The sequence below is a fragment of the Mycobacterium sp. NGS22 genome, assembly GCF_059813095.1.
The window spans coordinates 1-57,671 of sequence record NZ_JCALDY010000017.1; the positions used below are offsets into that span (position 1 = coordinate 1).

At 62.9% G+C, this 57,671-nt stretch carries 41 protein-coding genes (1 of these 41 running past the window's edge); 31 read left to right on the top strand and 10 right to left on the bottom strand.

The features are described from left to right. The first annotated feature begins 525 nt into the window (after window positions 1-525). Genes dpdE through dpdD form a run of 8 tightly spaced genes read left to right on the top strand, consistent with a single transcriptional unit; the run spans window position 526 to window position 17,924 of the window. Window positions 526-3,738 (top strand): protein DpdE, encoded by a 3,213-nt coding sequence (dpdE, locus tag AC5Y47_RS16975; protein ID WP_499945287.1) that lies wholly within the window; start codon window positions 526-528, stop codon window positions 3,736-3,738. Then, entirely contained in the window at window positions 3,731-6,268 is a 2,538-nt protein-coding gene (dpdF, locus tag AC5Y47_RS16980) for a protein DpdF (RefSeq protein ID WP_499945288.1), read from the top strand. The genes dpdE and dpdF overlap by 8 nt, the downstream gene beginning before the upstream one ends. Before the next feature lies 1 nt (window position 6,269). Further along, window positions 6,270-7,166 (top strand): protein DpdG, encoded by an 897-nt coding sequence (dpdG, locus tag AC5Y47_RS16985; protein WP_499945289.1) that lies wholly within the window; start codon window positions 6,270-6,272, stop codon window positions 7,164-7,166. Then, window positions 7,163-10,216, top strand: coding sequence for a protein DpdH (gene dpdH / locus AC5Y47_RS16990; protein WP_499945290.1), 3,054 nt, complete (start codon window positions 7,163-7,165; stop codon window positions 10,214-10,216). The genes dpdG and dpdH overlap by 4 nt, the downstream gene beginning before the upstream one ends. After that, window positions 10,213-10,896 carry a hypothetical protein gene (locus tag AC5Y47_RS16995; RefSeq protein WP_499945291.1) on the top strand — a complete coding sequence of 228 codons (684 nt, stop codon included), beginning with the start codon at window positions 10,213-10,215 and terminating at the stop codon, window positions 10,894-10,896. The genes dpdH and AC5Y47_RS16995 overlap by 4 nt, the downstream gene beginning before the upstream one ends. Then, on the top strand, window positions 10,889-15,292 hold the full coding sequence (dpdJ, locus tag AC5Y47_RS17000) for a protein DpdJ (protein WP_499945292.1): 4,404 nt from the start codon (window positions 10,889-10,891) through the stop codon (window positions 15,290-15,292). Before AC5Y47_RS16995 ends, dpdJ begins: the two co-directional genes overlap by 8 nt. After that, window positions 15,289-15,813, top strand: coding sequence for a phospholipase D-like domain-containing protein DpdK (dpdK, locus tag AC5Y47_RS17005; RefSeq protein ID WP_499945293.1), 525 nt, complete (start codon window positions 15,289-15,291; stop codon window positions 15,811-15,813). The genes dpdJ and dpdK overlap by 4 nt, the downstream gene beginning before the upstream one ends. A gap of 11 nt (window positions 15,814-15,824) precedes the next feature. Further along, window positions 15,825-17,924 carry a protein DpdD gene (gene dpdD / locus AC5Y47_RS17010; RefSeq protein WP_499945294.1) on the top strand — a complete coding sequence of 700 codons (2,100 nt, stop codon included), beginning with the start codon at window positions 15,825-15,827 and terminating at the stop codon, window positions 17,922-17,924. Between the two features lie 61 nt (window positions 17,925-17,985). Here dpdD and AC5Y47_RS17015 read toward each other — a convergent pair whose 3' ends face one another. Further along, window positions 17,986-18,609 carry a helix-turn-helix transcriptional regulator gene (locus AC5Y47_RS17015; protein ID WP_499945295.1) on the bottom strand — a complete coding sequence of 208 codons (624 nt, stop codon included), beginning with the start codon at window positions 18,607-18,609 and terminating at the stop codon, window positions 17,986-17,988. A 269-nt stretch (window positions 18,610-18,878) separates the two neighbouring features. On the opposite strand from AC5Y47_RS17015, the gene AC5Y47_RS17020 reads away from it, so the two are divergent. The 4 genes from AC5Y47_RS17020 (at window position 18,879) to AC5Y47_RS17035 (ending at window position 23,176) form a co-directional block, all read left to right on the top strand. Further along, window positions 18,879-19,568, top strand: a complete 690-nt coding sequence (locus AC5Y47_RS17020; protein ID WP_499945296.1) for an ankyrin repeat domain-containing protein — start codon at window positions 18,879-18,881, stop codon at window positions 19,566-19,568. Between the two features lie 49 nt (window positions 19,569-19,617). After that, window positions 19,618-21,081, top strand: coding sequence for an ADP-ribosylglycohydrolase family protein (locus AC5Y47_RS17025; protein WP_499945297.1), 1,464 nt, complete (start codon window positions 19,618-19,620; stop codon window positions 21,079-21,081). 88 nt (window positions 21,082-21,169) lie between these two features. Then, entirely contained in the window at window positions 21,170-21,436 is a 267-nt protein-coding gene (locus tag AC5Y47_RS17030; protein WP_499945298.1) for a hypothetical protein, read from the top strand. A 57-nt stretch (window positions 21,437-21,493) separates the two neighbouring features. Then, a complete protein-coding gene (locus AC5Y47_RS17035) occupies window positions 21,494-23,176 on the top strand; it encodes a nuclease-related domain-containing DEAD/DEAH box helicase (RefSeq protein WP_499945299.1) in 1,683 nt (560 codons plus the stop codon). Here AC5Y47_RS17035 and AC5Y47_RS17040 read toward each other — a convergent pair. Then, window positions 23,118-24,161, bottom strand: a complete 1,044-nt coding sequence (locus tag AC5Y47_RS17040; RefSeq protein ID WP_499945300.1) for an ERCC4 domain-containing protein — start codon at window positions 24,159-24,161, stop codon at window positions 23,118-23,120. The two genes, AC5Y47_RS17035 and AC5Y47_RS17040, sit on opposite strands and share 59 nt — an antisense overlap. A gap of 87 nt (window positions 24,162-24,248) precedes the next feature. On the opposite strand from AC5Y47_RS17040, the gene AC5Y47_RS17045 reads away from it, so the two are divergent. Continuing rightward, window positions 24,249-24,683: a hypothetical protein gene (locus AC5Y47_RS17045; protein ID WP_499945301.1), complete on the top strand. Its 435-nt coding sequence runs from the start codon at window positions 24,249-24,251 to the stop codon at window positions 24,681-24,683. A 48-nt stretch (window positions 24,684-24,731) separates the two neighbouring features. Here the strand turns inward: AC5Y47_RS17045 and AC5Y47_RS17050 are convergent, their stop codons facing one another. The 3 genes from AC5Y47_RS17050 to AC5Y47_RS17060 form a co-directional block, all read right to left on the bottom strand. Further along, window positions 24,732-25,118 carry a type II toxin-antitoxin system VapC family toxin gene (locus AC5Y47_RS17050; protein ID WP_499945302.1) on the bottom strand — a complete coding sequence of 129 codons (387 nt, stop codon included), beginning with the start codon at window positions 25,116-25,118 and terminating at the stop codon, window positions 24,732-24,734. After that, a complete protein-coding gene (locus AC5Y47_RS17055; protein WP_499945303.1) occupies window positions 25,115-25,384 on the bottom strand; it encodes a hypothetical protein in 270 nt (89 codons plus the stop codon). Before AC5Y47_RS17055 ends, AC5Y47_RS17050 begins: the two co-directional genes overlap by 4 nt. Window positions 25,385-25,496: 112 nt before the next feature. Then, the gene (locus tag AC5Y47_RS17060) at window positions 25,497-26,075 is read right to left on the bottom strand and encodes a TerD family protein (protein WP_499945304.1); all 579 of its coding nucleotides are present in this window, start codon (window positions 26,073-26,075) and stop codon (window positions 25,497-25,499) included. A gap of 503 nt (window positions 26,076-26,578) precedes the next feature. Here AC5Y47_RS17060 and AC5Y47_RS17065 point away from each other — a divergent pair. From AC5Y47_RS17065 to AC5Y47_RS17080, 4 genes are all read left to right on the top strand, one after another. After that, entirely contained in the window at window positions 26,579-27,097 is a 519-nt protein-coding gene (locus AC5Y47_RS17065; protein WP_499945417.1) for an O-acetyl-ADP-ribose deacetylase, read from the top strand. Window positions 27,098-27,271: 174 nt separating this feature from the next. Continuing rightward, complete coding sequence (locus tag AC5Y47_RS17070) at window positions 27,272-27,895, top strand: AIM24 family protein (RefSeq protein WP_499945305.1); 624 nt, start codon at window positions 27,272-27,274, stop codon at window positions 27,893-27,895. A gap of 9 nt (window positions 27,896-27,904) precedes the next feature. Next, complete coding sequence (locus tag AC5Y47_RS17075; RefSeq protein WP_499945307.1) at window positions 27,905-28,603, top strand: AIM24 family protein; 699 nt, start codon at window positions 27,905-27,907, stop codon at window positions 28,601-28,603. Next, window positions 28,600-29,370: an AIM24 family protein gene (locus AC5Y47_RS17080; RefSeq protein WP_499945309.1), complete on the top strand. Its 771-nt coding sequence runs from the start codon at window positions 28,600-28,602 to the stop codon at window positions 29,368-29,370. Before AC5Y47_RS17075 ends, AC5Y47_RS17080 begins: the two co-directional genes overlap by 4 nt. A 2-nt stretch (window positions 29,371-29,372) precedes the next feature. Here the strand turns inward: AC5Y47_RS17080 and AC5Y47_RS17085 are convergent, their stop codons facing one another. From AC5Y47_RS17085 to AC5Y47_RS17095, 3 genes are read right to left on the bottom strand one after another with little or no spacing between them, the layout of a single operon-like run. Continuing rightward, window positions 29,373-30,074, bottom strand: a complete 702-nt coding sequence (locus AC5Y47_RS17085) for a TerD family protein (protein ID WP_499945311.1) — start codon at window positions 30,072-30,074, stop codon at window positions 29,373-29,375. A 29-nt stretch (window positions 30,075-30,103) separates the two neighbouring features. Beyond that, the gene (locus AC5Y47_RS17090; protein ID WP_499945314.1) at window positions 30,104-31,258 is read right to left on the bottom strand and encodes a DUF475 domain-containing protein; all 1,155 of its coding nucleotides are present in this window, start codon (window positions 31,256-31,258) and stop codon (window positions 30,104-30,106) included. Further along, window positions 31,242-31,817: a TerD family protein gene (locus AC5Y47_RS17095; protein ID WP_499945316.1), complete on the bottom strand. Its 576-nt coding sequence runs from the start codon at window positions 31,815-31,817 to the stop codon at window positions 31,242-31,244. Before AC5Y47_RS17095 ends, AC5Y47_RS17090 begins: the two co-directional genes overlap by 17 nt. A gap of 253 nt (window positions 31,818-32,070) precedes the next feature. Here AC5Y47_RS17095 and AC5Y47_RS17100 point away from each other — a divergent pair, with 253 nt between their 5' ends. The 14 genes from AC5Y47_RS17100 to AC5Y47_RS17165 all read left to right on the top strand — a co-directional run bounded on the left by AC5Y47_RS17100 (window position 32,071) and on the right by AC5Y47_RS17165 (window position 55,390). Continuing rightward, complete coding sequence (locus AC5Y47_RS17100) at window positions 32,071-33,174, top strand: hypothetical protein (protein ID WP_499945318.1); 1,104 nt, start codon at window positions 32,071-32,073, stop codon at window positions 33,172-33,174. Further along, complete coding sequence (locus AC5Y47_RS17105; protein ID WP_499945320.1) at window positions 33,171-34,358, top strand: HpcH/HpaI aldolase/citrate lyase family protein; 1,188 nt, start codon at window positions 33,171-33,173, stop codon at window positions 34,356-34,358. Before AC5Y47_RS17100 ends, AC5Y47_RS17105 begins: the two co-directional genes overlap by 4 nt. Next, the gene (locus AC5Y47_RS17110) at window positions 34,355-35,563 is read left to right on the top strand and encodes a phosphoribosyltransferase family protein (protein ID WP_499945321.1); all 1,209 of its coding nucleotides are present in this window, start codon (window positions 34,355-34,357) and stop codon (window positions 35,561-35,563) included. Before AC5Y47_RS17105 ends, AC5Y47_RS17110 begins: the two co-directional genes overlap by 4 nt. Next, window positions 35,560-36,669 carry a cysteine protease StiP family protein gene (locus AC5Y47_RS17115; RefSeq protein WP_499945323.1) on the top strand — a complete coding sequence of 370 codons (1,110 nt, stop codon included), beginning with the start codon at window positions 35,560-35,562 and terminating at the stop codon, window positions 36,667-36,669. The genes AC5Y47_RS17110 and AC5Y47_RS17115 overlap by 4 nt, the downstream gene beginning before the upstream one ends. Continuing rightward, a complete protein-coding gene (locus AC5Y47_RS17120; protein ID WP_499945325.1) occupies window positions 36,666-37,469 on the top strand; it encodes an HAD family hydrolase in 804 nt (267 codons plus the stop codon). The genes AC5Y47_RS17115 and AC5Y47_RS17120 overlap by 4 nt, the downstream gene beginning before the upstream one ends. A 164-nt stretch (window positions 37,470-37,633) precedes the next feature. Further along, on the top strand, window positions 37,634-38,047 hold the full coding sequence (locus tag AC5Y47_RS17125; protein ID WP_499945327.1) for a hypothetical protein: 414 nt from the start codon (window positions 37,634-37,636) through the stop codon (window positions 38,045-38,047). Between the two features lie 5 nt (window positions 38,048-38,052). After that, the gene (locus tag AC5Y47_RS17130) at window positions 38,053-40,896 is read left to right on the top strand and encodes a vWA domain-containing protein (RefSeq protein ID WP_499945329.1); all 2,844 of its coding nucleotides are present in this window, start codon (window positions 38,053-38,055) and stop codon (window positions 40,894-40,896) included. A 66-nt stretch (window positions 40,897-40,962) separates the two neighbouring features. Next, entirely contained in the window at window positions 40,963-44,541 is a 3,579-nt protein-coding gene (locus AC5Y47_RS17135) for a tubulin-like doman-containing protein (RefSeq protein ID WP_499945332.1), read from the top strand. A 385-nt stretch (window positions 44,542-44,926) separates the two neighbouring features. Next, window positions 44,927-47,242: a hypothetical protein gene (locus tag AC5Y47_RS17140; protein ID WP_499945334.1), complete on the top strand. Its 2,316-nt coding sequence runs from the start codon at window positions 44,927-44,929 to the stop codon at window positions 47,240-47,242. Between the two features lies 1 nt (window position 47,243). Continuing rightward, a complete protein-coding gene (locus tag AC5Y47_RS17145; protein ID WP_499945336.1) occupies window positions 47,244-49,631 on the top strand; it encodes a SaeA-related protein in 2,388 nt (795 codons plus the stop codon). Next, on the top strand, window positions 49,628-52,312 hold the full coding sequence (locus AC5Y47_RS17150) for a GAP1-N2 domain-containing protein (protein WP_499945338.1): 2,685 nt from the start codon (window positions 49,628-49,630) through the stop codon (window positions 52,310-52,312). Before AC5Y47_RS17145 ends, AC5Y47_RS17150 begins: the two co-directional genes overlap by 4 nt. A gap of 173 nt (window positions 52,313-52,485) precedes the next feature. Continuing rightward, window positions 52,486-53,319: a hypothetical protein gene (locus AC5Y47_RS17155; protein ID WP_499945340.1), complete on the top strand. Its 834-nt coding sequence runs from the start codon at window positions 52,486-52,488 to the stop codon at window positions 53,317-53,319. Between the two features lie 5 nt (window positions 53,320-53,324). Further along, on the top strand, window positions 53,325-54,476 hold the full coding sequence (locus AC5Y47_RS17160; RefSeq protein ID WP_499945342.1) for a TRAFAC clade GTPase domain-containing protein: 1,152 nt from the start codon (window positions 53,325-53,327) through the stop codon (window positions 54,474-54,476). A gap of 353 nt (window positions 54,477-54,829) precedes the next feature. Then, the gene (locus AC5Y47_RS17165; RefSeq protein ID WP_499945344.1) at window positions 54,830-55,390 is read left to right on the top strand and encodes a TerD family protein; all 561 of its coding nucleotides are present in this window, start codon (window positions 54,830-54,832) and stop codon (window positions 55,388-55,390) included. Window positions 55,391-55,567: 177 nt separating this feature from the next. On the opposite strand, the gene AC5Y47_RS17170 is transcribed toward AC5Y47_RS17165, so the two are convergent. Further along, window positions 55,568-57,142, bottom strand: a complete 1,575-nt coding sequence (locus tag AC5Y47_RS17170) for a serine/threonine-protein kinase (protein ID WP_499945347.1) — start codon at window positions 57,140-57,142, stop codon at window positions 55,568-55,570. A 395-nt stretch (window positions 57,143-57,537) separates the two neighbouring features. After that, window positions 57,538-57,671 carry the final stretch of a serine/threonine-protein kinase PknD gene (locus AC5Y47_RS17175; protein ID WP_499945349.1) on the bottom strand. It continues 1,813 nt past the right edge of the window, so the window shows 134 of its 1,947 coding nt (coding positions 1,814-1,947); its start codon lies beyond the right edge, outside the window; it ends in the stop codon at window positions 57,538-57,540.

The following is a 57,671-nucleotide window of genomic DNA, read 5'->3' on the forward strand; positions in this document are numbered from 1 at the left end:
GATGAACGTGGCCAGCAGCTCACGCAGCACATCGGGGTGGGCGGTGGTGAGTCGTTCGGCCAGCACAGTAGGCAGGTCGATATTGTAGGCAGTGGTCATCGCGTCGATTCCTTTGCTCGAGTGACTTTTGCGGGTCTCTCGAAGAATCACGCGATGACCTTCAATCATTCGGCTACGACACGCCGGTACCGCTCATCAGGTCCGACTCGTACACCACTCTGCTGGACGCAACCGCGCTCTGCCGGGATGAGACTTTGTTGAACGGTGTGTATGCAGCGTCGACTATCGGAAGCCTGTTGCGGGAATTCACCTTTGGCTAGCATACCAACGCGAATCGGGCTGCGTTAGCACGTGGCCAGACTGTGCCGAAGTCGTCGATCTGTTACGTGTGGAGAATCTTGACGAGCACAATCCTGGGGATTTTCGATGAGCGCGATCACGAATCTGGAACCAAACGGTGGGTGAGGTCAAACTGTCAACCCTGGTGCAGCAGACCTTTCATGTTTGGTCCCTTAAGCTGCAAACGTGTCATTTGAGCCGGGTACCTTCGTTGCTCACCTCGACATTCCAGGGCTGGGTCGTGTATCCGAAAGCAACGACGGCGTTCTAGTCGTCGAAGCCTTTGATTCACCGGCCAACCCGAATGCCAAGACCTGGCAACTGCCGGTCGATCAGTGCACTCCGGTCCGACTACCTGTCGAGCAACGCGTTTACCGTCTCGACCCTGATACCGGGCGCTGGGAGGCAGGTCGGGTGATGGCCCAGGCTGGTAACGGCTATGCCGTGCGATTCCCTGACAGCGATTGGGATCGCATAATCCCTGCGGACCAGTTGCGAGTGCGGTGGGAGAAGCCGATTACGTCCCCTGCAGAGGTGCTGGTAGCCGGCGCAATCGAATCGCCCTATTACCGAGATGCGCGACTCCCAATGCTTCATTCGATGATTCATCAACGGCAAGCCTGCGCAAGTTTCACCGCGGTGCTCTCTTCGGCAGTCGAAATCTATTCGCACCAGATCGACGCCGCGCTGACGGTGTTGTCCGATCCGGTGCAGCGCTACCTCCTCGCCGACGAGGTAGGGCTTGGCAAGACCATTGAAGCCGGGTTGATCATCCGCCAACAACTCATCGACTACCCGGAGGCGCGGATCGCTGTGCTGGCACCGGAGGTCCTGCGGCGGCAGTGGCAAGAAGAATTGCGTACCAAGTTCTTTATCGACGACTTTGCGAAAGCCACTGTCAGAATCTCTAGCCACGAGAACCCGGACAAGTGGGTTGATTACCACGGCTACGACTTAGTGGTCGTCGACGAGGTCCACTTCCTAACCCGAAGCGGCGATCCGCGCGTGGTGCCTTATCCGCAGTTGGCCAACCTGGCTCACTCGGTGCACCGATTGCTGCTGTTATCGGCAACGCCCTCGACTGCCCGCGCCGATCGGCAACTTGCCCTGCTGCACCTACTCGACCCGCATGTGTACCGGTGGGAAGACCGACCCGCGTTCACAGAGCGTTTCGCGCAGCACCGGAACTTGGCTAACGCCATGGATACGCTCGACCCCGGGTTTGAATCGCTGCTGCCGTCCTCCATCGTCGAGATCCGTGAAATGCTGCCTGCAGATCCGAGATTCGAGTCGTTGTCGGCCAAGGTGTTGGACTTCCTCGATGAGGAGGCATTCCTGCGCGACGAGACCCACCGCCCCGCACTCGGCGAGGCACTGGATGCCCTGCGCGCTCACCTCGGGGAAACTTATCGATTGCATCGCCGAACCATCCGGCACCGCCGGGCAAGAGTGATCAATGACGTCAATGAGAGTCTTTTGCCGTTCGATGTTACTGGTCGCCGACCGCCGACGTTGCTCACCCGGGCGGCACCTGCCGCCGGTGACGCGCTTTTGGAGTGGCAACAGCAGGTCGCGGCCTGGATTCTCGACCACACCGACGAACGTGACAAAGCGGATGCGGCGCTTGCCGACTATGGTGACGTGCTGGCCGTCTTAACCTCACGACTCGACGGACTGTCCGACGACTTCGCACAGGTCGTGCAGTTCCGGGTCGCTGGAGATGTGCATGCCGCGCAGTGCGCCGGCCTGAGCGCTGTCGAACGCGAAATACTCCAAAAGACTGAAGTGTTGCCGTTCGAAGCCGAAACCCTCAGGGTAACAAACGAACCCGATGACACGCTGATCGCTGAATTGTGCCCGGTGGTCGGAAAGCACCGACGTACCGTGGTGTTTTGTGGTTCGGGGCAACTCGCGGGATTGGTAGCTATTGCACTTCGCGAGTACTGCAATGTCCCAGTTTTTGAACACACCATCGCCCTGCCGCCGGACCAAATCGACGACGATCTGCGGCATTGGCGGGCTACTGGAGGGGTGGTGGTCGCCGACGCCACTGCCGAAGACGGCGTCAACCTTCAACAAGCCGACGCGGCAGTCCATTTGCGCTTGCCCTGGTCGCCAAATCGACTCGAACAGCGAATCGGCCGAATCGACAGGTACGCAGTGGCTTTCGGTTCTGTCGCCAAGCCAGCGGAGCATTTCGTCATTGCCCTCGGCGACACTGACCACAGCTTCCCTGCGGCGTGGACCGACCTGTTGGTCTACGCCTTCGAGGCGTGGACCACGTCAATGTCAGCCATCCAGGATCGACTTGATGAGCTGCAAACCGAATTGTGGGCCACGGCCGTTCGTGCCGGTCCACAACAGCTGCGCGACGCGCGCGCTGACGTGGCAAGCGCGGTTGCCCAGGAACGCAAGCAAATCCAGGTGATGGACGCACTGGACGCCGTCTCCGACAGTTCGCTGGGAGAGAAAATCGCTCTACGACTCGGTCGAAGCGAAACTAATTGGCAAGCTTACGAACGCGATGCGCGCCGCTATGTGGCTCGGGACAGCGGAGGTATCCGGTTCACCGTGACCGAACCGGGATCAATCGTCGAGTTCGGCGTAGACACCTTTCGCAAACCGCTGATTTCCCCATTGATGTTGACCCGTCAGTTCGGGAGGGTACCGGCCGGATCGATGCGCGGCGTGTTCAACCGAACGGTTGCGCTACGGAGCCCCGGCCTGCGCCTGTTCCGATTGGGTAATCCGTTCATCGCCGGGTTGGAGAACGTCATCAAGGTTGATGAGCGCGGCCAGGCTTCGGCGATGCTGCGCCGGTTAAAGACATCAGAACCAGTGTCATACTTCGGATTCGACCTGCTGGTGGAAGCCGACCTCTCCGGTGCGGTGAAACACCTTCACGGCGAGGGCGAACTGGCGCTACGGCGTTACGCCGATGCGCTGTTCCCGCCGATTCTGGTCCGGGTGTGGCTGCGCGCCGGTGCGGACGGATTTGTCCGGGAGCCAGAGGTTCTGACGTGGCTCAACCGCGGGTACGACAATCAACGTGACGAAAATCTCGGCCGGCAGCTGAATATTTTGGCCGACGTCTTCGGTGGGTTCGACCGATTCGGTGAACAGGTCCGCACCGCCGAGAAAAGTGCTGTCGAGAATTTCGCAAAGGAGGCGTCGCTGCTTAGCCGGGCGGACCGGGCGCGGATTGAAGCGCAGCAATTGCTCACGATCTATCGGGCGCAGGCTGAAGCTCGCCAGGCCGCTGGGCGGCTGATCACCGAGGCGGAAGGCTATCTGTTTGATGTCGAGGTAAGAGAAGCGGTGGTCAATGCGCTAGCGCGCCCGGCCATCCGGGTGATGGCAGCCAGTTGCGTCATCGGTGGGCAGTGGACCAATGATTGATCTGACCATCGGCGAACGACTGTGGCAGTCCTATCCCGACGTCAATAGCGATGCGGAGCTGTGGGGAACAACCCGGCGGTTGCGTGACGCGCTTGCCCAGCACCACGCCGGTCACGTCAACCCTGGGGATCTGGTGGCGCTGACCCGCCAATTACTGCTCGAGGGCCAAGCTCGCGCTGGAACTGTGCAGCCTCCGTCGATCACGGTGCCACTGGGCCAGGGACTGCCGACGGTAGAGCAATGGCACGAGGGCTATTGCGATGCGTTCACAGACGGCGCTGCGGCGCATATCAGTGCCCAGAAATGGCTGCCGCCGACCGACGATCGGACCACTGCTGAAGAAGACCTCGGACCGGTCTATCGGGGGCAGCGCTCTAGAATAAATTTCATTCCTGCAGACCCGTTCTGGTCGTATACCCTCGGCTTTCCCAGCTACACCTCGGACGGGCAGCGCCAGGCCGCCCGTGCCGCGGTGACCGCGCCACGCGAGTCAACGTTGATCACGTGCCTGCCGACCGGACAGGGCAAGACCGAGGTTGCGCTGGCCGCAGTGATCCCCGCGGTGCGCGCCGGAGGCGGTGTAGCCCTTATCGTCGTGCCCACGGTGGTCCTGGCTCAGGATATGGAGCGCCGACTGCGTGACTATTTTCCCGACGTGCCTCGCTTTGCCTATACCGGAAGTCTCGATGACACCTCGAAAGCCCAGATCCGTGGCGCGATTCGCGACGGTCGCCAACCTGTCGTGGTCGCGGCGCCGGAAGCGGTAATGACCGGACTTGGGGCGGCCCTCGACTTAGCTGCGGCCGAGGGGAGATTGACCCATCTAGTCATCGACGAAGCTCACCTGATCGAGCAGTGGGGAGCGTCGTTTCGGCCAGAGTTCAAAGGCATCGCCGGTAAGCGTCGGCACTGGCTGGCCTCGGCGCCAGCCGGGCAAAAGCTGGTCACCATTGCAATGAGCGCGACGTTGACCGCCGAACAAGTCCGTGTGCTTGAGGAGTCCTTCGGTATACCCGGCCCCGTCGAGGTGGTGTGGGCAGCGTCGACCCGCCGCGAACCGGCATATTTCTTTAGGACTTTTGATAATCGGGACGACCGCCAAAAAGCCGTGCTGACGGCGGTCGGACGACTGCCGCGACCATTGATCCTCTACACCACAACTCGTGAGGACGCTGCAAAGTGGTTTGAGCTGCTGAAAGACCGCGGGTTCGACCGGGTCGCAAAACTTGATGGCGATTCCACCGATGCCGAACGCCGCGACGTTGTCACCGGACTCCGCGGCGAGAACGCCGATGAGGCGACCGTTCCGACCCGCTATGACATTGCCGTGGGAACTGCGGCGTTCGGTCTTGGCCTGGACATCTCCGATGTTCGCTCAGTGGTGCATGCGACGATCCCCGAGACTATCGACCGCTACTATCAGGAAGTCGGTCGGGCCGGTCGGGACCGCCGGGCGTCGGTGGCATATTTAGCTGCCTATCTTGGTCCCAAGGGCCAAGACTGGTCCGATGACAACCGTATTGCCAAAGCGGTTAATGACATTCGACTGATGACCGACGAAATGTCCTGGCGCCATTGGCACACCATGCGCGCCGGCGCCACTAGGATCGGTGGCCGTCTAGCCATCGATCTGGCTAAGTACCGTCCCGGTCTGCAGTTGGAGTCAAAGCGCAACGCGCAGTGGAACGCAAGTCTGCTGCACCTTATGGAACGGGCCGGGCTGATCACACTCCATGCGCCGGCCGTGATCCCTGACGAAGACGATAAAACGGCCAAGCGCCGCGACATTCGTGAAGTCACCGAGCATCACGTGCGCATCAACGACGAGGAATTCTTCAAAGAGGTCATCAACCGCGAACGTGACCTCGTCAAGAATGAGCAAGTAAGGGCACTGGCCAAGATGCGCGAGTTGATCGAAGGCAATCGGTGCGTGTCGACTGAGGTCGCTGATTACTATCGGATCGACCGCAACTGCATCCGTCTACGTACAGTGGTCAACTGTCGTGGGTGCCCGCGGTGCCGCCGGGAATTACCTGTGAACCCGGACGAGGGCCTGCGTCGAGGCGGCGGCGAGGCACTGCCAGACATTCCGCAATGGCGTCGCCCTGGCGATCCGCCGCTGTCCAAGTACTTCGGATCCAGTAATTGGCTGGGCATACGATGGGACGAACAGCAGCAGTTCAATGATCTAGTTCCACACGTAATTTCATCCCTCGCGCGACGTGGTGTACCAGTCGTCGGTGGGCCCGGCTTAAACGCAGACTTACTGACGTGGGCGCAGAAGTCGGCAGCGCCATTCCCGATTATCCTGGACTCCGACGAACTCTTCCTACAGTTTTACGACGGCCCGATCATTTGGGTAGCTTCGCCCGGTGACCCACTGGGCGAGATGATCGTTGACCGGTTGTGCCACGAAGCCCTTACTTACGTGATCCATCGCACTGACCTGGCCCATCCCGACAAACCTGGCACTCCGATGTGGACAATGGGAAACACGGTCCGGTTGGACCGACTGGCTGAGGAACTCTGAAATGACTGCGCTAATCAATGTCGAAGGTGCGCTACCGAGACCACTTTGGGCGCTGACTCGGTACCTGTTAACAGTGTCTGGTAGGCGTCAGAAAACCGAGCGAGTGCAGGCGATTCTCAGTCCGCCTTCCCTATTCGATTCCGGCGCCGATACGGAGAAGACCTTCGAGAGGACCGTCAAAGTCGCAAAGGAACTTGGAGTGCTCGACGACGACGGCGGTTACCTGGCATTGACCGCAGCGGTGAGCGGTCTGGCCGCCGATGACGTGGAAGGGTTCTACGACGTTCTGCGCCATGCGATCCTTCATCGCGTCCCCGTGCAGGTTCTCGGTGCGGAAAACTCAAACACTGAAGGCAAGGATCTGCTCCGCGCGCTGTGTTTCTTCATGACACTGCCGACCGACAAGACGGTCGACATCAACACGTTCAGCAAGGTCCAAGCTGGTGCGGTATCCGACGAGTTGCGGAACCCGTTCCAAAACACCGCCCGGTGGGCATTTTTCCCTGCATGGGCCGAAGCCCTCGGGTTCGCTGCGACTCCACTACTGCACGAGGGGCGCACCACGACGCTCGTCCCCGACTGCCGGAAAGCGGTACGTCGGACGGCACTGCGCAAGTGGCCTGCCAGCACCGCACCATCGCCGAAAGACCTGATCATCGGACTGTTGGACGAACTCCCGGTTCTGCCAGGCGGGGCCTACAGTCGAGTACTAGGATTTGACGTTCCCGAAGACGGCGCCAGTCAGGCTTTATCAGCGGCGTTGTTGGCTGGGCATGACGACGGTTGGTTAGTGTTGACGTCTCGCTCCGACGCCCCCGATGCGATTCAGTTGTGGGACCCCGATGCGGGGAGTGGTTCGCGGACAGTTTCCGCCGCTGAGATCAAGGCCGCCGCATGACGGCATCGATCGGAGTACCGGTCTGTTGGTCGCATGAAACAGCGGTCGCCACGATCAGCACTGAGGCGGTGACCCCTTCTCCCGCAGTATTTTTCGCTACTCACGTGCCGCTGCGGATTCGTCGCCGACACCCTGACTTGGCTGACGCCGATGACGGGGACAAGGTGACGGAGAATGACGTAAAAAACGACTTCCTGACGCGAATGTCTCCTGTGGGTGTGCTCCTGATGCCGGTGATCGGCGAATCCGGTACCGGTAAGTCGCACCTAGTTCGGTGGATTGCCGAGCAGACGAAGTCCGACGAGCGCCGCGCAGTGGTGTACGTGCCGAAGGCCAGGACCAGTCTTCGCGCGCTTATCCGGATATTGCTCGAGCGTGTCGATATCGATTCGGCCGAGCTGAAAAGACTGCGCGATAAGGTCGACGAGTTCGCCGCAACCGTGGACGAAGAAATACTGCAGCGGCAGTTGATCGGGGCGATTGCTGACGCCGTCGCTGGGGCTGAGCCCAGTAGTCCAGAGCGCCGAGCCCTAGTCGGGCCTGACAAGTTGGCACTGATGCTCCGCGACGTTAACGTACAGAGTCACCTCATGCGCGCCGGGTCACTCATCCCGCGGTTAGCCGCCAGCCTGTTGTCCGATCGTGCCGACGGCGAGACGGATCGGCCCACCGAGTTTCAGGTTAGCGACCTGCCGGAAATCACCGTTATTGAAGACTCGGCCAGGCAGGTGCGCAACATACTTCGCGTTATGAGCGGCAGGCCGTCGCTGCAGATTGCGGCGGCCGAGTTGCTGACAGAGGCGTTGTCGCCGGCGGTGCAGGCAGTGTTCGGAATGGGCAATGGTCAACTCCAGGAGGCGATGCTTACCATCCGCAAAGAGTATCTGCGCCAGGGTAAAGAGATTGTTCTGCTGATCGAGGACTTCGCCGTCATCCAGGGCGTCCAACGCGATCTGCTCGACGCCCTGATTGAGCCTGCTTTTCGCGGAGGGAGGCAGGAACTTGCGCAAGTGCGCACCCTGATGGCGGTGACGACGGGCTACTACAAGCGTCTTGCGGAAACCGTCCGAACGCGAGTTGCCGCCGCGACGCCCTATGTCTATGACCTAGACGTTTCGTTTGACACCTCAGAGCGAGGCCGCGCCGACACAATCGAATTTGTCGGCCGCTACCTTAATGCTGCCCGTCTGGGCACCGAAAAGCTTATTGAATCCCGTGTAGGCGAAGGGGATTCAGTGCCTAACAAGTGTCGCGAGTGCCCATTCCGACAACCGTGTCACGCGGCATTTGGCGCATCTGAGGGCGGTTTTGGTATCTTCCCGCTAAACTGGCCGGCATTGCGCCGTGCGATCCATGCGCGACCCACTCCGGGCGACAACTCCGACGCGTTCAACGCCCGGACCGTTATCGGCCAGGTCGTAATCCCGGTCCTCGAAGAGGCAAACCAGATTGCTGACGGCGAGTTTCCGGCTCAGCAGTTCAAGAAACACTTCCCTTTGGTGGACGCCGAACGAGCGTTGCGACCGGAGGTGGAGGTCGCGATAAATGAACGTGACACCAAAGATGCCGATCGCCGCAAGTTGCTACTTGAATACTGGGGCGACTCTCCAGATCATCTAGTCAATCTGGACCCTACTATCCACGCCACGTTTGGACTGCCCGAACTTTCCCTCGACGAAGCACCGTACATCCTGTCGGACGACAAGGGCGGGGAACCGGACCGCAATAAGGGCGAGACAGAGTCAGCTAGCACCGATAGTAAGGTGCCCCCGAGGGTCACCGCAGCATTGAGCGAGATTGACGCCTGGGTTGCTGGTCGACAGCCCCTGTCGCAGAACACTTCTGCGAAGATCCGTCGCATCGTTGCACAGGCAGTACTCAATCGAAGTCAGTGGAATGCACCGTTGACAGCGGAACCCCTCGAGGAACTTAAGAAACGTGCTTGGCCGGTTAACTCGACTGTGGTGTCGATCGAGGATGCCGACGCGGAAGGTCTTCCCGGAACAAAAGATGCTCCGATCAGATTCACCCGCAGCGCAGAGAACTCGGTCTTCTTCAAAGGTCTGATCGCGGCAGACGCAAGCCTGCCACGCGCAAACGCCGCTAACAGAACGATGCGGCGACTAGCTCAAATCGCGGAGAAGTATGGGCCGATCGCACAGGCCGAGGTGGTCCGCATCCGGAAGTCGGATGATGACACACTCGTTGCCTGGTTCAGTGCATCACTGCTTGGTGCGGTGTTGTGTGGGCGGGCTTGGCCAGGAATGACCGATGACGAACTTGTGGCCGCAGTCCTCCATGATGGCATCGATTGGGAGTTGCGCGATGTATCTTTCCGCTCCGAATCGTGGGTGCGATACTACGGCGAGCATCGCAAGGCGCGACCGGACATGGTGAGCGAATTGCGCAGACTGGTCGGTATTCAACGCGGCACAAGCGGTGCCCCCCGAATGATCGACGGGGCACGAGTGTTGCCATTGGTGCGTGAGGCCGCCAAGGCATGGCGATGGCAACCACCTAATCAGATGCCAGCGGCACTACAGGCCGTAGCTAGTCCGAGTGGACTAGCGCAGATTCCGCGGTTGGCGCAGATCCATGTTGAAGACCTCCGGCAGGTCGATGACACACTAGCGCGCCTGCTACCAGAGGGAACGACACTCTCAGAGACACTGGACGCCGTCGAGGGAGCGTTTGAGCAGGCCCAAAGCGTAGCGCTGGGTCCAAGCGCCATTACCGATCCGGCTGACTTCTACAAGCTTCTGAGCGAAGTGCGTGGTGCCGACTCCCGCTCAGTAACCCGCTTGCGCAAAGACCTCGATGCTATCGATGCCGCCGCTGACGACGGGACTCGCCTGCTGGCCGAACTCACGACCGCAGCTGTCGACCGGGGGCCCGACCTGCCGGCCATCTTCGACTTATTAAAGATCTGCGATGAATGGCTCACCGAACGACTGGATCAACCGTCCCAGGGAACCAGAATGGGTGACGCGGCAGCGGCGAAGGTCCAGAGCATGATCTACCGGTGGCGGAAGGCGGTAGGTACGCAATGAGCGGCAATGGATCGATCTTTGCCCGTGCGCTGGAACTGCAGGCTGAAGCGCGTAAGCGAGGCGACACCGCCAAGGACAGAGACGACGCGCTGCGGGTGGCAACAGAAGTAGAGAACGCAGAGAAGCTGCTTTCATCCCTAGAGAATTCACTCGAGCTCGTAGCGGCGCTACGTGACCAGAACGTCGATATCGATACCGGCGAACTCGACACCGGACTAAAGAACTTCGAAAAGCACTCAGGTGCGGGAGGTTTGCCGAGTCGGCAGGCCGTTCTGTCGGCCGCACGGAAGATAGGTGAAGTTCAGCAACGGGTTCGCACGGCGTTTGGTATCGCCTGGCGTGAGTGGGCCGGAAATGTGATACGTGAACTGCCGACTGACCGACTCGCGCTGATCGGACAGGGGCGTGCCGGGCCGGTCAACTATGCACTGACCGCCATGGAAACTGCGAGCAGACAAGTGCCATCTGATTCGGCTGACATCACACTGTTCCTACGCAACCGCGATATCGTCCGGCGTGAATTGCTGTCCGTCGAAGATCCAGGGCCACACCTGCGTGAAGTGCTGAAGCAATTACAGGAAGGCGCGACATTGGATCAGTTGACCGACGACGACATAGCGGTGTTGCGCAAACGTGGCTGGGCGGCGAACATTCTCGTCAAACGAGCAGATGTTGGCTGATCCCGACTTCGACGAACGCGCCGCTCTCTCAACATTGCTCGATGATCTTGAGGATCTCGAACTGCCCCTGCTGTCGTGGGGTGTGACCACGGGCACGTTATCGAAAGAGGAAGTATTAGCGGTCGTAGATAAGCACCTGAGCGCTTGGCCACTAGGCATCCTGCCCGAAGACGTAATCGCGCTACTGATCGACCGGTCGTTGCTGTTCGCTATTCCCGGCAGCTCGCCGCCCAAATACCGTACCCGCTTAGGTGAGACGCTTCGATTGGCTTCCACGCTGCGCCAACTGTTCCCGGTGAACAGTCCCAGTCAAGGTTGGTGGCAGCGACGGCCAACTTTGGTCGCCGACTACCGGCTGCACGTCGCACCACGCCGGTATCCAAATCGCAACGTCGCGACTGCGACTGCGATAGAACAGCTTTCGCGGACCAAGGGTTGGCTTGATTCTCTGGGGGCCGTTGCCCAGGCCGCCATACGCCATTCCACGCTGGCAAAGTTTCAGGTCGACGCGGCCGAGTCGATCTTGGCCTACCTGGCCCAGCATGATTCTCGCGGCGTCATCGTGGGCGCTGGCACCGGTAGCGGCAAGACGATGGCTTTTTACGTGCCGGGATTTGTTGCGATGGCCTCACACGCCCGCCGTGGTGGGACGGGGGTGCACACTATCGCTCTTTATCCGCGCAACGAACTTCTGCGCGATCAACTTCGCGAAGCTGTTGCCCGGATGGCTGCGATCAATGAGGCGCAGGTTGCGGCGGGGTCTCGACCACTGCGCATCGGGGTGCTTTACGGAGATACCCCCTTCAACAACCGAAGTGGCTACTATTTCGGACCGAGAGCATCATGGAAGCTGCGTGGGGATGCCGCGATATGTCCCTATCTGAAGTGCCCGGACTGTCGCAGCGATCTCATCTGGACCGACACCGATCGGAATGCGGGTGTCGAGCGCTTGGAATGCTCAAATCCTGCTCGACCGTTCATAATTGAGCATCTGGTGTTGACCCGCGAGAAGCTCAAGGTCAATCCGCCTGATCTTTTGTTCACCACCACCGAGATGCTCAACCGCAACTCCACCGATCCCGACATGGGCCCGTTGCTGGGTTGGACTAGCGGGGCGCGAACTCCGGCGCTGGTCCTATTGGACGAGGCGCATACATACTCGGGCGTACATGGGGCGCAGGTCGCATTACTGTTGCGGCGCTGGCGTTATGCGCTGAAAGGTCAACCGGTGTTCGTTGGCTTGAGCGCTACCCTGCGTGATGCCGCAGATTTCTTCGCGCAACTCACCGGCCTTCCTCGAGCGGCGGTCGAACTCATAGAGGCAGCACCCGGTGACTTGCTCGAAGAGGGTCGAGAGTATGCGATCGCTCTACGTAACGATCCGGTTTCGCAGGCTTCAGCGTTATCCACCACCATTCAGACCGCCATGCTGTTCGGCCGTGTCCTGGATCTACCCAATCAGGAGAACGTCTTCGGTTCTCGTGGTTTTTTGTTCACCGACGATCTCGATGTCACCAACCGACTGTTCCATGATCTGACGGAAGCCGAAGGCGAGCGAGGGCGGAAGCCAGTGCTGGCTGGGCTCAGGTCAAGCGACGCGCCCTATCGACCTGAACGCTTCCTCGACGGGCAGTCTTGGGACTTGGTGCAACATATTGGCCGCCTCCTTGATCCGGCGGCACGTGGGGGCGGACTCCGGGTTTCGTTGACGTCCTCACAATCCGCTGGGGTATCCCAATACTCAGATCTCGTGGTGGCGACCGCATCTCTGGAGGTGGGCTTCGACGATGACCGGGTGGGTCTGGTCCTACAGCACAAGGCTCCTCGCGACCCGGCATCGTTCGTTCAGCGACGAGGTCGCGCCGGCCGCGGCCGCGGTACCCGACCATGGACTGTGGTGACATTGACGGACTACGGGCGCGACCGGTTGACCTATCAGTCCTATGACTCCTTATTCGCGCCCGAACTTCCAGCCCGTCGGTTGCCGACTAGCAACCGATTCGTTCTAAAAATCCAGGCGGCACAGGCACTATTGGTCTGGTTGTCGCTGCGGACAGGCCTGAACGCCCGGGTTATCGTCGAAGCGCCAAACGAAAATAGTCGGCAACCCCCCGAAGCGGACCAGAAAGCATTGGTGGCTCTTCTTAGTCGTCTGGCGACTGATGATGCGCTGCGAGCCGACCTGCGCTCGTACCTGTGTTCCTGCCTGCAGGTCAGCACCGAAGAAGTGGACGCAGTGCTCTGGGATTCTCCGCGTTCGATACTGCTTGCGGTCGCTCCCACTATTGTGCGACGCCTCGACCGAGGTTGGAAGGCATATGGAAACGACCCCGGCGCGCGTCCCAGGTCATTGTTGCCAGAGTTTCTAACGAAAACTTTGTTCGAGGGATTGAATGTTCCGGAAGTATCGTTCAATGTCGACTTCCTCGACGACGACCCGGCTCGCCGCATCGAGATCGCGCTGCGCGAGGCCGTCCCGGGAAAGGTCAGCCTCCGCTACGGCTACAGCCAGGCGGACCAACGTACGTGGCTTCCTATCCCGGCAACGGAGCACGAACCGCTGGATATTTCGGTGTTCCTCGATGAGTACACCGAAGAGGGTGAGTGGACCCCGCATGGTGCCATACCCATTAAAGTGCTACGGCCGCTGACAATTCGGCTCCACCAACCTCCGCCGGAAATCGCTGACCAGTCACAGGGGATCGCTCGGTGGAAATCCCAGTTCGTCGTTGCCGAGCCACTCACCGACACCGATGTTCCCAGGTCCAGTCCGTGGCATAGTCGCGTCCCTACTATGGCCTTCGGCACCGGGGCGATCGGAAACCCCATTACGGTCCGGCGCTTCACCGATAGCGCAGACTGCACAATCAAGACCAAGTACGGCACCGCTCCCGACCGAGAACTGTTGGTCAACTACGCACGAAATGGCGAGTCGGTCGCCCTCGGATTCTCGTTGAGTGTTGACGGGGTGCGGTTTCAATTCACCAAACTCGACGCCACGGCGCCAGCGGTGACGAAGTATCTACGGTCACCGCAGTGGCGGGGATTCGCCTTCAACGCGGCACTGCAGGAGGATCCGGAGTTGGAGGGCCACGCGAACGCATTCCAGCGTCGCTGGCTAACTCTTGTGTACACCACCGCGTTTGCCCTTAATCGCCTCGAAAACCCGGGCTACACAAGCCAACAGGTACATCATGCGTTGAGCGGCGGGGCGTGGGCTGCCAGCATCGAACGCGTCCTCAACGCCATCTATCGCGATGATGTTTCTAACAGCCCGGCCCGGTTGGTCAGCACGTTGATCGCATTGGCTAGCGATGCTGATGTCGTCGAAGCGGTTGACCGCAATGCCAGAATTCTATGGTCAGATGACGTAGTTTCGGCATCTATTGCGTTAGCGCAGAAGACTTATCGGGACACGATTGCTGCCGCGATCCGAGCTGCGGCCCAACGCGCCTGCCCCGATGCTCAGGACTCGGACCTGATCATCGACGTCGTGGACCCGAACGGCGCCGAGAACGCCACGGTATGGCTGACCGAAACAGCGCTCGGTGGATTGGGCATCTTGACTAGGTTTGTCGACTATTACGCCACCGACCCACGGCGGTTTTGGCACCTCGTTGACGGCATCCTTGATGACAGTGAACTCGGATATGTCCGTGACACCGTCAACCGCCTGTTGGTACACGCCATTCATGATCCCCAAACGGAAGCAGCGCGCGCTATTGCCCGCCTTCGGTCGCCGGAGTCGGTTGCTGACGCCGACGCGGCATTAAAGGAACTGCGCCATGCGTGGGCGCAGATTGACGCGCCACCGAGGCACCCGGCAATGGCTGCATTGTCCGCACGGTACCTGCGGCCTGGATCGAGCCCGGACACCGACAGAGTTGTCCTTGACCTCAACCAAGCTTGGGACAGTCTCGAAGATTTGTTGGGTTTCGAAGTGGACGGAGGAATTCTGGCCTACCTAGCCGGGACGGGTGTCATTGACATTCCGGGTCTTGCAGCACTGGATTTGAATCCGGACCAGATTTACAGCATGTTGATGCCGCGCGGCAGCGAAGCGCGGATTCAACGTTTGAAGCACTATCAGCCGTATAGCCCAAACCCGCAACTGGATCCGCTGTTGGTTCGTGCCGCACACGACGAGCAACTGCCGGTTATCGACGTCACCAACCCACTCTGGGCGGAAACCTACGTCAGGGAAGTCACTGACCACGCCCGGGTCCAGTTGTCGGCATCCGTGGATAACCTGCGGCACTTCACGGGTGCGGTCCGCGAGGTTCCGGCGATCGCTGTCGACCGCGACGTCCTTCGATTGCACGGGACTATTACTAAGCTGACTCGCAATGCTGGCAGAGTCAACGCAATAGTCGAATTAACAGAGGCTGCAGGATGATTCGCGAGCGTGACCAACGCACTGGTCAAGCCACTGGGGTGAAGATCGACCACCTGCTATCTGATGTGCTGCTGTCTGAGTTGTTGACTCCTAGCGAGGACCTCTGGTTGATGTCGCCGTGGATATCGAATATCGAAGTCCTTGACAACACCGGTGGCACGTACGATGCCGCATTCAGCGACCCACTGAACCGTACCTATCTGCTCGCCGAGATTTTGGGACTGCTGACCAAAGCTGGCACGCGGTTGAGGGTAATTACCAGGCCCGGCAAGAGCGTGTCTTTCCTCAATCACTTGCAACGACAAGCCGAACCGGCGAATCTGCGGATCATTCGTGACGAAACGATCTATCACGAAAAGACCCTCTGTGGAGATGATTGGCAAATCACCGGGTCGATGAATTACACCTACCAAGGCATGCACAAAAACGACGAACGTAGCCGGTACTTGCTCGACCCGACCGCCGCCGCATTGACCAGAGTTGAATTCATTCAGCGCTTCGGTGGCCAACCATGGGAATAACAACCAAGCACATGGATTCGTTGCTGGACATCTTTTTTCGCGTTCCGGACAACAGGTATTGGCCGCACCGTGACCCACAGTCTCAGACGGGTAGGCGACTGCGTCCTTTCCTAGCTGCGATGTCTTCTGAGTCCGATGCGCCGTACATTCTTCCGCGCTTGGGGCCGGGTCCGGACGACCGCCTGATATACATTGTTCCGCGGTCAGGTGATCACGCGATGGCGGCGCGGGAATGGGTCGATGCCTTTATCGTGCCGAGTTACGCACCGTACAGTGCGCGTACGTTGGACCTCAAGGATCCGATCGACGCCGCCGTGGTCGACTTTGTTGAACATCGAAATATTCTGTTGCTTGATGTTCGACCGGAGATGGGTGCCGACCTATGGGCGGCATTGCAGCGACTCATCGACGCCGTTGGTCGCAAGCCGATCGCTGCCAAGCTTGCTCCGCTGCCACTCTCGCGACTGCTTGCGGAATTTGATCTCGCGCTGGCCGCTGGGGAAAGCGCGGCGTCTGCCGCATTACTGGACCGACTATCCGGTAATGGGCTGAGCGGTAGCAATTACACCAACCTTGTAATTAAACGTCTCGCCCGTCTAGGCAATTATGGCGAACTGCTCCGCCTACCGGGCTTAAAATCGGTGGCGTACAGCAATCCGCCGGGACCGGTGAAGGACGCGATCCTGACGGCGATCTATTACCAATGGATCGAGTCGCATTTGGATGCGGACGACATCCAGGCTGCCAAGGACGCATTGCTGGATCGTGGTGATCTGGTGCCGCCACTAGTGGTCAGGCCGTACGACGGCTTCGGTGTCGAGGCGCTGAGGGTCCTTGCGATCGCCGCAGCGGTCCGCCAGGGCGACGCACTTGGCGATCAATTGGTGCGTATCCCTGGAGTTGCCGAAGTGTTAGCCGAACTTCTGCAGGACGTAATCGAAGTTACTGCGACAGAGGTCGAGCAGCTATCTGCGACGTTGGGCGAAGCATCGGTGCAGGGCCACGAACCCATTGCCGAGATACTTGCCGCAGAAGAAATTGCCGTTGAGTCCGGGGGGTTGCCGGCATCCGAGCTAGAGGCAACCGCTGCATTGGGGGCCAAAGCTCAAGGAGATTCCGAGTCCGGACTGACGACCAAGCCGCAAGCCGCACAGCCAGAGTCGTGGCCGGAACTGTTCAGCGCCGTCGGTGCGGGTTTCGACGTTCGCAACTTGCTCGGTGAGGAGCGGTGGAGAAACTGGCCACCACCATCGACCTACGACGAGCAAATCGCAGCCGTCATAGCCGGTTTCGATGATTCGTCAGCCGGTCGGGCGTGGTCGTTGGCCGGCCCCTTCATCGACGCCGACGACTTTGGTACTCCAGCCCCGAAAACTGCGGAGGCGCTGATCGATATCGCCTTGCTGCAGGGAAAGTTCCGTCCGGCCGACCTAGCCGGTCTGGTAGCTCTCACCGATATCGTCTTGCGCTCAGCGCCTGCGGTTCGTGACTATTCCCGGCTAGTTGACGACCTCACCGCGGATATCGATCGATGGGCAAGCGTCGAACGCTCAACTGTGGAACTGGATCTGGCGGATATGTTGGCGCGACACGCATCACCCGATCCAGAGTCCCGACTGCGGCTGACAACCCGCCTGCTAGAACCATTGAGTCGACAACGTGCGCGTATTTCGAGGGTTGAACTCAGAGTGGCCAGCCGTATCGACCTCGAGCTAGATCTCGGATTGGTTTGGGACCAACCGGAATTGACTGAATCGCTAACACAGCAGATAAAGGGCAATCTGCTTCTCTATTCTTTGGACGAAGGCGTTCTGAGCCGGGTGCAAAGCGCGCTGGTCGAACTCGCTCCTGAATTGGCTGTCCGGTCGAGCCATGACCGCGTCGGTAACCCGCAACTCAAAGATTGGTCACGCCGCGCCGATTTCATCGTTTTGGCCATCCGATGCGCCAAGCATGCAGCCACCGGGTTTATCAGACAGCATGCGAAAGAGCGGGCTGTAATCGTTGAGGCGAACGGCAGTGGCTCGGCGTCGCTGCTGCGAGCGGCGATGGACGCGATCAGAACAGGCACGTTCAATTCCAGTAATGCCGTGTACGACGTCGTCGTGTGATGCTTTGAGGTGACGTATCAGGTGACCAGTGTCGCGGTACAGCAGCGCACAGCGGAAGTCGCTATCGACGCCACCCCTGACGCCGTCCGCCCCGTCGTCCGGTCCGCGAAGGCTCCACACCGATGTCGTCTTTGAACCATTTCTCGTGCACCGGCGGCAACTCGTCGGCCCCGACAAGGATCCCTTCGCTGACCGCACGGAGCAGTTGACGCTTCAAACGCTGATCCGACCGGCTCCGCGTGATGGCGACGCTCTCCTTCGCGACCTCTTGGCGAAACCGGTCGACTAGCGCGCTGAGTCGGTCCTCGAGCCGGTCGTCGCCGAGACAGTCCGGATTTCGTCGGACGAAGTCCGTGACGGGGTCGACCGAACGGATCATCTGCACCAGTGCCGCGCGGCCTTCCTTCATCAACCTTGCGACATCGTCCAGGTAGAACTGCAGGTTTGCGCGTGGCGCGAGGTTGTCCAGCCCGAATCCGAGAATCCGCGAGATGGCGAGTGCCTCGCTGAGCCGCGGCTCTCGCTGACCGGCCTCGATGCGGGTTATCGCGGACGTGTCGAGCTCGACCGGTGTCTCGCGGCCCAATCTGTCGGACAGTTGTTGTTGAGTCAGGCCGGCCCGTAGGCGCGCCGCCTTCGCGCGTTCGGCGAAAGTGCCTCCGAAGTCGTCATCCGCGGTCTGCATCGCTGCAGTCTAGCCTGCTCAATCGCAGAAAGCCGGCGGCGCTATGCTACTGTAATCTCGCAGTAGAAAGTGCGGTAGAGCAGCAACAGTTTCAGTAGTCGCTCTACAGAACGGGATTCGGAACAGCGCCGACTTGTCGGTGCCCCGCTCTACACTGACGCTGCTACCAATCGCCACGCACTAGCACGGCGGTGATCACGGAGCTGCCGACATCAACCGGTGCCGGCACCAGCAACTCGCCTAGCGAGAAGAACCTGAAGGAGGTGCGCATGACGTCATACAACGAGATCATCCAGGGGGCCAGCCCGTGGCAAGGCGTGCTGGACACCTCCGTCATGGCCGACGACCTGGTCAGCGCCGGACACCGTTTGGCTGATGCCGCGAAAGTCGGCAACTGGCCCGAGGTGATCAAGGTGCTCGACCTCGAGTGGAGCTGGCTGGTGATCAACCAGTGGCGACCGGGCGGTACCGCGTGGTTCACCGTCCTGCACCAAGCCGCCTGGCACGGCGCGCCCGCCGCGGTGGTCCAGGAATTGCTCGACCGGGGCGCGGCCCGCTCGCTGCGGGATGCCAAAGGACGCACCGCGTTCGACGTTGCGGTCGCGCGCAACCGGGCACAGACCTTGAGGCGGATGTTGCAGCCGCCGCGGTCACCGCTTTCGGATCAGCAGATCCGAGCGCTTGACGCGCGACTCGTCGAGGTCATCGACGGTCGCATCCAAGGACGCATCTACGACGGCGACTTGAGCAAAGTTCTGCGCTATCCGCCGGTCGAGATCCTGCACGAGCTGCCCGGACAACGACTGTGGTTCCCGCTGCCCGCCAAATACGGCTTCCACATCGAGTTGCAACGCGGAGCACTCGAAGTGAAGAGCTGGTGCTGCTTGGTCGAAGGGTCGGGACAAACCCACCTGGTCACACCGGAAGGAACGGTCCTGGTCGATCAGGGATTCGTCTGACCACCCGCGCGATGACTCGCCATACATCCGAACACTAGAGGAGGAAACTATGAACTTGACTACTGCACAACGTGATCGGGCCTGCGGCGCACTGCTCGGTATGGCTGCCGGGGATGCCCTGGGGGCCGGCTACGAATTCCAGCCGACGCTGGCTCCCGACGCCCCGGTCGACATGATCGGCGGCGGCCTGGGGCCGTTCAAACCCGGCGAGTGGACCGACGACACGTCGATGGCCGTCGCGATTGCCGAGATCGCCGCCACCGGTGCGGATCTGCGTGACCACGATGCGCAAGACCGCATCGTGCGGCGCTGGTGCGAATGGGCCAAGACTGCGAAAGATGTGGGCATGCAGACACGTTCAGTGTTGACGTCCGCAGCGGCCCGCGGAATCTCTGCAGATACCGCACGGGAGGAGTCCGCGGCTCTACACCAGCGCACCAAGAAGACGGCCGGCAATGGGTCGCTGATGCGGACCGCACCGGTCGCCCTGGCCTATCTCGACGATGAGCAAGCACTGGTCGAGGCTGCGCGGGCGGTGAGCGAGCTGACGCACTACGACCCAGACGCCGGCGACGTCTGCGTGCTGTGGTGCCTGGCAATCCGCCGCGCCGTCCTCACCGGAAGACTCGACGTGCGAAACGGCCTGGGCCACATCGACGCCGAGCGACGCGACCTGTGGTCGTCGCGGCTGGACGACGCCGAGGCGGCGTCGCCGTCGCATTTCGCCGCGAAGAACGGCTGGGTGGTCGCTGCGTTGCAAGGCGCCTGGTCGGCGATCGTGAATACCCAAGTGCCGGTGGAGAATCCCGCCACGGAGACTTTCCGAGTGGATCACCTGCGCCTGGCGTTGGAGGCTGCGGTGCGCGGCGGCCACGACACCGACACCGTCGCGGCCATCGCAGGCGGCCTGCTAGGAGCGGCGTACGGGGCATCGGCAGTTCCGTCCCGGTGGCGGTTGCTGCTAAAGGGTTGGCCCGGGTTGAGAACGCGTGGTCTGGTCCAGTTGGCGACGAACATCGTCGACAAGGGCCAGCCCGACACGTTCGACTACACCTACAAGGGGTTCCCCGAGGTCCGAGGGCCCGTCCAGCATCCCTACGACGACAAGGTCTGGATCGGCGGGATCGCCGGCTTGCGGGATTTGCCGACGGGAGTCGACGCCGTCGTGTCGTTGTGCCGAGTCGCCGATGCGCAGCTACCGGCCGGTGCGCAGCACCTCGATGTCCGACTGATCGACCGCGACGCCGAGAACGACCACCTCGACTTCGTCCTGCTGGACACGGTGCGCGCGATAGAGCAGCTGCGCGCCGAGGGGCGGACGGTGTTTGTCCACTGCGTCCAGGCGCAGAGCCGCACGCCCACCATCGGGGCGCTGTACGGGGCTCGGCGCAGGGGAGTCGACGTCGACGAGGCGTTGAGCGATGTGGTCGCGGTGTTGCCGGGAGCATCGCCGAACCGGGATTTCCGCGCTGCGCTGCGGCGATTGCACCCCGGAGTAGCTGCGGTGCGGTGACGGTGGTGCCGGGCGCGAGGTGGTAGCCGACTCGCGGCATTGAGCGCGCCTCCACCAAAAGTCTCAACTACAGCTTTACCCTTCCAACGTGACAGTCGGGGAGTGCTTACTGCTGCCGGAGTTCCAGGTCCTGTCGGAGCTGGATTTCCAGACCGAGATCCCGTGCATCTGCCGGAAGTTCTGCGACGAGGCAGACCATTCGGCGGACTGGTGGGTCACGCTGTCCTGCGGGTGCTCGTATCCGTTCTGCAACAAGGCATTACGGATGTCGAAGATGCGGCTCAAGATCCGTCCGCTGACGTGTCGGCTGTGCTCGACGCCCGACATCACGATCAGCCGCGTCAAACGGACGTAGCCGACGCGGTTCAGCACACCTTGGAGATCTGTCACCCCCGCGGTGTTCAATCGTGCGATGGGGGATAGCCCAACGCAGTCGGTGACGTCGACGTCCAGCGCCGCGCCCCGCCTGGCTAACCCCGCCGAGCGCAAGGTCTACCAAGCCCTCCTCGACCAGCTCGACCCGAGCAGCCAGGTGATCCCGAACCAACGCGTGACCGACCACCTCAAGGACCACGAGGTCGACTTCGTCGTGGCGATCGAGGGCGCCGGCATCATCTGCGTCGAGGTCAAGGGCGGCGAGGTCTGGCACGACGGCAGGTCGTGGCGTCAGCGACGCAACAACGACCATCATGAGATCAACCCGGTGCGGCAAGCCCGCGACGCCTGCTATGCGCTGAGAGCTTTCGTGGAAGGCGACGACCGCTGGTCCCAGGGACGACTCCGCTGGGACCATGTCGTCGTCCTGCCGAATGCCGAAATCTCTGACGATTTCGCATTGCCCGACTGCCCGCGCTGGAAAGTGGTCGACCGCAACGACCTTCCGACGCTCGTGGACAAACTCACCTATATCTTGAGCGGCCAACAGCTCGACCGTCCCCTGCTGACGGCCAGGGGAATCGAGCAGCTCTCGACTGCGTTGAGCGGCAGGGGATTACCGCAACGCAACGTGGTCGCCCGGGCACTGGCGAACGAGGACGCCGCCGACACGCTCACCGAGCACCAGTCGGTGATCCTGAATGCGATCCAGCTGCTGAACCGAGTCGAGATTCGCGGGGGCGCGGGCAGCGGCAAGACGTTCCTCGCGGTGGAGCAGGCGAGACGACTGTCAGCGAAGGGGCAGCGGGTCGCCCTGGTCTGCTACTCCCACGGTCTGGCCTCGTATCTGGAGCGGATCACCGCGCATTGGCGTCGTCGTCACCAGCTGGCGTATGTCGGTGAGTTCCACGATCTCGGGGTGGGGTGGGGTGCGCCGAAGGGCCCGGACGAGTCGCTGCGGACCGAGGAGACGGTGCAGTTCTGGGAGCACGACCTGCCCGCCCAAATGACCGATCTGGCAGCGCAACTCGCGCCCAATCAGCGCTTCGACTCGATCGTGGTCGACGAGGCGCAAGACTTCGCCGACGCGTGGTGGGACCCACTGCTCGCGGCGTTGAAGGACGACGAGACCGGCGGACTCTACGTCTTTTCCGACGAAGGTCAACGGGTCTTCAGCCGGCACGGCTCGCCGCCGGTACCGCTTGTCCCGTTGGTCCTCGACCACAATCTGCGCAACACCCGCCAGATCGCCAATGCGTTCCAGCCGCTCGTCGATCACCCGATGCGTTTCCTCGGCGGCGACGGCCCCGCCGTCAAGTTCGTCGCCTGCCAGACCGACGACGCCATGGACATCGGCGACGACGAAGTCGAACTGCTGCTCGACCAGGGCTGGCGTCCGGAGGACGTCGCGCTGCTGACCACCGGTTCCCGGCACCCCGAGCAGCGGGAACGCCAACAGGCCGGCAATGCCGCCTACTGGGACAGCTTCTGGGATGTCGACCAGGTCTTCTATGGGCACGTCCTGGGTTTCAAGGGGCTGGAGCGTCGTGCCGTTGTGCTCGTCGTCAACGAGAAGTCGGTCTTCGAGCGGTCTCGCGAACGCCTGTATGTCGGACTCTCCCGGGCGCGCGACCAACTTGTGGTCTGCGGTGACCCCGGCTTCATTCGCGACGTGGGTGGCTCGGATCTGGCTCGACGGTTGGGCATTCCGTCGAGCTAGAAGTTCGATGCGTGTCGTGCCAGGCGGCCCAGATCTCGGGGCGAAGGCGGCCACGATCGGGTACCGCCAAGCCGGTGCTACGGGCCCAGGCACGGACTTCGGAGGTGGATGGTGTTGGCGCTGCCGGCGCCTGGTCAAGGTGGGCGATATCAATCCTGACCGGTGAGATACGTTGCGCGACAGCATGTTCAGTTTTGGCCCACTCGCTGGCTGCGGCGAGGAACCGGTAGGTCCATTCCTCGGCGAGCTGCCGCGTCTCGCAGAACACGATGGGTACGTTCGGCCAGCGAATCTGGAGTTCGGCGAGCCCGTCGGCGACCAGTGCGGGTCGGACATGCTCCAGCTTGAACAACTGCGAGTAGCGATCCTCGACGACAACCGATGCGCGTGGGAGCGCGGCCAGGTCGCCGACCTGATAGCGCAGTTTGCCTCCGGTGAGGCTGCCGACCAGGTCGGCCAAGGACTTGCGTTCCACGCTGGCGACCAGCTGGTCGTCGACGACGATCCCGTAGTCCCCGCACGGCAGCGCGCGCTTGACAGTGTTGACCTGCTGGGTCGCGAACCGATAGGCGTACTGCTCGTGGCTGTCGACCACGATTTGCAGCTCCTCGATGCCGTGGGCGCGGGCGGTCGGGGTGCGGACGTTCGGGCGCGCCTGCTTGCGGGTGCGCGGCGACTGCCAGAACACCACGTCGCGCCCGCGAGCCTGGGTGAACACGAGCTGGGAGCGGTTGTGCCGGGACCGGTCGGCGATCACGTCGATCGCCGCGCCGCGCCGACTGCACGACCGCAGCGGCACCCGTTCGACGATCACCGGATTATCGGGCCAGTCATCCAGCGGTACCGGGTAGGCGAACAAGGCCTTCTCCCGCGGCCACGTCCCCGAGGTGCGGAACAACAGATCGCCGCCAGGAAGCGGGACTCTGAGCAGAAACCTCAGCCGCGAATCCTCGACGGGGTTGACCGCGATCAACAGCTCCACCACAGGCTCACAGTCTGCCACTGCGGTGAATGCGCGGCCTTTGTGCTATAGCAAATCTGTGAGGTAACGCCACAGGGAGGACGCCGCATCATGACCGTTTCACGACGCATCGCCACAATCGTCATGCTCGCCGGGTTAACTGTTGGGTCCGTTGGTACCGCATCGGCGGCGCCGACCATGGACGGCCATTACCTCGCGACGGTGACCTCGGCCTCGGGCGAAATCACTACGAGCGACTGGTACTTCACTCCGTGCGGTGAGGGATGCGCTGCGGTCGCCAGCTCACCCGGTGGCCCAGCCTTCGGTACCGCCCGGATGGCCGACGGACAATGGTCACTGGTCTGGCATTCTGATGCGTTCTGTCCGGGCGGTTCGCGGGTGCCGGGCGTGTATGTCAGTTATGCCACCTGGGATTCGGAAACCCTTGCGGGCAAGGATGATTCGGGTATAGATACGCCGATATGCGGGTCGGGAGGTCGGCCGCCGCGGGTGACTCAGCAGCTGCAGCTCACGCCGGTCCCGTAGGGGCACTCGGCGGAACCGGGCTCACTCGAAGTCGCCTCGCCTGCAACGTCATACCGTGGCCACAGTCAATCCCAGGTCGACCGCCCGAGCCGCGAGCCTGTCGTCGAACGTGGCTATGGTGGCGTTGCACTGCGACGCGGTGTACAGCACACAGCAGTCGGGCATCCTCAGCTTGGTGGTGGCACGTAGCTCGCCCAGGCGGCGGGCGGCGCCGGCCGGAAGGTCCAGGCTCTGGATCTGCAACTGAGCCAGCAGTCGGTCGAGCTGTTCGGTGCTGCCGGTTCGGGCGGGACCGACGTAAACCTCGGCGAGGGTGACGACGCTAGCAGCGAAACTGTCCAAGGCGTGCGCCCTGAGCAGAGCAGTCGCCTCGACATGGTGCGCATCGGCCAACTCGAAATGGCCGATCAGGACGCTGGCGTCGAGGATGATCACTCCGGCCAGTCCTCGCGAAGCTCCCTGAGATAGTCACTTCCGTAGACCCCGGCCAGTGCGCCACTCGTTTCTTCTATTGCTCGCTCGCGTTGGCTGACGGCAGCAGAGTCGTTGTGCGCGATCGTATTTCGTCCTACGAGGATCAACCGGCGCAACAGCGCACCCGGCTTATGGGCAAGATCGGGCCACTCGCGGCGCGCGACTTCCAGTGCGTCGCTGATGTCGTTGGTTTCTGTGATGGCATGGCGACGGTGAGCGGTCGGCATCGCCGAAGTGTAACACTACCTAGGTAGGTGTGACACCGCTGGTGCTGGCATCGGCGCAGCTCGTCGATAGATACAACGGCGCGGAGTCATCCGAAAGGGTGCGCCGCTACGGCTACTCGACGTTGACGCCGTAGTCCAACGCAATGCCGCGAAGACCGGAGGCATAGCCTTGGCCGATCGCCCGGAATTTCCATTCTCCGGAATGCCGGTAGAGCTCACCGAAAATCATCGCGGTTTCCGTCGAGGCATCTTCGGTGAGATCAAAGCGTGCGAGTTCAATGCTGGTCGCCTGATCGACGACTCGGATGTAGGCGTTCGTGACCTGACCGAAGTTCTGGCGTCTGTTGTCGGCCTCGTGGATGGACACGGAGAAGAAAATGTTGGTGATTGTCGGCGGCGTATTAGCGAGGTCTACGTTGATGATCTCGTCGTCGCCGCCGCTACCGCCGACCAGATCGTCACCCGTGTGCTCAATCGTGCCTTCAGGGGTCCGGGGATTGTTGTAGAAGACGAAATGGCTGTCGGAAAGCACCTTTTTGCCGGAGCCGGTCGCGAACGCGCTGGCATCGAGGTCGAAGTCGGCACCGGCGGTCGCGCGAGCGTGCCATCCCAAGCCGACCGCTACTGCGGTCAGATTAGGTGCCTGCTTGGCAAGCGAGACGTTGCCCCCTTTGGCCAGCTTGACCGACATCGATACCTCCGTGAACACACATCGTCGTTGGCGAGTCCTCGCGCTCGATACTAGTAACCGGCAGTCAAACCCCGAAATGGCGGGCTTTGAACAGGGTGCGACGTTGGGACTTCTGTCCTGGCAGGTGCAGCGGTGGCCGTGAGTAATTGATTGAGCAATTGGACGTGCCGGGAATTCCTATGACCGCTGTCGACCTAGGCCAGGTGCACCGTCAGGAACTGAGACGCTAACGGTGACAAGGTAATTAGCGTGCGGCCGATTCGGCCAATACCTGCACGGTCGGAGCCTTCATCAGTAATGTCCGGTCGAGCGCAAGCAGATTCTGTCCAGCAAGGACACCGATCCCGTTAAACGCTTCGTCGACAAGCCGGAGTGAGCATTCAACGAAACATCTTGCAGGCGTTGCCAAATTCAATCTGTCTGACTGACCACTGGCAGCCGCGATGTGTCATCGCGAACTGGTGGCCGATGTCAATGACCGCGCTTCGGCGGATACTGACAGGATGCCGGTTATTACTGCAATTCAGGGAAACATCACCGAGCAGCACGTTGACGCGATAGTCAACGCCGCGAACAACACAATGCGCGGTGGCGGTGGTGTCGACGGCGCGATTCACCGTGTCGGTGGCCCCGCAATCTTGCGCGAGTGCATTGAGCGATTCCCGGACGGGCTCGCGACCGGCTACGCCGGATGGACGACGGCGGGGGAGCTACCCGCCCGATGGGTGATTCACACGGTCGGTCCCAACTACAGAGCCGGGCAGCGGAACCGCTCACTTTTGGAGTCTTGCTACCGCCGTTCGTTAGAGGTCGCCGACGAGCTCGGCGCTCGAAGCGTCGCTTTTCCACTCATCAGCACGGGTAGTTACGGCTGGCCGGGACGCGATGCCATCGCGGCGGCAATCGCGACCATCGCCGCCTCTGAAGCGCGTGTCGAAGAAGTGAGGCTGGTGGCGTTCGGACGGGGTGAGCACGACCTGGTGCTTGAGCAACTGGCGTCACAAACGTCTGATCCACTCTAAAAGCAGTGTGCGCCAACCGGTTTACCGCCAATATCGGCGCACCCCGTCGATGACGACAACCAGCACGCGGCGACGGCAGCCTAACCGGGATTTATCCCCACGTCGCAGTTGATGACCCGAGCCCCCCGATCAGCTAAGGTTCTCGCTGGCAACTCAACCGGCTGGGGAGCGTATATGGCGCAGTTGTATCAGCAGCACAAAAAGGTGATCGAAGCCCATCTGAACAACACCAGCATCCGGGCGCTGACCGGCTCGATGGTCGCCTACGAAGGCAACATCACTTTCAAGAACGCCGGCTTCGGCGGCGGCTCGGGCGTGCTGGCCGGCCTCAAACAGCGCGTCACCGGCGAGGCGCTGAGCCTGATGGAGTGCACCGGCCAGGGTCGGGTCTTCTTGGCGGTCAACGCCCAGAACGTCACGATCATCGACCTGAACAACGAGCAGCTGCAGGTCGAGTCACGCCAACTGCTCGCCATGGCCGGCAACCTGCAGAACAACGTGACTTTCACCGGCCTCAGAGGCGCATCCTCCGGCCAAGGCCTGTTCACCACGGTGGTCACCGGCCAGGGCCAGGTCGCGATTCTTTCCGCCGGCGGTCCCTTGATCCACCTGGAAGTGAGCCCGCAGTACCCGCTCGTCGTCGACCCCGACGCGTTCGTGTGCGCCAAAGGCCAGATGCAGCAGTCGTTCATCACCGACGTGTCGTGGCGGACGGCGATGGGCCAGGGCAGTGGTGAGAATTTCTCACTGCGCTGGGATGGCCAGGGCGTCGTGTCAATCCAGCCGGCCGAGCGGTAGGGGACCACAGTGGTATTCGCCAAGGTCAACTCGAAAGTCGTCAAGGTCAACGTCGCCCAGGCCGGCGGCGTCGTGGCCCGCACCGGCGCGATGCTGTTCTACACCGGCGACGTCGCGTTCGCGCCGCACCAAGTCCCGGGTGCCGGCCAGATGGGCGGCATGGGCGGCATCGCCCGCCTCGCCGGCCGAATGATGCAGGGTGAACACGAACGCACCATGATGGCCCAGGGCAACGGCGAAGTGCACTACGGCTACGCCGGACTGGAAGTGCACGTCGTGGAGATCCAGCCGGGGCAGGTCCTGCGAGTCGAAGCATCGAGGCTGCTCGCCAACACCGCGGGGTTGCAGTCGAGCGTGGTCTCGGTGGCCAGCACCGGCGGCGGGGGCGGCGGCGGCATGATGGGCATGCTGCGCGGCGCGGCCAGCGGCGCCCTGACCGGCCAAGGCCTGTGGACGACGCAACTGTCCGGGCACGGCGCCGCGGTCCTGCTCGCCCACGGCGGAGTGCTGGAACTTCAAGTGGGAGGCCCCAATCCGGTGGTGGTCGACCCCCAGGCCTTCGTCGGCGTCTACGGCAATGTGCAGACCGAACTGAAGAGCGCGATGAGTTGGCGCGACGCCGTCGGACGAGGATCGGGCGAAGCGATGCAACTGAAATGCCATGGGCAGGGAACCGTTTACGTGCAGGCATCGGAGGAAAAGCTGTGAGCCCCTCGTTTGGTCAGATACTCAACCCGAACACGTTGCCCGGCGACGACAACATCCCCGACAACCCGTACGCGTTCAACATCGACCTGCTCAACCCGTGGTTCATCCGCAAGGGCGCCATGATCGCCTACTACGGACAGATGCAGTTCCGCGCCCTGACCCACGGGCTGCAGGGCGGACTGATGCACATGGTCTCCCAACAGTTCTCGGCGCCACTGTATTTCGGCGACTACACGGTCGCGGAGGGCCAGGGCAAGCTGATCATCGGCGACCGCGGCTACGACATCAACTCCTACGACCTCGACGACGGCAACCTGACCATCCGTGCGGCGAATCTCCTTGCGTTCCAACCAGGTTTGTCCCTCAACCAGTCGATCGTGCCCGGATTCGTCACGCTGATCGGCACCGGCAAGTTCCTGGCGTCCTCCAACGGCGCGGTCATGTTCGTCGAACCGCCGGCGCGCGTCGATCCCGAAGCGCTGGTCGGCTGGGCAGACTGCCCGTCACCGAGCCACCACTACGACCAGCGCTGGATCGGCAGCTTCATCGCGGCCGGCGCGGCGCGGTTCGGCATCAACACGGGTGAGGAACGTCAGTTCGACTTCACCGGCGCCGGCACCATCCTGATCCAGTCCAGCGAGAAGGTGCTCAGCGACTCAGCGGTGGTGCGCACCATCGAATCTCAGCTGTACGGGCTGTCCAGCGGCGGCCTGCAACGCCTGAATCAGGTGATCACCGCGCAGATGGCCCAGCAGCACCGCGTCTGAAATTAATCCTTACGACCCGACTGCCACTGCAGGCCCCAGCCGTACGCCTGATCCAGCAGCCGCTGACCGCCGTTGATGTACTGCACTTCCCGGTTGACGTGCAGCGCGCCCTGGGCATAGTAGACCTGGGCGATCGCGCAGATGCGCGCCTGGTTGTTCGGTGAGTCCATCCGCACCTCGATCTGGGGACCCGAGGTCGGGAACATGGTCACCACACCGTCGACCGCCGCCCAGTTCGGTGCGCCCTCGTAGATCATCGCGAAGATCAGGATCCGCCGAAACCGTTCGGGCTGTTCGAGATTGATGCGCATGTTCTCACCGCCGGCTGCCGATCCGGTGCGGTCGTCGGCGTCCAGCGCGATGAACGGCTCGGAGAACTCCGACCCGTAGGAGTTGCCCAGCGCCTGCACGACACCCTTGCGTCCCGTCGACAACTCGTACAGACAGCCCAGATCGAGGTCGACGGCACCGCCGTAGCCGCCGGTGTTCCAGTTCAGGTTGACCCGCATAACCCCTTGCCGCTCACCGGCTTTGGTCAAGCTGATCCGCGGGGCGTCCTTGGTCAGCTTGATCTTGGACAGGCTCACTCCGCCGGCCGACGGCGCAACTGAGGACGGACGCGCGGGGGCGGGGTAGGTCAGTGGCGGCGGAGACGCCGAAGGGCCGGGCTGGGACTGCGGGCGCTTGTTGTAGTCGATACCCATGAGGACCCTTTCGTAGCGGAATCGGCGCGCTAATCGACCTCGGCGGCCTGACGCTCCGGCACCTCTTCGGCACGTTCCCTACGGTTGCGCACCACACTGGTGAGGAAGGCCGCACCGATGAGCACCACGCCGATCATGCCGGTGACGATCTCGGGGATCTCGATCGTCCCGGTGGTTATCAGCAGGATCGTCGCCAAAGCGCCGATCGCCCAGTGCGCTCCGTGTTCGAGGTAGACGTACTCGGAGAGCGTTCCCTTGCGCACCAGGAAAATCGTGATCGACCGAACGAACATCGCACCGATGAAGCCAAGACCCAGCGCGATGAGGATGGGGTCCGCGGTGATCGCGAACGCACCGATCACGCCGTCGAACGAGAACGACGCGTCCAGGACTTCCAGATACAAGAACAGGAAGAAGCCAGCCTTGCCCGCCGCCTTGGCGGTTTCGGAAGGTCCACCGGCCACCGGCGTTTCGGGATCGGTGATCTCGTCGTCCACCTCGAACATCGACCCGAGTCCGTCCACGACGATGTAGACGATCAAGCCGAGCAATCCGGACAACAGCACCGTGGATTGATTTTCTGGCTTCGCGATGAGTTGGGAGGACAAGATGATCGCCACCGCCGCGACCGCCACCGAGAGCTGGTCGAGCTTGCCGGCTTTACCCAGCGGCCGCTCCAGCCAGGACAGCCAGGTGATCTCGCGTTCGCTGAAGATGAAGTTCAGGAACAACAACAGCAGGAACGCCCCGCCGAAGGCGGCGATCTGCGGGTGCGCCCCGGTGAGCGCGGTCTCATAGCTAGGACTGCCGTCGGGGAAATACGGGGCGTGGTTGGCCGGAGGATTGAGTGCCTTGTCGAAAGCCTGCTGCGGATTCAGACCCGCGGTAATCCAGACCACCGCGAGCGGAAAGACCAGCCGCATGCCGAACACCGCGACCAAGATCCCGATCGTCAGGAACATCCGCTGCCAGAACTCGTTCATGCGGCGCAGCACGGTGGCATTGATGACCGCATTGTCGAACGACAGCGACACCTCGAGGATGCCCAGAATCGCACACAGGATGAGTGCCTGGACGCTGCCGTACCAGAAGGCAACGCCTAGTGAAAGGACCGTGACGAGTAGTGACGGCCAAAAGATCCGTAGCGCGCCGACCTTGGGAGCCACGCTAGACGTTGACGCCATAGTCGCGGGCGATCCCCGCCAGCCCCGACGCGTAGCCCTGGCCGATGGCGCGGAACTTCCACTCGGCGCCATTGCGGTACAGCTCGCCGAAGACCATCGCGGTCTCGGTGGAGGCGTCCTCGGACAGGTCGTAGCGAGCGAGTTCGCTGCCGTTGGAGCGGTCGATGACCCGGATGTAGGCGTTCTGGACCTGCCCGAAGCTTTGGCTGCGCGAGTCGGCGTCATAGATCGACACCGGGAAGAAGATGTTGGTGATGTTGGGCGGGGTGTTGGCCAGGTCGACGTTGATCACCTCGTCGTCACCCTCGCCCTCACCGGTCAGGTTGTCTCCGGTGTGCTCGATCGAACCTTCGGGCGAGCGCAGGTTGTTGAAGAAGACGAAGTGCGAGTCGGACAGCACTTTCTTGTTCTCACCGCAGGCGATGGCGCTGGCATCGAGGTCGAAGTCGGTGCCTGTGGTGGTCCGGACGTCCCAACCCAAGCCGACGGCGACAGCCGTCAGATTCGGCGCCTGCTTGGTCAGCGAAACATTGCCGCCCTTACTCAGACTGACACCCATCGAGCACCCCTCCAGATGATGTGAGAAAACTTTGTCGGACTAGGTATCTGCAAACACAGGAACCGATGCCAACCGTAGTACACCGTCGACGGATAAAGCGACGACTATCAGGCGAGGACTTTGTGCCCGCTAAGATCGCGGTGTGCGTGGTCGGTGGTTCAGACGGTCTCGCGAGCCCCGCACAGACGCATCGTTCGACTCGGCGCAAACCGCCCTGACGGCGGCGTTTTTGGACATGGAAAACCGCCGGAACGTGGTCGAATCCCTCTTTCAGGCCGCGACGGCGGTCGAGCCGCAGCGGGCGCTCGAGCCTGCGTTCGACGCGGTCCGCACCGCCTGCGACGACGCCACGGCCGCCTATTTGTCCGCAACGGGATCCGGTAGTGACTTCCCCGGCGGCTACCGCAATTCGTACGATCGGACGGTAACCCTAGACCGAGCGCAGCAACTTCTCGATTCGGCGCGGCGAAGCCTGGACCAGTTCCACGAACGACATCGTGCGACCCTGGACGCGGCGGCGGCTCGCGGAGTTGCTGTGGGCGCCGACGCGGAGGCCGCGATCGCCGAAGCCGACGACGTGGCGCGCAGATTGTCGCAAACCCCGGACGCGTTTCGGGCCTACCCGTCGGTGCAGCGCGCCAACGATCAGTTGAGCGTGGCGTATCGCGACCTGGAGTCGGCGCGCCAGCAGCGTGACCTGGCGCCGGTCGCCGAGCGCAGTCGTCAGCTCCGGGCGGCCGTCCAGTCAGTCGTCGAAGCTCTCGACGCGGCGCCCCAGCGCGACGAGCGGGCGCGCCAGACGGTGGCCTCCCTGCGCACCCGGCTGGATGCGCTGCGCAACCGGGTGGACAGCGTCGATGTCAACAGGTCGGCACTGCTGCGGGAGTTCCATGCCGACAGCTCGAACGACCTGTTGAACAACGGCCCGGCCAGTCGCGGTCATCTGGACCGCGCCGACGGGCTGTTGACGCGCGCCGTGGCCGCCCAGCGTCAGCGCCAACCGGAGGAATCCTTGGAGCTGGGGGTGCAGGCACGCGCCGAGCTGACCGCGGCCGAGGAGCTCATCGACGCCGTGGGCGACCGGCTTGCCATGCTGCGTCAGCTGCGCAGCGACCCGGCCCGCAAGGAAAAAGAAGTGCGGTTTCGGCTGCGCGACGCTCAACGACTGGCGGTCGACCGGGGCGCGGTCCAGGAATGGGGTGCGGCGCTGGACGCCCAGTCCCCGCGCATCGACCTGCTGGTCGAGGGCCTGCAGCGCCCACACCCGGATTACTGGGGCTACCACCGCGGGCTGGAGGACGTATCCAACTTCATCGCGACGATCGTTGCTCGCATCAGGCAGCGGGCCGCGCAATGAGAGGCTCCCCATCGGCAACGGGGATCCGGCATTTCCATCATCTGTCGGATGCCGATCAGGAACGGCTCTTCTTCCTTGCACCCGAGGAGTTGCCCGCCGACGCCGATCGAGATCTGCTGGCGGTCGGTTTGGGTGCCACCCTCTACATCCCCGCTGACCGTCCCGATCTCGCCGCGACGGTGGCGCGGCGCGCCGACACCGGGGTGTGCTCGATGGTGCTCGATCTCGAGGATGCCGTCGACCACGGATCGGCGGAGTCGGCACTGAACGCCGTGGTCACCGTCCTCGACGAACTGGCCGAAACGCGCGAAGCCGTACCGGCCATGCTTTTCGTCCGGGTCCGTAGCGCCGAATGCATCGGCCGGATTGCGGGAGCGCTGCGCGGTGGCCGGGACGTGTTGAGTGGCTTCGTGATTCCTAAATTCGCTGCGGACACCGGAAAGCAGTTCCTGCACGAGACCGCCGAAGCCGGTCGCTGCCTGGGCAAACATCTCTACTCCATGCCGGTGCTGGAGTCCGCCGCGTTGGCGTACTGCGAGAGCCGGGACGCCGAACTGACGGCCATCGCCGATGTGCTTGCCGGCTACCGCGATTCGGTGTTGGCGCTGCGCATCGGGGCCACCGACATGTGCGGAGTGTTCGGGATCCGGCGGGACCGCGATCTGACGATCTACGACGTACGCGTCATCGCTGACGCGATCAGCGACATCGTCAACTATTTCGGCCGGGCCGACGGCACCGGGTACGTGATCACCGGACCGGTGTGGGAGTACTTCGCCGATCACGAGCGACTGTTTCGTCCCATGCTGCGGACCACGCCGTTCGCCGAGCACGACGCGGTGCGGTTTCGCGACCAGTTGGTGAGCCGCGACTTCGACGCCCTGCTGCGGGAGTTGAGTCTGGATCGTGCCAACGGCATGCACGGCAAGACGGTCATCCATCCCTCGCATGTGCCGGCCGTGCACGCGCTGGCGGTGGTGACCCACGAGGAATACCGTGACGCGCTCGACGTGACCGCCGCCGAGGAAAGCGGGGTGCGTCGCTCGGAGTATCGCAACAAGATGAACGAGCCACGGCCCCACAGGATTTGGGCAGAGCAGGTGCTACGGCGCGCGCGTGTCTTCGGTGTCGCGCGCCAGGGGGTGTCTTTCGTAGACCTGCTGACGGTGCTAGCCGGCCGATGACCTCGTCGTCGTGGGCGACACGAACATTCGGCTTCGCGATCTCCGACCGCGATGCGGCGGGCCCGGTTTCGGTGACCGACCTCGTGTTGCCCGGCCTGCGCCGCAATCCGCGCCGCGCGCACCTGTTGGTGTCGACGGTGCTGGGCAAACACATCGCTGCCGAGCCGGCCTCGGTGATTCACGCTGGGCACCAGCTGGGTGAGTGCATCAAGGCGGTGGCCGACGACGACGTCGATGTGCTCGGAATGGCCGAAACAGCAACGGGATTGGGGCATTGCGTCGCCGACCGACTCGATGCCGCCGTGTACCTGCACACGACGCGACGGCCCGCCGAACATGTTTATGCCGGCTTCCAGGAAGGTCATTCGCACGCCACCGATCACACGCTGCAACCCAGAGCCGGCCTATTCGCCGCGCAACGCCCATTGGTGATTGCCGACGACGAAATATCCACTGGAACAACGGCGCTAGCGGCTATCCGGGCGCTTCATCCGCTGATACCCCGGTCCCGCTATGTGGTCGCCTCGCTGGTGGATGTCCGCGAGCCACACCACGAGGAGGCGGTCACCCAGACTGCCGGGGAACTCGGCGTGCGAATAGACTATGTGAGCCTCGCGGTTGGTCGGGTTACGTTGCCGGAGAGCCTTCTTGGCGAGGTCAACGCGCTACCCGCGCCTGAGCTCAATATCCCGTTTCGGGCCCGGCGTGGCACCGTCCGGCGTGTCGAGGTGCCGCTGTCGATTCCAGAAGGCGGCCGGCACGGCTTCACCCGCGCGGACCGCTCAGCGCTGAACAGCGCGCTGGACCCGCTGCTGGGCCGGCTCGACGAGCATCTCGATCCGGGTCGGCCCGTACTGGTGGTCGGCCATGAGGAGTTCATGTATCTGCCGCTGCGGGTTGCCGACGGGCTCGCCGATGCCGGTCGTGCGGTGCGCTACCAGTCCAGCACCCGCTCGCCCGCCTACGTGCACGACGTACCCGACTATCCGTTGCGACGCGGCTACCGCTTCAGTGCCTGCGAGCCGGGCGACGAGGCGCCTCGTTTCTTGTACAACGGCTGGCCCGATGCCGAGCCGGTCCTGGTCTTGATGGTCGACGCCGGCGCGGACACGGTACGCCTCAACGAATCCGGCGGCATTGTCGACGTTTTGACCAAAGCCGGCTACGACGTGTTGGTCGCTGCCGTATACGGTGCCGGCGCGTGAAGCCGCTGCACGGGCCGGGGTTCGGTTCCTATGCGCCCGAGGAGGTCAGCTGGCTGCTCACCGACCTGTCCGCGATGGCCCTCGAGGCAGACACCGCCGAGCGCGAGCGGGCGATTCAAAGTGGCCGCGCACATTACGCCGAGTCCTTGCCAATCGAATACCAACCCGACCAGGACTACCAAGATTTGTTCAGCGATGTGCTGGCCGAAAGCTCCCGGCGGCTGGCCGTCGCTGTCGGGGTGGTCACCGAACTCGTGTCGGCCGAACGCGGCCGCGACGTCGTGCTGGTGTCGCTGGCCCGGGCCGGAACCCCCATCGGGATTCTGATGCGCCGCTGGATGCTGTGCCATCACGGCGACACGGTGCCGCACTACGCGATCTCGATCGTCCGTGATCGGGGTATCGACACCGTCGCACTGGATTACCTTGTCGACGAACACGATCCGAAGAAAGTGGTGTTCGTCGACGGCTGGACCGGCAAAGGGGCGATCACCCGCGAACTCAGCGCGGCGTTGAGCGAATATCGCCGGCAGACGGACGTCGCCTTCAACGAAGATCTCGCGGTGCTCGCCGACCCGGGACACTGCGTGCGCACGTATGGGACTAGGGATGATTTCCTGATCGCCTCGGCCTGCCTGAATTCCACTGTCTCCGGGCTGGTGTCCCGCACCGTCCTCAACCGCCGCCTGCTGGCACCGGGGCAATTCCACGGTGCCAAGTTCTACCGAGAACTCGCCGACGACGACCAATCCGCGACATTCCTCGACTCGGTGTCTGCCCACTTCGAAACCGTGGTCGACGACGTGCGGCGCGGTGTCGCAGACGTTCAGGCCGGCGACCGCGCGCCGACATGGTCGGGTTGGGCGACGGTCGAACGGATTCAGCACCAATACGGCATCACCACCGCCAATTTCGTCAAGCCTGGCATTGGCGAGACCACGCGCGTCCTGCTGCGGCGGGTGCCGTGGCGCATTCTGCTGCGTGACCTCGACGGGCCAGAGCACCGGCACATCAGGATGTTGGCGCAGGCGCGCAACGTGCCGATCGTGCACGATCCCGACTTGGCATTTTCCTGTGTCGGGTTGATCAAGGACGTCAGCACATGAGCGTCCTGATCGCCTGCGACCTGGACCGCACCCTGATCTATTCGGATCGCCACTTCGCTGGCGAGGACCGTGCCTGTGTGGAGATCTACAACGGGTCGCCGGTGTCGTTCATGACGCTGGAGGCGGTCGAGCGGCTGCGCGCACTGGCCGTTCGGGTCCCGTTCGTGCCGGCCACCACCCGCACCATCGCTCAATATCAACGAATAGAGCTGCCGGGCAGCCCATTTCGCTACGCGGTGACCAGCAACGGCGGCAACATCCTGGTCGACTCCGCCGCGGATGGAGCGTGGAGCGCAGCGATGGCCGCCCGGATCCGGGACGGCGGGCCGCCACTGGAAGAGGTCGTCGCCGCGCTGCGGACCCGGATCAGCGACGAGTGGGTGCACAACCTCCGCATCGCCGAAGACCTGTTCTGCTACCTGGTGGTCGACGAGGACAAGATGCCCGTCAGCTTCCTCGACGACTGGACCGGCTGGTGCGCGGGCCGCGGCTGGGTGGTTTCCCGGCAGGGCCGCAAGATCTATGCGGTCCCCGAGGCGCTGCGTAAGTCGCATGCGGTCGCCGAGGTGCGCCGACGTCTCGTCGAGGACGGTGCCTTGTCCGATGCGGCGCCGTTGCTGGCCGCCGGAGACGGGGCGTTGGATGCCGATTTACTTAGCTACGCTGACGAGTCCATCCGCCCGGCGCATGGCGAGCTGCACGCACTCGACTGGCGTTCGCCGCGCACGGTGGTGACTTCCTCGAGTGGGGCCCGCGCGGCCGAGGAGATGCTAGCTTGGCTGGCCGAACATGTCGGCTGACCACTTTGACCAGCGATTCTGTGCGATATGCGCTCCGCTTCCGGGACTTGTCGGTGCCTGGGACAACAATTGGCGGCACTTCTGCCGAGCCGATTGTGGCTGTGACAGGATAGGCAAAGGACCGAGGGCCGCAAACCTGTAAGGGAGGCCAGGGGAAGTGTGCTGTGGGCTCACCATATAACCCGTTCGACCCGGGCACTACGGCGAATGCCGGCGGACCGGGACCGGGCGGTCAGCCGCCTTTCGGGGCAGCAACGTCCAGCAGCACCCGGCCGCTCACCATCGCAAAGCCGCCGACCGCTCTGCTTGCGGTCAGTGCCGCTATTGCTGTCATCGGCGCGGTCTTGGCGACAGCCTGGTGGGCTGACGAGCTTGCGCTCGTCGGTTGGACACTGACCGGACCTGTCGCCGTCGGCGTACTGGCCCTCTACGTCGCTCGCGACACCGCACGGCGCGCCGAACCGGTGTACCTACGTCCTGACTGGCTCAACATGGCCTACGCGGCGGTGGCCGCGCTCGTGGTGATCGGAATCATGGTGTCGTCGGCGAGTTTCGCCTGGTGGGTAGGTCAACAGTGACCCGGATGCGCAATTTCGCCGCTGCGCTGGCGGTTTTGCTGCTTCCTGTTCTCCTCGCCGCGCCTGGCCCAGCTAAGACCAGCGAGACCCCGGGGGCCGACCGGTTCGGCGGCTGCCTGTCGGCTCAGAAGTCCGGGCAGATCCTGCTCATGATCGACGAATCCGGGAGTCTGCAATCCACCGACCCGCAGGCCAACCGGGTCAACGCCGCAAAGTATCTGGCCCGTAAGCTCTCTCAGTTCTCCACCGACGCGGGCATCAGTCTGGAGATCGCGATTGCCGGATTCTCCGACGACTACCACCCGGCGTTGAGTTGGACCAGACTCGATGCCGCAAGCCTGCCGACCGTGGAGGCGGGAATCGAAGCCTTCAAGAACAAGAACACCGGACCGGACACCGACTACTGGTTGGCCCTCGACGGCGCTCGAACCGCGCTGGGAAAAGCCTCGAAACCGGGAGAAGGTGAAAAGTGCCAGGCGCTGGCGTGGTTCACCGACGGAAAGTTGGAGTTCACCAAGCGCGACGCCACCAAACCATATGCCCCCGGCATCAACCTGAACTCTGATGCCGGCGAAGAGGCGACTATCAAAGCCGCGCAAGAAAGCATTTGCCGCGGCGGGGGATTGGCCGATCAACTGCGTTCCTCCGGCATCGTCACCCTGGCCATCGGACTGGCGCCCAACGCCGAACTAACCTCGGATTTCGACCTACTCAAAGCGATCGCGACCGGTCAACCGACTGCAGCGGTGCCGTCGTGCGGAGCGATCCGTAGCCCCGTCCCCGGCGACTTCTACTTGGTACAAAACATCGACGACCTCTTGTTTGTGTTCGACAAGTTGACCACTCCGGGGCAACCACCGATGGAGTACGACAACAGAGGTGTTTGTGCACGGGTAATCTGCGAGGAAGCCAAACACAAGTTCGTGCTGGATCGTTCGGTGCGCGCGGTCAGCGTACTGGCCGGGGCCGACCATCCCGGACTCGTCGCCTACCTGGTGCCCCCGAACGGCGCTCCGATCGAGTTAAAGAACGGGCCCGCCACGCTCGACGCGGGTGGCGTCAAAATCGACTACCAACCCGAGGGTTCGAAGTCGGTCTCGATTCACATGTCGAATCCCCAAGCGCCGCAATGGCAGGGTGTCTGGGCGCTGGTCTTCGTCGACCCCGTCGGCGATGGGACGGCCAAAACTCGCTCGCGCATCCACATCTCGGGTGACCTGTACCCCGCGTGGCCGGGAGCGGGAAAGACCACTTTGCACAACGGCGACACGAACGTCTCGTTGACGTTCGGACTGGTGGATGGCCGCCAGACGGCCGTCGACCCCACGACGTTGCCCGGCCAGGCGAAAATGTCCGCGGTGTTGGTGGACGTGAAGGGCTCTGAACACGTTATTGCAGTGGATGTTCCGAAAGATCGCATTCGTTCGCCGCAGGGGGTGGATCTTTCGCAGGTGCCGCCCGGTGCTGCGACGCTGAAGCTGACCTTGGACGTCACCACAGCAGATGCAGTGGATTCCAGTGGGATGCCGGTGCGCGGCACTCCACTGGCCACCCAACGGGTGGACATGCCAGTCACCATCGAACCACCGGTCGGGTATCCGAAAGTCGGTGGCAGGATCGATTTCGGTTCTCTCGAAGGCGACGGCACCTTCGAGGGGAAAGTTGACGTGACCGGACCGGGGTGTGCGTGGCTGTCCAGCGACGGCACGAAGGTCGTCGCAGCACCCGACGGGCTCGGCAAGGTAACGCTGGAGTCGCCTGCGGAGTCGGCGGGTAGTTGCCTCAAGCCGGGTGAGAACAAACAAGAATCCCTGCCCATCTCGATCAAAATCCCGGCCAAGGCCAACGGAGTGGTCAACGGCACCGTGACGGTGATGGTCGCGCCGGCCGACGGTAGCCGAGACCCGGTCGCCGTCGAGGTGCCATTCACCGCTTCATTGCACAAGCCCTTGGACAAAGCCAAGTTTGGCTACGCGTTCGCGTTGGCCATGATTCTGGGCCCCGGCATACCACTGCTGCTCTTGTACCTCTCGAAGTGGTTGATCACCCGGATCCCCGCCAAATCCCTCCGCTCCCAACAGATTCCAGTCCGGGTGTCGGGCGGTTCAGTCCTGCGGGACAACAGCACCTTTGCGGTGCGAGACGGTGAACTGGTCAGTCTCGTACAAGGACTCGGCAAGCCGGCGCGCCGGCTGGATCTGGGTGGTATCACCTTGCGCACCCACATCGGGCTTTCTCCGTTCGGTGCGGGCTTTGTGGTCGCGTCCGCACCCGGGCGCGCGGGCGCCGGTGGCAAATCGGGCGCCACACACGGCAAGACACCGGATGCGAAACTGCCGCTGGCCGTGCATAACACCTGGTTCGTGCTGCGGGATCCAGCGGCTCCGCCCGACGTTGCGACGGTGGTGCTGCTGGTCGGCGGTGACGCGGGTACCCAGGTGGTTGACCGACTCACCACCGAGATCACCACGTCGCTGCCGCGGGTTCTGGCAGACCTCGCGGCCCGTACTAAGACCGGCACTGCGCCGCCGTCGTCGCAGTCGGGTGACAATCCTTTCGGGGGCGGAGGGTCGCCGACGACGGTGGGTGACAATCCGTTTGCCGCGGGCGGTGGAACGCCATACGGCCCGCCCCAGCCGGCGCCGGGTGGCGGGCCGTTCGGTCCGGGCGGCAGTGCATTCCCACCCCCGCCATCGCGGCCGGGCGGCGCATACCCGTCTGGGCCGCATGCTCCGGGACCGGGTAATCCGTTCGGGCCCAGTGCTTCTCCCCACCCGTTTGGCCCCGGCAGTTCTTCACCCGCGCCTTCGCCGCCTCCCGGTGGTGACCCAACTAACCCGTTCAGATAATCGGCCACAACGCTTGTGGCGGCGCATCGAAAATCTGGGTGCGCGACCGTAGGAGGATTAGCAACGATGCGCAAGTTCCTCGTCGTTGGATGTGGCGGTTCCGGTGGCGCCACGCTGGCGTACATGATGGACCAACTGCACTCCGATCTTGCCGAGTACGGCATCGGCCAGATCCCGCAGGGCTGGCAGTTCGTTCACCTCGACGTGCCTTCCTCGCCGACGCCGGTCCGCAACATCGGCACCGTGCGAGATCAGGGTGGCAGCTATGTGGGGACCGGGCCGCAAAGCGATAGCTACCGGGTCCTCGACGGCGCACTGTCGCAGAAGTTGATCAGTCGGCAGGCTCTGGACACCGTAGCCACATGGGCGCCTCGCGACCCGGAGTCGGTGCACGTGCCGCTGAGCACCGGCGCCGGTCAGTACCGGGCTCTCGGCCGGATCATCACGCTCAGTCAGGTGGGGCGGGTACGCGAGGAACTGCAACGCGCTTGGGACAGACTGTTATTGATCTCGACAGACTCCGAAATGCGGGCCCTGTCGGTGCCCGGGGCCGGTGCGTTCGATCCGAACGACCAGCCGATCGTGCTGGTGGTGTCATCGATGGCCGGCGGGGCAGGCGCGTCGATGGCGCTCGACATCTGCCGGGTGCTGACGATGGTCTCCGGGCTGGACCCACGACTGATGGGCGTATTCATGGTCGCCCCAGACATTTTCGGCAGCCTGCCCGACTCGGCAGTCACCGGTGTGCGCGCCAACGCCCTGGCCATGCTCGGCGAGATCGTGGCCAGTCAGATCGGTGCCGCCCGCGAGCATGACGTCGCATTGCTGCGTGCGTTGGGGCACGAGCACGGTGAAGGTGAGCTGATCCCGTTCGCCCGGGTGTTCCCCGTCGGCCGCCACGTCGGCGCAAAAGGGGTGATCTTCGGTGACGGCTCACCCGATGCCGTATACCGCGGTTTGGGCCGCGGCTTGTCGGCGCTGATGATGTCGGGCCGGGCCACGCAGCAGTTCGTCGAATGGGACCTGACCAACGGCGCCGGTGTGGCCGGCAACCGGCACTATCTCGGTTGGGGCAACAAGCAGTGGAACAATTTGCCCTGGGGCGCTTTCGGTTTCGCCAGCCTCAGCATGGGCCGCGACCGCTACAAGGAATATTCGGCGCAGCGCCTGGCGCGAAGCAGCGTGGACCGATTACTGCGCGGACATTTGCAGGCGGACAATCTGGCCTCCGACGAAGAGCAGGTCAACGCGATACTGGACAACCAGTGGCCTAACATCTGCGCACAACTCGGTCTGCCGTTGGCCGGCGCCGGGACGGTCGCGTCGTGGTTAATGAGCGCCGTCCTGCAGCGGCACGATGCCGTCCAGCAAGCGACCGCCATCGTCGACGGATCGGTGCGCCCGAACATCGACACCAGCGTCGGGGTGCCGGCCGCGCAGTGGACCGAACGGGTCCGGATGGTGCTCGCCGAACGCCGCGGTCAACTGCTCAACGGGGCACAGCAGGTCGCCGAACTCGTGGCATTCCGTTGGCAGGACCATTTCGTTGCCCGGCTGGAAGCCGCAACAGTGGCGGCCTTGGGGGACAAGGGATTACCCTATGCCACCGGCCTGGTTAAGCGGGTGCGCCGACAGCTGCAGGATGTCGTCGTACCCAGTGGTGCCGACCTTCTGCGCCACGCACCGGGTGCCCGCGTGGGCGAGGTGTCCGAAGATGCCAAACCGGTCCTCGCCGCCCTGAAAGGCAACTTAGCGAATACCTCGGAGGTACTGGAGCGAGTCCTGGCTGGCACGGCCGACCAGGTACAGACGCAGATCTACGCGCAATTGGCCGATCAAGTGGGCAAGGCGTCCGCCGCACTGACCACGGAAGTGATCGACCAGCTGTTGTCGGCGTTGGATGAAGCGCAAACGCTGCTGCGCCGTGCCGCGGCCGAGCCGGCCCGCGAGCGGGGATTGGCCTATCTGCAAACCGACGAGTACGCCGCCTGGCCGTCGGAGACCGACGACGCCGTCGCGGCCCGCTTCTCCGAGGCGAACAACGAAGTGATGCTGACCAGTTCGTCGCAGTTCAAGCAACGGTACGAAAACGATCTCCCGCAATCGGTGGGCGCCGACGCGGGTGGGCGCCGCGGATTCGAGGAGGGAGTCCGCCGAGCGGTCGCACACGTCATCACCGGTAGCTGGACGACGGTGGGCGGTACCCGGGCGCCCGCCGACGACCAGCCGACGGTGGAGCGCACCGCGGCGTGGCGGTCCAGTGTGTTTCCCCGTGATCCCGAGACGGGCGAGGCGCTCATCGCTCAGCGCGCTCGCTACGACGTCCACACCCGACCGCCCGAATTACTGGACCGGGCACGGAAATTCGTTGCCCGCATCGGTGAGTCATTCGACCGATTCTGTTCGGTCTCACTGCGTGAATTCGTGCTGGGCGCCGATCACCCGCCCGAATCGGAGATGGTCGATCGCCAGCGAGACATCGTGATCAAATTTGTCGAGGCACTGAATCTGGCCCGTCCGTTGGCCAGCGTCAACGAGAAGGCGATGCAGGCGATCCATGGCGCCGCTCAGATGGAGTACCAGTACAAATTCTCGGCGATCCCGTTCAAGGGCAATCATGTCGCCCAGGATCTGGCCGCGGCGCTGCGCGAGCAACCGCGGATCGACAAGTCCAGCTCGGACGCGCTCGAGCGCGCACTCAATGACGAAGGAAAGCTCAAGCGGATAAACATTTTCGGCTCCTATCCGAACTACTCGCCACTGGCTTACACCGCGGTCGTCGAAGAGGCTTCGCAACAATGGCTATCAGCCTCGCCATCCCAGCGCCAGGCGTTCTGGACCAGGCGGCGCGCACGGCCGCTGCCTGCCGCGCTACCCATGCACCCCGCCGAACGGCAGGCCTGTGTGGCCGGGTGGATCCTCGGGCGCGCCATCGGATTTATTCATGTTCCAAGCGAGCCCTACACCGAACCGGTGCAGGTGTGGAGCACCGAGGAGCGGCGATGGTTGCCCTTCCCCAATCCCCTGCTCACCCCGCCGTCGGACTTCCGGGCGCCGTACGACTGGCTCCCGGCGATCCTGGAGTCCTTTCTGCTTGCGATCGCCCAGTCGCACCAGCCGCCGGTGATGTCGTCGTTGGCGCCCTATGTCGCCCTGCGCCGGATTTACGACGAGTCACCGGAGGACCCGTTATCGGGGATCCATTCGTTGGCCGCGAAGAAGCACTTGACGCAGTTCCTGCGAACCGGCCTCACCGGAACCGGCGTTGATTCGGTGGTGCCCGGAACCGGGCCAGAGGTCAGCGTCGACGAACGGGCGCGGTTGATCGAAGGCTATTTCACCGAGTTCCATGACTTCACCGGTCACCACTACATGGCTCCCGGTGAGGGCGCGGAGCCGGGTAGCCCAGGCGCGGCGGGCGGTGGGTCGTTCTCGATCATCCGCGTGCGTGAGCAGGCCGCCAAAGCGCCGATATTCCGGGACCTGGCCCCGGATGTCTTCATGGCCACCCGACGACTGATTGACATTGTCGCCGAATGCGCAGAAGCGGCACTGAAACCCGAGACGCCAGGCGACGGCGCTCAGCAGCCGCCGTCGGGTCCGGGCGGCAATGTGTTCGAGGTTCCGACCGGAGGTAATTTCTGACATGCCTGCCGCCACCGTGGTGCTCGCGCCGACCGGCGTCGCCGACGGCGTGCTCTCGGTGCTCACGGACCTGTCCGCCGCTGGACTGGTCGACCCGTTCTACTGGATCACCGATCCCAGCGATAGCGCGCCACCGCAGCTGCTGACGCGGGTCGAAGGTGGTCACTTCAGCGATGTGACGATGAGGCAGGTCGTCACCGCTCGAAACATCGGCGTGGTCCGGGTATGTGTCATCGTGCCGATGGTGGGGCCGGATGCACCGTTGACCCTGGGCCAGGAACGCTTCATCACCGACCTGCTGGCTTCGGCTGTCGCTGGCGCACAGACGATTCGGGTGCGGGCCTTGCTGGCCCGTCCCAATGCTGCGGTGCCGGCGGGTACGCGGATGGCCGTCGACGGCTGGCACAACCTGCTGATCGCGCCCGAAGATCGACCCGGTCCGGGACTGGGTCATGTCCCGCTGCCAGCCGACGACAGCCCGGTAGAGCTCGGCCGCTACGCCGCGCCCGTTCTCGCCGGCGCCCTCGGTCTGTGGAGCGGGCTCTCTCACGCCCCACTCGATCGTGCACCGGTGATGCCCGGCGAAGTGGTGCGCTTGACCAGGTCCTTCTACCGCAAGATCGACACCGGACAAACCGAAGCAATGCTGCGTCAACAGTTGCTGGCCCAGAACGGGACCCTGCCCCTGCCCAGTGATCAACGCGGCCAAGTCGTTTACGTGACCGACGTCGCCCTGGCCGCGACGAACATGGCGGATCGGCTCTGGCACAAGCACTCGGCCGTGCTCAGAGGTCCGCGACGCAGCTACGAGCGCGCGCCCGCAGCGGAGAAGATCGGTTTGGGCGCCGCATTGAAGATGTTCTTCGGATTCATGTGGGCGGCGATAAAGAACGCACCCGCCGCCTGGTATGCCGCGATGGTCGACAGCGTCTCCGCCGGCATTGCGGCGACGGTCAATAGCACCGTCTTCGGCGGCGCGAGCTCTGCTTACGAGGTGGTGGTCAACGGTCGTACCGCGCGCGGCAGACGCGTCGAATGGTCCGATATCGCAGCTGCGTCCAGCCAGCTCAGTGGCGTGCTCGCGGGCCAGCCGGTCGGGGCTCAGCACAGCGCGCGCGCCGACCTGTCTGCACTCTGGCAGGACTACAGCCGCGCGGCGATGACATTGGCCGATGCGGGCGCACGCAATAAAGAACTTCCGCCGGTGCAGATCGGTGTGAATAGAGCGATCATCGGCAGGGCAGCCGAAATCGTGCCCGGACCCGCTGAGAAGTTCAGCAATATCCCTGGCGCTATCGCGGCCAGCGTCGAGGTCGATAGCATCGATGCCACCGACTCGCTCGGACTAATGACCTTGCGGCACAAGCTCAACGACCTCGAGCGCGCTCCCGACCACGGCCTGGAGGCGCGAGAGACCCGCAACAGCCTGGACAACTGGCAGCGGCAACACCAGAGCAGTTTCGGCGTTGCAGTGGGCCGCCGCCTCGCAGATGCCTTCGCGTCTGTCTACAGTGAGGTCCAAGCTCTCCTACAAAAGCTCAACAATGCAGCCGGATTGCCGCCCGCGCCCGACACAAGCAGCAAACGGCTCGCCCACTGGATCCAGTTCACTGTCGTGTTGATGCTGCTCGTCACGGCGGTGGTCACCTACCTGTCGGCGACCGGCCATTTGAAATGGTGGTACGCCGTGGCCATCGCGCTGGCCACTTCTCTGATCAGCCTGATGTTGTGCGTGCGAGCCTTTATCCGCAATCAGCAGGAACTATTCCATCTACTGAACAAGCGCAAGGCGGTACTCGACGAACGCGTGGTCGACGAGGAGAATCTGCGCACGGCTTTGCGTGACCTCAATCGTCTATCCCAAGGGTACGGCGAATACCTTTCGTGGAGCCGCGCTTTGGGCGCATTTCTGGCCGCACCGCTCGGCCCGGACTATCAGCAGAGCCGTGAAACACTACGGGTGTCGTGGGGTCTTCCCTTGTCTACCGCGGTGGGTTACGCCGCGCCCGCGGATGCAGACGTCGCAACGACCGTGGGCTATTTACACCGCGATCTGTTCAATCTCGGTTGGCTCAGCGGCGCATGGGAGCATCTCGTCATTTCTGCGCTACCACCACAACCGGGCGCCCGCGACGTCACGGCGGACAGTTCACCGCTGTGGATGTATCCCGGTCGGGGAAGCGGCTCGGTCCTGGACAATTGGGCTAGCGCGCTGTTCGCCGGGTCGCTGACCTCCACAGGTGCCGAGGTGACCTGGCGGCGCGCCCTGCACAACCTGACGAGTTCACTGAGACAACTGATCGACACCCTGGTTAGTCACGTCGAGGAACCCGGCGGCCCCGCATTGCCTCGACGCGAGTTCCTCGCAGAGATCGACCGTCCGGCGCCACCGGGGAACCCGTTCCGTTTTGACACGTCACTGCTGACTGATATCGCGATCACCAGCGGCGCGGGCGCGGTGGTGCAGGACTTCCGCACCGACAACGTGGTGGGTGTCGGAATCGTCTGTGTGGCAACACAGTTCAGTGACGCAATACCTGTCGACTACATCCGCGTGGGAGTGGGCGAAGTCGCGCAGCCGATGTGGAACGAAGCGACACCCGCCCCGGGACCGTCATCGACATGGCCCAACGCCGAAGAAGTGTCCGAGTCCAGCCAGGGCTACGCCCCGCCCGAGCCTGGGGGAGGGTTCAAGTTCTGACATGGCCGATGCGAAGGAATCGAAGCGTCTTGAGGTATTGACCATCTTTGCCGAGCGACTTGCCGCCGCTGGTGTCGCACCCCCGACGGCGGACGAATTGGCGTCCGTCGCCGCGCATCCCGCGGAGTGGACAGAGCGTGTCGCTTCACCGGTGTTGGCAGCATGGGTGCCGACGATCGAGTTCCTGCTGCAACAGGTCAAGTTCGGTGTGAGTCCAGCTATCGCGTTCGACCAGTTGCCGGATGAACTCATGAGCCCCACCAACGACCTGCCGACTCCCGAAGCGACGACCTCCTCAGTCGAACCGCCGCCGTCAGACATCGGTTCTGCGCCCGACTCCGAGGTGACGCCACCGGACCGCAACGCTGAGGTTGTGGCGGCGCTGATGCAGTGGCGTGCCCGTCGCATCTCGGAGGGAGCCGAAGGCGCGGTCTTGATCAAAGACGTCACTTTGCGAAATCTGGTCAAGTTCGGACACACTGATGCTGACCAGATCGGCCGTAAGCTGCCCGGGCCGGCGGCCTACCTTGGTCGTGAAATCGCGGCTGTGATAGCGGAATTCGCTGATCCCGCATCCGGGACTGCGTCGTCGCCGCCGGTCGCCCCGCCACCCCGAGCGTCAACACCCCCTGTCCCGGCCGGGCCACCGGTCAAGCGGCAACCGCAACCTCGGGCCGTACCGCCGCGACACGAGCAAGTCGAGGGCATTCTCCGGGACCTCACGCACCGAGACTTCTGCGACTACGAGTACGGCGAGTCCGACGTCAAGGTCGGACCCGTCACGATCAAAGGGACGCAAGATGGCTTGCGGCTGGCCTACGAGCCGTTCCTACCCGAAGCCGGCAAGATGGTCATTTATCGCGTCGTCTCCGGCGATGATGCGGCGGCACCGTTCAAGCCGGAAGCCGGCGATCTGGTGGCAGTAACGACCTCTCTGCATGTGCACGACAACCGCTTCCTGACTTGCGCGGTACGCCACTACCAGGTGTGGTGCCACGTCGGCATCGACAATGAAGATGCCCGACACAATCAACCCTTCCTTATTGCCGAGGGTCAAGAGGTAAGTCCGGTAGACGATTTCAATGTCACCGAGGACGAGGGTCGGGTGATAGGCCGGTGGACGACCTACCCCGGTACCCGGTCAGTGCGGGTATACCGTATTCCGTTGGAGGGCAGCGCACCCGTGCGCGACGACCCGCGCAACCAGATTTGCGCCGGCCAAACCAACTTGACCGGCTTCGTCGACAACGAGGCGAGCCGCGGCATGCGCTATCTGTACCGAGCACTGGCCGAGGTCACCGTTGGTACGTCGGTGCGATTGTCGCGACCGCGTCAGCAGGAGATTCTGGTGTCGGTCGTCCTTGGCAGGGTCGATGATATGGAAGTCGTTATCAGCGAAGATAATTCACGTTTAGACTTGACGTGGTCGACACCGGAAGCCGGGCAGGTGCGGGTGTACCGCGTCAACACACCGCCGCCGCCGGGGTTGGCCGGTAGTGAAATGCCCGAGGCCGCGCTACAGGTGCAGGGCTTTGACGACGAGGCGCTGATCAAAGATCCCGTTGTCGCGGCCGATACCGGCCGTTCCCGCATCGCCGGCGTGCCATGGCCTGCATCCTGGGATCGTGCGTACCTGACGCCCGTCACCCTGTTGGGTGGCAAGGCCCGTATCGGCACCACTAAGGTCAAGACCCGTCCGCTTCCACCGGTCAGTGACGTCGAGATCATCGAGCGCTTCGATACCGAGATCATCACTTTCGGTTGGCCCAATCACGCAGCGGCGGTGCTGGTTTACGTGGGTAGCGCCACGCTCAGCCCCGAGGAGATCTGTGAGCGCAGTCAACCACTGACTGAAATCAGCAAAAGTCAGTACCGCCGCGACGGGGCGATCATCCTGCCACGGCGGCTGGAACCGAAGGGTTGCGCCGTTTGCCTTGTCCCAGTGGCTTTCTCGCGGGGGGAACAGGTGCGTGGACAGATAACGGCGTTGCATTATGCGGGATTGCACCGACTGCATTACGCGCTCGAATCGCGAAATGATTCGCCGCCGCACGTCAGGGATGTCTTGTTACGAAGTGACCATGCCATCGAGTCACCGGTGGCGTTGGTAATGGTGAATAATCGCGACCGATTTCCGTTGAGTCCAAACGACGGTGAACACGTCTACTTCAGGCCGCCGCGCGGTGGTGAACTCACGCCGCAATGCTCGCTTGACGCAATTCCGCGGGGCGATTACCGCACCGGTTGGCAGGTTGACTGGGCATGGCACCGAGGCTTTTTCCGCCTCTTCATCGCATCGGTGGCCGATCGGACCAAGCGCTATGCCTTGACCGATCCGCCGCTGCAAAATCTGCGCTGGTTTGACCCTGTGCCGGGAGCGGCACAATGAGCGCCCCCTCGCCGCAAAATGTTTCGCGCAGCGTCCCGCTCGACAGCTATGCGCCGCGCTACGCGCAACTGATCTACACCTCGTTCGACGACGGCTCTGGTACCGGGGGTGGTTGGCAGGTCAAGGATGAAGACGGTGACCTCACCGTCGTGGAACGACAGGCTTTGACGGCGCGAATCGCCACCAGTTTCAACGTCGGCACGCCGTTGCCGACCTATCCCACGCCTGATGAGATCGCCGCTCGGCCGGCCCGATTGGTGTACGCGCCCTTCGACGTTCGCACCGCCGCTTATTGGCACACCGTGGATGCGGGCAGGGATGCGACGGGACGTCCCGGCAACGTGTTCGCCCATGTATTACTCGACCGTGACATTTCCGCCGCCTCGACGCTTCGGCCGATCCAACTCTGGCGGTCTGCGCAGTGGCTGCAGCCGTACGGTGCCGCAGAAGTCGCTGCTGCCACCCTTGACGGTGACAGCGCTCCCGAGCCCAGTGAACACATCACCGCGGCGGCCGTCATTGGGTTTCTTACCGGCACCACCGTGGACCGCCAGAGCGTGTTCCGGGTATTGCTGGATGCCGTTCACGCAGCCATGGCCGGAGGCCCGGGCGTGATGCTGATGACGGATGACATCGAAAGCGGCCCGCTGTGGATCGCAGCCCTGAGCTATTTCATGTCACCGGGGACGGCCCGCAGGTTCAGCTGGTCCACCCACGACGACGTTGCGCTGGCGACAACGAATCTCAGTCGTGGCATCCATCTCGTCGTAGTCGCGAACGAACGCGCAGCCGATGCACCGACCGGCGACTGGATTGCGATCGACGAGTATGAAGAACCGAGTATCGGTCAGTTTGGGGCAAGTCACCGCAGCAGCACCGGGACAGTGAGCGTCACTGGTTGGTCAGTGCTGGCCGAAGGAGTGCTTGCCGACGAAGTTTCGGCGGCAAGGCTGTTGGCGCAACAGGATTCGATCGCAAGCGAACTGGGTGATTACGATTTGGCTCCCGAGTGGCCGCTTGCTATTGCGGTGCGTCACGACCGAGAACTCAGCGAGTTTCATAACGACGCCGACTGCGTGATTGCCGACAACGCACCGGGCCACGCCTACAGCGTTGAGTGGATCGGCTCCACGGTAGCTGCAGCATTGGCGGCAACAGCCCCTACGAATGTAGCCGACGCCTACGTTCGGTTCCTGCGGGCGCGTCAGCGTCGCAATGGATTGGCTTGGGCGGCAAATAATCTGCTGCAAAACATCCTGAAAGACCCCGACTGGATTCTCAGCGGGTCCCTCGCCGATGTTCCCCGCGAGCCGGTCGTCGACATCGAGGCGCTGCGGCAAGAGATCGTCGATGCGCTGGACCGATTGACGTCATCGTCGGCGAATCCGATGCAGTCGTTGCGCGGACAGCTGCGCGTTGTCGAAGTGCTCGACCGGCTTGGTCGCGCCGACCCTGATCCTGCACGCAAGACCGCGAACCTGATTGCGTTGATCAGTCCTGCATCGGTCAGCACGCTGACCGATTGCGTCGCGGCTCGCCCCTTGCTCGAAGATGTCGCGATCAGCCTCTCTACACGCGAACTGGTCCTGCGGCCCGTGGTCGCAGGCCAGTCCGCTTCCGTGCTGAACGCCATCGATCACGACGTATGGCAGTGGCTGTTCGGTGACCACAGCGCCCCAGGTATTCCGCCCAATCCGCATGCTTACGATTGCGTGCTGCTGCCACGCTATATCGCTGCTGCGGTTCGCAATCCAGAAAAGCATGCCCTCACCGCGAGCGCCGCCGCGCGACTGGCGAGGGACGCGATCCACTTCGCCCTAGCCGCCGAAGACCTGCCGGATGACCAGTGTCGCGAATTGGTGACCGAACTGAGCGTCCGGGGCCCCTTGACGCACGAACTCCCCGACATCTTCAACCGGTGGCCCCGACGGGTCGGGCCCGCTATCGCGATTTTCGCTCTGTACTACGAGCCGCTGCCGATTGAGTTGATCGAAAGAATCGCCGGCACGATACTGCCGCCATCGCCTGGTGTGTGGGACTTCTGCGCGGTGGCGACCGCGCGACTGCGCGCGCTGTACCACACACCGCGGCCGTGGCCCGCGGAGCGTGTCGAACAAGCCCTGCGGGAATGCGTTTCGACCGTCTTGGACAACCTGCCTCCCGACCATGTCGCCGAGCTGGCCGATGACTTGGTGAAAACTGTTGCGGTGCTGTTCACCCTGGGTCAATCCCGCGGAGAGGCGGCATGGGACATCGAAAATCCCGCCGCGCGGGAACTTCGTCGGGGGCTGTCGGACCGTGCCGACGAGGTCGTCGAGCTAGTCGCCGACCTGGTGGAGATTCGTCTCATCGATGTCGAGTGGATCGTGGCGCACGCGATATTGCGCTGTATCGGAAGAGAACTCGAACTGCCGACTTTGCTGACCACTGCCACCGACTACTCGAATGGGCGCCCATCGTGGGCAGATGTGGTGGTCGACACTTTGGTCCGGCGCGGTGTGTACAGCGGCCCGACGGACGCGGCTGCCATTCGTGATGGTGTGTGGTCCGTGGTTCGCGGACTGAGTGCTGATCAGGCCGAAATCTTTTTCGACGGCTACCAACGCGCCGCTCGCGAGTGGTTGCAGGACAGAAATATCACCAAAGTTCAGCAGCGATCAGCGTTTCGCTGGACGAGCTGAGAGGAAACACAGCTGTGGCAACCTACCTGCTCGACGGCGCCGGGTCCGCTCGGCTGCCGCGGCGACCGTTGTCGGTGACACTGGCGGTCGTCGGCTCGCACACCTCCAGCGTGCGCCTGGTGGCACGCCTGCTCAGTGGCGCCGAAGCTCCGGTACGCACGTATTCGGCGGGGATGATCATCGTGCCGCGTATCGACGAAGAGATCGTCATCGCCGCTGTGCCTGAGTCACGATCGCAGTTCGATGAGGACACCGTCCTGCATGTGACAATCGGGCCGGACAGCACCCAGGACTTGGATGCGGACTACGCCGAACTTGCACCGCGCGAGGTATCCGGCCTGGCTTCGATCGAATTGGCCACCATCGCGCCGGCAAGCCCTGATCAGGTGACCGTAACAACGCGGCTTACTGCTGCGGATGCACCGCTGCCCGCGTTGGCCAGCCGCGCTCGGGTGGCGTGCCGGGGTGCGCTCGGCATGGATTCGCTGCCCCCTGAGCGCCAGGTAACAGTGGGTTGTGTTATCGATGCCTCGACGTCGGTGGCGTCACTTGTTGCTAACGGAACTCTCTCTGCTGCAACTGATCTTGTGGCGGGCATTGCGGCGGTAGTAGGGGGATCACAGCCGCTGCGCACGTGCCTGGCCGATGGCTGCTACACCGAGATTTCCACGGAATCGGTCGGTGAGCTTGGAGCGCGGGCAATAGCGGCGCTGGACCGATCCGGCTACGGCATCGGCGCGAATCTCGATGCGGCGGTAGGACGCATCGCCGGATCTACCGGGCTGGCGGTGGTGATCACTGATGTGGCGATTCGGCCCGCCCAGCAGACGTTTCCGGTTAGTCTGCTGGTGCTCTCGGAGTCTGCCCGGCGCTATCCCGGTTTCTCGGGTGCTGTGTTGCCTCCGCCGCCCGCCGGCGTTCGCGCCGACTCGTTCTACGACGCCAATCCGCACCTCATCGACCAGGCGGTCGCAGCGATCGTGGCGCCCTTATGCGGACGGGATTGACCCGTATGACCAAGTGCCCGCGATGCTTCAATGCGGTTCCCGAAAACCGTTCGGTGTGGGCCGAGGCTCAACCACGCGACCCCGCACCCGATGAGGTGGCAAGCGACTTTCGTGGCCGGTCGGTGTCGATGGGCAAAATTGTCGAATACCATCTTCCGCCCGGTTCTCCGCCCGACGGTCCGCTCCAGCAGGCTGAACGCGAGTTAGACGGGCCGGTCATCGAAATCTGTCCGGTATGCCATTACCATTTGCCGCCACATTGGCGTTTCGGCAATGCCACCTGCGTCGCCATGGCCGGTGCCCGTACGACCGGCAAGACGGTGTATATCGCGGTGATGATCAAACAGCTCCAGCGCCATCTGGAACGGGATCATCGAGAGATGGATTTCGCCAACAGCGATACGCGCGAACGATATAGAGAGAACTATGAGAAGCCTCTCTACGAAGAGCGCGGCATTCTTCCGCCGACCCCGAAGGCGGAAACGGGGGGAAATCACCACGAGCCGTTGATCTTCAGTCTCGGGTTGTGGAACGGCACGCGGGAATTCCTGGTCATTCGCGACGTGGCGGGGGAGGACCTGGAGAACCACAACGTCGGTGGACGACCTTGGGAGTTCTTTTCAGCGGCGGACGCCGTCTTGTTCCTCTTCGACCCCATGCGGGTGGAGGAGGTTCGCGACCACCTCCGCGACCTGATACCGACCGACGCCGCGACCGGGGGCGACCCTCGTGAGGTATTGCGCACGGTGATGCGCCTCATCGGTGACGGTAATCCCCGACTGGCGGTGATTCTGTCGAAATTCGATGCGCTACAGGAGCTTCGAAAGGTACGCAGCAGCTACTTCGGCCAAATCATGTCCAACACAGGTGCCGCCTTCGCGCGGGATCCTGGTCTGGTCGCGGGTCGCTACAACGACGACGATGGGTGGCTACTGCACGCCGAAGTTCACAGCCTGCTGCAACGACTTGATGCCGGTCCAATGCTGCGCGCGATGGTAAACCCGCACAACGGACGCCAGTACAACCATCGCTTCTTTGCAGTGTCCGCTCTGGGCGGCGCTCCGCACGGCCAACAGATCAGTGCTAGTGGCATTTGCCCGTTCCGATGCATGGACCCGGTGAGGTGGGTTTACGCAGACCGCGGGGTGCTGGCGTGAAGCAACACAGGTTGCGTCCCGTGGTGTTTTGTAAGTGGTGGTGTGTTGGTCGCTGATGTGAAGGTCCATCGCGTGAGCCCTTGCGGTGAAGTGACCGAGGATCACTAACACGAGGAACTATGCGCTGGCCATGAATGAGCGCGCGGAATTGAGGGCGCTTGACGCGGGCAATGCCATTGTTGCTGGGGATTACGTACGCGAGGCGATCTATGAAAGCTATTGATGCGGAGTCGACCGCGGTGATCGGTGCCGGCCCTGATGAGCGCACCGATGCCAGGAACTCTATGTACTAACGTGTCCACCATCGGTCTTAGCGGGAAGCAACTTCATCACACGGGTGAAAGGCGAACGGTATGGGTGTCACACTGAATAAAGGCGGCAACGTCTCTCTGAAGAAGCTGGCCCCTGATCTGACCAAGGTGACCGTGGAGTTGGGCTGGAACAGCAGCTACGACCTGGATGCCAGCGCGCTCGCCTGCGGTGAGAATCACCAAGTGCTCTCTGACAAGCATTTCGTTTTTTACGGCAATCTGCATTCACCGGACGGCTCGATTGAACACGAGGGCGACAAACGCGAGGGATCGGGCGAGGGTGAGGACGAGATGATCAACGTCAACCTACCTGCGGTGCCGATCGATGTCACGAATATCTATTTTTCGGTATCTATCTATGACGAAAGCAATCAAGGACACACGTTCGGACAAGTGCGCGACGCGTACATCCGTGTTGTCGACAGTACGACCGGTACTGAACTGGCACGCTACGACCTGTACGAAGATGCTTCAAACGAAACTGCGATGATCTTTGGCGAATTGTACCGGCGTGCCGGAGAATGGAAATTTCGCGCTATCGGGCAGGGATATGCGTCGGGTTTGCGAGGCATTGCTCTCGATTACGGTGTGAATGTCGAGTAGGCGCCACTCGAGTAGCTGTGGAGGAGACATCGGACGTTGCCTGGCGAAAGGTGTCCGCTCCGAACCGAGGTTTTACGGCGAGTTCGCCAAGGATTGAGTGGACACCCGCGCGGCGGACGAGATGCTGGTTTGGCTGGCCGAACGCGCTGGCGTACAAGGCATTTGACCCAAAATGGCTCAGTTGTAGCCGGTGCTTCCGTCCACGCCATGCGTCGTGCTGATCAGTTTGGCGATGCAGTGGTCACGGTCGAACCCGTGACTCCGGCACCATGCCAAGGCGCCTTGCTTGCCGGTGTAACCGACATCGGCGATCGTCACCCAATAATCCGACGTCGAGAACGTCGACCACTGGCCCGACCACAACAGTCTGGCGCCGTACACCTGCCGCAACCGTTGATGCTCGTTCAGCGCCATGGCGAGATCCCACGTCACTCCGTTGTCGACAGTGCCGGGCCGCTTGGAACTCAACTGCGGGACCCAGCTCTCGGTGAGTCGGCTGTACACGTAAGGACGGTCAGCGTCGGCGATCTGCGCGAGTTGTTGCTCGGCTGACCTAGCCCCGGACGGTGCGTGGGTCGGAGCATCCGTCGACCGCGTCGTCGTCGGGTAAGTCGGCGACTTCGTCGTCGGTTCCGTCGTCGTTTGGTAGGAGGGTTGGTAGGTTGGCTGCCCAGAAGTCGGATAGGCGATGGCCGGCGAGTAGTCATTCGAGTCGGACTTCCGGTTGGCCACAATGCCTACCGTCAGAACTACGACCGCAACGACCAACGCGGCGGCGATCACCACCAGGGTGGGGACGAGGTAGCGGTTCGCGCTGTCGTCCCGATCCTGCGGGGGGAATGCAACGTCGGCGACCCTGGGGGGTGGCCAGTATTGCGCCTGCTGCGTCGGGGCCTGCGATTCTGCGAAAGCCGTCTTGTTCAGGTTGATCTTCGGAGCCGTCAAGGCACGTTTCGCCGCGCGCGCCAACGCTCCCGCACTGCCGTACCGGTCATCGGCTTCCTTCGCCATACCGCGGGCAACGACGGCGTCAAGCGCCGCCGGCACCCGCGGATTCACCGCGCTGGGCCGGGGCGGGGGCGACGACATATGCGCGGCCATCACTTGGTGGCTGTTGCCGGAGAACGGCGGTCTGCCGGTCAACGTCTCGTACAGCACGCAGGCCAGTGAGTAGACGTCGACCGCGGACGTCGTCTCCTCGTCGTCGAACCGTTCGGGAGACATGTAGGCGAAGCTGCCCACTTTGTATCCCGCCACGGTCAGGTGCGTGTCACCCGGAGCCTCGGCAATGCCGAAGTCGACCAGGTAGGCGAAGTCGTTGGGCGTGACGATGATGTTCTGCGGTTTGACGTCGCGGTGGATCAGTCCCTGTGCATGCGCCGCATCCAACGCCGCGGCCACCTGTTGGATGATGTCGACCGCGCGCTCCGGGTCGAGCGGCTCCGCGCGCAGCAACTCGTGCAAGGTAGGGCCCTGGACCAGGCGCATATCGATGTAGAGGGTCCGGTCGATCTCGCCCCAGTCGTGAATCGGGATGACGTGCGGTTCATCGAGGATCGCCGCGGCACGCGACTCGCGCAGGAACCGGATGCGAAAGGTTTCGTCGTCCGCATATTCCTCGGGCAGCACCTTCAACGCGATTCTTCTGCGCTTGTCGGTGTCGAACGCCTCGTAGACCTCACCCATGCCGCCTTTGCCGAGCAGCCGATTGATCTCGTACTTGCCAAAGGTTCCGCCCACGAGTGACCTCACGAAAACCCCTACCTCTCCTCTTTATGGCCAGTATCCGGCAGAGGTCTGACATAAACGCGAAGTTTGCCAAGAACGGATGATGTCATCTAGTGGCAACGCGAGGCGGAGCGGCGCTGAGGGTATGTGTTTGATGACTGGCGACTGAGTTGTGCCGACGCGCTGTGCCCCTGAGCCCGATGTTGCTGATGTGACGTTTGTGGTATTCGGGCAGCTCGAAGCGGGACGACGGGCACCGCAACTCACCTGATTAGTGCCGCCCCCCGGTGCCGATGTGGCAAAGGCGCCAGCAGGCTCGCTACACCAATAGTCGTATCGTTCGGCAAGTGCGGACACATCGGACCGGAGGTTTGCTACTCACGCAGACACAGCCGACCTGACCCACGCGAGGGGTCCGCTCACTTCTTCGGCTTGAGCGCCACGATCTTGTTGTTGCGACCACCGACGTAGACGGTGCCGTTCCTGTCCACCGCCAAACCCCACGGGTTGTCGAGGCCGGTGAAGTGCAGCTCGACCTGGGTCGTCGACTTCG

What these genes read in the sequence shown, in the direction of transcription:
- dpdF (WP_499945288.1), top strand. Translation starts at nt 3,731, where the DNA reads ATGATTGATCTGACCATCGGCGAACGACTGTGGCAGTCCTATCCCGAC.
- dpdG (WP_499945289.1), top strand. Translation starts at nt 6,270, where the DNA reads ATGACTGCGCTAATCAATGTCGAAGGTGCGCTACCGAGACCACTTTGG.
- dpdH (WP_499945290.1), top strand. Translation starts at nt 7,163, where the DNA reads ATGACGGCATCGATCGGAGTACCGGTCTGTTGGTCGCATGAAACAGCG.
- AC5Y47_RS16995 (WP_499945291.1), top strand. Translation starts at nt 10,213, where the DNA reads ATGAGCGGCAATGGATCGATCTTTGCCCGTGCGCTGGAACTGCAGGCT.
- dpdK (WP_499945293.1), top strand. Translation starts at nt 15,289, where the DNA reads ATGATTCGCGAGCGTGACCAACGCACTGGTCAAGCCACTGGGGTGAAG.
- dpdD (WP_499945294.1), top strand. Translation starts at nt 15,825, where the DNA reads ATGGATTCGTTGCTGGACATCTTTTTTCGCGTTCCGGACAACAGGTAT.
- AC5Y47_RS17015 (WP_499945295.1), bottom strand. Translation starts at nt 18,609, where the DNA reads ATGCAGACCGCGGATGACGACTTCGGAGGCACTTTCGCCGAACGCGCG.
- AC5Y47_RS17020 (WP_499945296.1), top strand. Translation starts at nt 18,879, where the DNA reads ATGACGTCATACAACGAGATCATCCAGGGGGCCAGCCCGTGGCAAGGC.
- AC5Y47_RS17025 (WP_499945297.1), top strand. Translation starts at nt 19,618, where the DNA reads ATGAACTTGACTACTGCACAACGTGATCGGGCCTGCGGCGCACTGCTC.
- AC5Y47_RS17035 (WP_499945299.1), top strand. Translation starts at nt 21,494, where the DNA reads ATGGGGGATAGCCCAACGCAGTCGGTGACGTCGACGTCCAGCGCCGCG.
- AC5Y47_RS17045 (WP_499945301.1), top strand. Translation starts at nt 24,249, where the DNA reads ATGACCGTTTCACGACGCATCGCCACAATCGTCATGCTCGCCGGGTTA.
- AC5Y47_RS17055 (WP_499945303.1), bottom strand. Translation starts at nt 25,384, where the DNA reads ATGCCGACCGCTCACCGTCGCCATGCCATCACAGAAACCAACGACATC.
- AC5Y47_RS17060 (WP_499945304.1), bottom strand. Translation starts at nt 26,075, where the DNA reads ATGTCGGTCAAGCTGGCCAAAGGGGGCAACGTCTCGCTTGCCAAGCAG.
- AC5Y47_RS17065 (WP_499945417.1), top strand. Translation starts at nt 26,579, where the DNA reads ATGCCGGTTATTACTGCAATTCAGGGAAACATCACCGAGCAGCACGTT.
- AC5Y47_RS17070 (WP_499945305.1), top strand. Translation starts at nt 27,272, where the DNA reads ATGGCGCAGTTGTATCAGCAGCACAAAAAGGTGATCGAAGCCCATCTG.
- AC5Y47_RS17085 (WP_499945311.1), bottom strand. Translation starts at nt 30,074, where the DNA reads ATGGGTATCGACTACAACAAGCGCCCGCAGTCCCAGCCCGGCCCTTCG.
- AC5Y47_RS17090 (WP_499945314.1), bottom strand. Translation starts at nt 31,258, where the DNA reads ATGGCGTCAACGTCTAGCGTGGCTCCCAAGGTCGGCGCGCTACGGATC.
- AC5Y47_RS17095 (WP_499945316.1), bottom strand. Translation starts at nt 31,817, where the DNA reads ATGGGTGTCAGTCTGAGTAAGGGCGGCAATGTTTCGCTGACCAAGCAG.
- AC5Y47_RS17105 (WP_499945320.1), top strand. Translation starts at nt 33,171, where the DNA reads ATGAGAGGCTCCCCATCGGCAACGGGGATCCGGCATTTCCATCATCTG.
- AC5Y47_RS17110 (WP_499945321.1), top strand. Translation starts at nt 34,355, where the DNA reads ATGACCTCGTCGTCGTGGGCGACACGAACATTCGGCTTCGCGATCTCC.
- AC5Y47_RS17120 (WP_499945325.1), top strand. Translation starts at nt 36,666, where the DNA reads ATGAGCGTCCTGATCGCCTGCGACCTGGACCGCACCCTGATCTATTCG.
- AC5Y47_RS17130 (WP_499945329.1), top strand. Translation starts at nt 38,053, where the DNA reads ATGCGCAATTTCGCCGCTGCGCTGGCGGTTTTGCTGCTTCCTGTTCTC.
- AC5Y47_RS17135 (WP_499945332.1), top strand. Translation starts at nt 40,963, where the DNA reads ATGCGCAAGTTCCTCGTCGTTGGATGTGGCGGTTCCGGTGGCGCCACG.
- AC5Y47_RS17140 (WP_499945334.1), top strand. Translation starts at nt 44,927, where the DNA reads ATGGCCGTCGACGGCTGGCACAACCTGCTGATCGCGCCCGAAGATCGA.
- AC5Y47_RS17145 (WP_499945336.1), top strand. Translation starts at nt 47,244, where the DNA reads ATGGCCGATGCGAAGGAATCGAAGCGTCTTGAGGTATTGACCATCTTT.
- AC5Y47_RS17150 (WP_499945338.1), top strand. Translation starts at nt 49,628, where the DNA reads ATGAGCGCCCCCTCGCCGCAAAATGTTTCGCGCAGCGTCCCGCTCGAC.
- AC5Y47_RS17155 (WP_499945340.1), top strand. Translation starts at nt 52,486, where the DNA reads ATGATCATCGTGCCGCGTATCGACGAAGAGATCGTCATCGCCGCTGTG.
- AC5Y47_RS17160 (WP_499945342.1), top strand. Translation starts at nt 53,325, where the DNA reads ATGACCAAGTGCCCGCGATGCTTCAATGCGGTTCCCGAAAACCGTTCG.
- AC5Y47_RS17165 (WP_499945344.1), top strand. Translation starts at nt 54,830, where the DNA reads ATGGGTGTCACACTGAATAAAGGCGGCAACGTCTCTCTGAAGAAGCTG.